52 protein-coding genes, 2 tRNA genes, 1 other RNA gene and 2 pseudogenes (2 of these 57 cut by a window edge) are annotated in these 56,725 nt (G+C 70.5%); 29 read left to right on the top strand and 28 right to left on the bottom strand.

All coding sequences use genetic code 11. From position 1 onward, the window contains the following. The 6 genes and pseudogenes from C229_RS0105910 to C229_RS0105890 form a co-directional block, all read right to left on the bottom strand. On the bottom strand, positions 1 to 208 hold the beginning of the coding sequence (locus C229_RS0105910; protein WP_018654157.1) for a hypothetical protein. 740 nt of this gene lie to the left of the window's left edge; 208 of the gene's 948 nt are visible here — the first part of the coding sequence; it begins with the start codon at positions 206 to 208; its stop codon lies off the left edge, out of view. Between the two features lie 416 nt (positions 209 to 624). Next, positions 625 to 1,254: pseudogene (locus tag C229_RS35950) on the bottom strand (DUF4011 domain-containing protein); the annotation flags it as partial. A 103-nt stretch (positions 1,255 to 1,357) separates the two neighbouring features. After that, a pseudogene (locus C229_RS36015) lies at positions 1,358 to 1,534 on the bottom strand (DUF4011 domain-containing protein); the annotation flags it as partial. A gap of 154 nt (positions 1,535 to 1,688) precedes the next feature. After that, the gene (locus C229_RS0105900) at positions 1,689 to 2,396 is read right to left on the bottom strand and encodes a M48 family metallopeptidase (protein WP_018654156.1); all 708 of its coding nucleotides are present in this window, start codon (positions 2,394 to 2,396) and stop codon (positions 1,689 to 1,691) included. Between the two features lie 17 nt (positions 2,397 to 2,413). Further along, the gene (locus tag C229_RS0105895; RefSeq protein ID WP_018654155.1) at positions 2,414 to 5,572 is read right to left on the bottom strand and encodes a type I restriction endonuclease subunit R; all 3,159 of its coding nucleotides are present in this window, start codon (positions 5,570 to 5,572) and stop codon (positions 2,414 to 2,416) included. 102 nt (positions 5,573 to 5,674) lie between these two features. Further along, positions 5,675 to 5,878, bottom strand: coding sequence for a hypothetical protein (locus tag C229_RS0105890; protein WP_018654154.1), 204 nt, complete (start codon positions 5,876 to 5,878; stop codon positions 5,675 to 5,677). A gap of 452 nt (positions 5,879 to 6,330) precedes the next feature. Between C229_RS0105890 and C229_RS32625 the strand changes: the two genes are divergently transcribed. The 3 genes from C229_RS32625 (at position 6,331) to C229_RS33415 (ending at position 7,351) form a co-directional block, all read left to right on the top strand. After that, positions 6,331 to 6,714, top strand: a complete 384-nt coding sequence (locus tag C229_RS32625; protein ID WP_169513811.1) for a helix-turn-helix domain-containing protein — start codon at positions 6,331 to 6,333, stop codon at positions 6,712 to 6,714. 24 nt (positions 6,715 to 6,738) lie between these two features. Next, positions 6,739 to 7,113, top strand: coding sequence for a DUF5753 domain-containing protein (locus C229_RS36010; protein ID WP_420804641.1), 375 nt, complete (start codon positions 6,739 to 6,741; stop codon positions 7,111 to 7,113). Between the two features lie 97 nt (positions 7,114 to 7,210). Beyond that, positions 7,211 to 7,351, top strand: coding sequence for a DUF397 domain-containing protein (locus C229_RS33415; protein WP_018654150.1), 141 nt, complete (start codon positions 7,211 to 7,213; stop codon positions 7,349 to 7,351). 20 nt (positions 7,352 to 7,371) lie between these two features. Here the strand turns inward: C229_RS33415 and C229_RS33410 are convergent, their stop codons facing one another. Together C229_RS33410 and C229_RS0105865 are read right to left on the bottom strand one after the other, a co-directional pair. Continuing rightward, positions 7,372 to 8,559, bottom strand: a complete 1,188-nt coding sequence (locus tag C229_RS33410) for a restriction endonuclease subunit S (RefSeq protein WP_081639744.1) — start codon at positions 8,557 to 8,559, stop codon at positions 7,372 to 7,374. Beyond that, positions 8,552 to 10,996 (bottom strand): type I restriction-modification system subunit M, encoded by a 2,445-nt coding sequence (locus tag C229_RS0105865; RefSeq protein WP_018654149.1) that lies wholly within the window; start codon positions 10,994 to 10,996, stop codon positions 8,552 to 8,554. The genes C229_RS33410 and C229_RS0105865 overlap by 8 nt, the downstream gene beginning before the upstream one ends. A gap of 340 nt (positions 10,997 to 11,336) precedes the next feature. Between C229_RS0105865 and C229_RS0105860 the strand changes: the two genes are divergently transcribed. From C229_RS0105860 to C229_RS0105845, 4 genes are read left to right on the top strand one after another with little or no spacing between them, the layout of a single operon-like run. Beyond that, entirely contained in the window at positions 11,337 to 12,449 is a 1,113-nt protein-coding gene (locus C229_RS0105860) for an AAA family ATPase (RefSeq protein ID WP_240487087.1), read from the top strand. Beyond that, the gene (locus C229_RS0105855; protein WP_018654147.1) at positions 12,446 to 13,201 is read left to right on the top strand and encodes an RloB family protein; all 756 of its coding nucleotides are present in this window, start codon (positions 12,446 to 12,448) and stop codon (positions 13,199 to 13,201) included. Before C229_RS0105860 ends, C229_RS0105855 begins: the two co-directional genes overlap by 4 nt. After that, positions 13,189 to 15,513: a class I SAM-dependent DNA methyltransferase gene (locus tag C229_RS0105850; RefSeq protein ID WP_018654146.1), complete on the top strand. Its 2,325-nt coding sequence runs from the start codon at positions 13,189 to 13,191 to the stop codon at positions 15,511 to 15,513. The genes C229_RS0105855 and C229_RS0105850 overlap by 13 nt, the downstream gene beginning before the upstream one ends. Positions 15,514 to 15,554: 41 nt before the next feature. Beyond that, entirely contained in the window at positions 15,555 to 18,776 is a 3,222-nt protein-coding gene (locus tag C229_RS0105845; protein WP_081639742.1) for a type I restriction endonuclease subunit R, read from the top strand. Between the two features lie 188 nt (positions 18,777 to 18,964). Here C229_RS0105845 and C229_RS0105840 read toward each other — a convergent pair. Both C229_RS0105840 and C229_RS0105835 read right to left on the bottom strand, forming a co-directional pair. After that, positions 18,965 to 19,049, bottom strand: a tRNA-Ser gene (locus C229_RS0105840). A gap of 10 nt (positions 19,050 to 19,059) precedes the next feature. Then, positions 19,060 to 19,404 (bottom strand): DUF952 domain-containing protein, encoded by a 345-nt coding sequence (locus tag C229_RS0105835; protein ID WP_018654144.1) that lies wholly within the window; start codon positions 19,402 to 19,404, stop codon positions 19,060 to 19,062. A 60-nt stretch (positions 19,405 to 19,464) separates the two neighbouring features. Between C229_RS0105835 and ffs the strand changes: the two genes are divergently transcribed. The 6 genes from ffs (at position 19,465) to C229_RS0105810 (ending at position 25,259) form a co-directional block, all read left to right on the top strand. Then, positions 19,465 to 19,560: signal recognition particle sRNA small type (ffs, locus tag C229_RS33405), an RNA gene on the top strand. Positions 19,561 to 19,609: 49 nt separating this feature from the next. Continuing rightward, on the top strand, positions 19,610 to 22,141 hold the full coding sequence (locus C229_RS0105830) for a DNA polymerase III subunit gamma and tau (protein ID WP_018654143.1): 2,532 nt from the start codon (positions 19,610 to 19,612) through the stop codon (positions 22,139 to 22,141). A 188-nt stretch (positions 22,142 to 22,329) separates the two neighbouring features. Continuing rightward, positions 22,330 to 22,704, top strand: a complete 375-nt coding sequence (locus C229_RS0105825) for a YbaB/EbfC family nucleoid-associated protein (RefSeq protein ID WP_018654142.1) — start codon at positions 22,330 to 22,332, stop codon at positions 22,702 to 22,704. A gap of 31 nt (positions 22,705 to 22,735) precedes the next feature. After that, complete coding sequence (gene recR, locus C229_RS0105820; protein ID WP_018654141.1) at positions 22,736 to 23,335, top strand: recombination mediator RecR; 600 nt, start codon at positions 22,736 to 22,738, stop codon at positions 23,333 to 23,335. Then, positions 23,328 to 23,879: a DUF5063 domain-containing protein gene (locus tag C229_RS0105815; RefSeq protein WP_026313479.1), complete on the top strand. Its 552-nt coding sequence runs from the start codon at positions 23,328 to 23,330 to the stop codon at positions 23,877 to 23,879. Before recR ends, C229_RS0105815 begins: the two co-directional genes overlap by 8 nt. A 105-nt stretch (positions 23,880 to 23,984) precedes the next feature. Beyond that, positions 23,985 to 25,259 (top strand): aspartate kinase, encoded by a 1,275-nt coding sequence (locus C229_RS0105810; protein ID WP_026313478.1) that lies wholly within the window; start codon positions 23,985 to 23,987, stop codon positions 25,257 to 25,259. A gap of 37 nt (positions 25,260 to 25,296) precedes the next feature. Here C229_RS0105810 and C229_RS0105805 read toward each other — a convergent pair whose 3' ends face one another. From C229_RS0105805 to C229_RS0105785, 5 genes are all read right to left on the bottom strand, one after another. Then, on the bottom strand, positions 25,297 to 25,965 hold the full coding sequence (locus C229_RS0105805) for a TetR/AcrR family transcriptional regulator (protein WP_026313477.1): 669 nt from the start codon (positions 25,963 to 25,965) through the stop codon (positions 25,297 to 25,299). Between the two features lie 37 nt (positions 25,966 to 26,002). After that, positions 26,003 to 27,772 (bottom strand): S9 family peptidase, encoded by a 1,770-nt coding sequence (locus tag C229_RS0105800; protein WP_018654137.1) that lies wholly within the window; start codon positions 27,770 to 27,772, stop codon positions 26,003 to 26,005. A 25-nt stretch (positions 27,773 to 27,797) separates the two neighbouring features. Continuing rightward, positions 27,798 to 28,709, bottom strand: a complete 912-nt coding sequence (locus tag C229_RS29575; protein ID WP_051108870.1) for a serine hydrolase — start codon at positions 28,707 to 28,709, stop codon at positions 27,798 to 27,800. Positions 28,710 to 28,751: 42 nt separating this feature from the next. Further along, a complete protein-coding gene (locus tag C229_RS0105790; protein WP_018654135.1) occupies positions 28,752 to 29,618 on the bottom strand; it encodes an SGNH/GDSL hydrolase family protein in 867 nt (288 codons plus the stop codon). Between the two features lie 115 nt (positions 29,619 to 29,733). Next, complete coding sequence (locus tag C229_RS0105785) at positions 29,734 to 30,450, bottom strand: MerR family transcriptional regulator (protein WP_033424112.1); 717 nt, start codon at positions 30,448 to 30,450, stop codon at positions 29,734 to 29,736. Between the two features lie 64 nt (positions 30,451 to 30,514). On the opposite strand from C229_RS0105785, the gene C229_RS29570 reads away from it, so the two are divergent. Then, the gene (locus C229_RS29570) at positions 30,515 to 31,651 is read left to right on the top strand and encodes an FAD-dependent oxidoreductase (protein ID WP_018654133.1); all 1,137 of its coding nucleotides are present in this window, start codon (positions 30,515 to 30,517) and stop codon (positions 31,649 to 31,651) included. Here C229_RS29570 and C229_RS0105775 read toward each other — a convergent pair. After that, positions 31,590 to 32,504, bottom strand: a complete 915-nt coding sequence (locus tag C229_RS0105775) for a LysR substrate-binding domain-containing protein (protein WP_018654132.1) — start codon at positions 32,502 to 32,504, stop codon at positions 31,590 to 31,592. The genes C229_RS29570 and C229_RS0105775 overlap by 62 nt on opposite strands. An 86-nt stretch (positions 32,505 to 32,590) precedes the next feature. On the opposite strand from C229_RS0105775, the gene C229_RS0105770 reads away from it, so the two are divergent. Next, complete coding sequence (locus C229_RS0105770) at positions 32,591 to 33,637, top strand: pyridoxal-phosphate dependent enzyme (RefSeq protein WP_018654131.1); 1,047 nt, start codon at positions 32,591 to 32,593, stop codon at positions 33,635 to 33,637. On the opposite strand, the gene C229_RS0105765 is transcribed toward C229_RS0105770, so the two are convergent. Together C229_RS0105765 and C229_RS32270 are read right to left on the bottom strand one after the other, a co-directional pair. Continuing rightward, positions 33,627 to 34,274 carry a ferritin-like domain-containing protein gene (locus tag C229_RS0105765; RefSeq protein ID WP_018654130.1) on the bottom strand — a complete coding sequence of 216 codons (648 nt, stop codon included), beginning with the start codon at positions 34,272 to 34,274 and terminating at the stop codon, positions 33,627 to 33,629. The two genes, C229_RS0105770 and C229_RS0105765, sit on opposite strands and share 11 nt — an antisense overlap. 75 nt (positions 34,275 to 34,349) lie before the next feature. Then, entirely contained in the window at positions 34,350 to 35,066 is a 717-nt protein-coding gene (locus C229_RS32270) for an SAM-dependent methyltransferase (RefSeq protein WP_018654129.1), read from the bottom strand. Between the two features lie 242 nt (positions 35,067 to 35,308). Between C229_RS32270 and C229_RS0105755 the strand changes: the two genes are divergently transcribed. Beyond that, on the top strand, positions 35,309 to 36,154 hold the full coding sequence (locus tag C229_RS0105755) for an LLM class flavin-dependent oxidoreductase (protein ID WP_018654128.1): 846 nt from the start codon (positions 35,309 to 35,311) through the stop codon (positions 36,152 to 36,154). 71 nt (positions 36,155 to 36,225) lie between these two features. Here the strand turns inward: C229_RS0105755 and C229_RS0105750 are convergent, their stop codons facing one another. After that, positions 36,226 to 36,441, bottom strand: a complete 216-nt coding sequence (locus C229_RS0105750; RefSeq protein ID WP_240487085.1) for a hypothetical protein — start codon at positions 36,439 to 36,441, stop codon at positions 36,226 to 36,228. A 967-nt stretch (positions 36,442 to 37,408) separates the two neighbouring features. Here C229_RS0105750 and C229_RS29560 point away from each other — a divergent pair. The 5 genes from C229_RS29560 (at position 37,409) to C229_RS0105725 (ending at position 42,060) form a co-directional block, all read left to right on the top strand. Beyond that, a complete protein-coding gene (locus C229_RS29560) occupies positions 37,409 to 37,816 on the top strand; it encodes a peptidase inhibitor family I36 protein (RefSeq protein ID WP_018654126.1) in 408 nt (135 codons plus the stop codon). Positions 37,817 to 37,852: 36 nt separating this feature from the next. Then, positions 37,853 to 38,890, top strand: coding sequence for a hypothetical protein (locus tag C229_RS0105740; protein ID WP_155884612.1), 1,038 nt, complete (start codon positions 37,853 to 37,855; stop codon positions 38,888 to 38,890). Positions 38,891 to 39,096: 206 nt separating this feature from the next. Further along, the gene (locus C229_RS0105735) at positions 39,097 to 40,131 is read left to right on the top strand and encodes a peptidoglycan-binding domain-containing protein (protein ID WP_018654124.1); all 1,035 of its coding nucleotides are present in this window, start codon (positions 39,097 to 39,099) and stop codon (positions 40,129 to 40,131) included. After that, positions 40,128 to 40,826 (top strand): ABC transporter ATP-binding protein, encoded by a 699-nt coding sequence (locus tag C229_RS0105730; RefSeq protein ID WP_018654123.1) that lies wholly within the window; start codon positions 40,128 to 40,130, stop codon positions 40,824 to 40,826. Before C229_RS0105735 ends, C229_RS0105730 begins: the two co-directional genes overlap by 4 nt. Further along, the gene (locus tag C229_RS0105725; protein WP_018654122.1) at positions 40,819 to 42,060 is read left to right on the top strand and encodes an ABC transporter permease; all 1,242 of its coding nucleotides are present in this window, start codon (positions 40,819 to 40,821) and stop codon (positions 42,058 to 42,060) included. The genes C229_RS0105730 and C229_RS0105725 overlap by 8 nt, the downstream gene beginning before the upstream one ends. Before the next feature lie 143 nt (positions 42,061 to 42,203). On the opposite strand, the gene C229_RS0105720 is transcribed toward C229_RS0105725, so the two are convergent. Continuing rightward, positions 42,204 to 42,277, bottom strand: a tRNA-Pro gene (locus C229_RS0105720). An 83-nt stretch (positions 42,278 to 42,360) separates the two neighbouring features. Continuing rightward, positions 42,361 to 43,296 carry a metallophosphoesterase gene (locus tag C229_RS0105715; protein ID WP_026313476.1) on the bottom strand — a complete coding sequence of 312 codons (936 nt, stop codon included), beginning with the start codon at positions 43,294 to 43,296 and terminating at the stop codon, positions 42,361 to 42,363. A 70-nt stretch (positions 43,297 to 43,366) separates the two neighbouring features. On the opposite strand from C229_RS0105715, the gene C229_RS0105710 reads away from it, so the two are divergent. After that, positions 43,367 to 43,822, top strand: coding sequence for a GatB/YqeY domain-containing protein (locus C229_RS0105710; protein WP_018654120.1), 456 nt, complete (start codon positions 43,367 to 43,369; stop codon positions 43,820 to 43,822). Positions 43,823 to 43,832: 10 nt separating this feature from the next. Here the strand turns inward: C229_RS0105710 and C229_RS0105705 are convergent, their stop codons facing one another. Beyond that, complete coding sequence (locus tag C229_RS0105705) at positions 43,833 to 44,108, bottom strand: hypothetical protein (RefSeq protein ID WP_155884610.1); 276 nt, start codon at positions 44,106 to 44,108, stop codon at positions 43,833 to 43,835. A 77-nt stretch (positions 44,109 to 44,185) separates the two neighbouring features. After that, positions 44,186 to 46,483: a penicillin-binding protein gene (locus tag C229_RS32265; RefSeq protein WP_051108869.1), complete on the bottom strand. Its 2,298-nt coding sequence runs from the start codon at positions 46,481 to 46,483 to the stop codon at positions 44,186 to 44,188. 324 nt (positions 46,484 to 46,807) lie between these two features. Here C229_RS32265 and C229_RS0105695 point away from each other — a divergent pair, with 324 nt between their 5' ends. Beyond that, a complete protein-coding gene (locus C229_RS0105695; RefSeq protein WP_018654118.1) occupies positions 46,808 to 47,119 on the top strand; it encodes a WhiB family transcriptional regulator in 312 nt (103 codons plus the stop codon). Between the two features lie 144 nt (positions 47,120 to 47,263). Here the strand turns inward: C229_RS0105695 and bagB are convergent, their stop codons facing one another. Next, complete coding sequence (bagB, locus tag C229_RS0105690) at positions 47,264 to 48,403, bottom strand: ATPase BagB (protein WP_026313475.1); 1,140 nt, start codon at positions 48,401 to 48,403, stop codon at positions 47,264 to 47,266. Positions 48,404 to 48,431: 28 nt separating this feature from the next. Beyond that, positions 48,432 to 49,427, bottom strand: coding sequence for an ATPase BagA (gene bagA, locus C229_RS0105685; protein ID WP_018654116.1), 996 nt, complete (start codon positions 49,425 to 49,427; stop codon positions 48,432 to 48,434). A gap of 219 nt (positions 49,428 to 49,646) precedes the next feature. Between bagA and C229_RS29550 the strand changes: the two genes are divergently transcribed. Continuing rightward, complete coding sequence (locus tag C229_RS29550) at positions 49,647 to 50,687, top strand: slipin family protein (protein WP_018654115.1); 1,041 nt, start codon at positions 49,647 to 49,649, stop codon at positions 50,685 to 50,687. 57 nt (positions 50,688 to 50,744) lie between these two features. Here the strand turns inward: C229_RS29550 and C229_RS0105675 are convergent, their stop codons facing one another. Beyond that, on the bottom strand, positions 50,745 to 52,019 hold the full coding sequence (locus C229_RS0105675) for a hypothetical protein (RefSeq protein WP_155884609.1): 1,275 nt from the start codon (positions 52,017 to 52,019) through the stop codon (positions 50,745 to 50,747). A 433-nt stretch (positions 52,020 to 52,452) separates the two neighbouring features. On the opposite strand from C229_RS0105675, the gene C229_RS34055 reads away from it, so the two are divergent. From C229_RS34055 to C229_RS0105655, 4 genes are all read left to right on the top strand, one after another. Continuing rightward, a complete protein-coding gene (locus tag C229_RS34055; RefSeq protein WP_018654113.1) occupies positions 52,453 to 52,611 on the top strand; it encodes a Sp36 family protein in 159 nt (52 codons plus the stop codon). Next, entirely contained in the window at positions 52,608 to 53,066 is a 459-nt protein-coding gene (locus C229_RS0105665; protein ID WP_018654112.1) for a RidA family protein, read from the top strand. Before C229_RS34055 ends, C229_RS0105665 begins: the two co-directional genes overlap by 4 nt. 71 nt (positions 53,067 to 53,137) lie before the next feature. Then, positions 53,138 to 53,983: an NUDIX hydrolase gene (locus C229_RS0105660; protein ID WP_338029152.1), complete on the top strand. Its 846-nt coding sequence runs from the start codon at positions 53,138 to 53,140 to the stop codon at positions 53,981 to 53,983. A 6-nt stretch (positions 53,984 to 53,989) separates the two neighbouring features. Continuing rightward, on the top strand, positions 53,990 to 54,889 hold the full coding sequence (locus C229_RS0105655; protein ID WP_018654110.1) for an MBL fold metallo-hydrolase: 900 nt from the start codon (positions 53,990 to 53,992) through the stop codon (positions 54,887 to 54,889). Positions 54,890 to 54,927: 38 nt separating this feature from the next. On the opposite strand, the gene C229_RS0105650 is transcribed toward C229_RS0105655, so the two are convergent. After that, positions 54,928 to 55,485, bottom strand: a complete 558-nt coding sequence (locus C229_RS0105650; protein WP_018654109.1) for a putative immunity protein — start codon at positions 55,483 to 55,485, stop codon at positions 54,928 to 54,930. Between the two features lie 87 nt (positions 55,486 to 55,572). After that, positions 55,573 to 56,259 carry a Crp/Fnr family transcriptional regulator gene (locus C229_RS0105645; protein ID WP_018654108.1) on the bottom strand — a complete coding sequence of 229 codons (687 nt, stop codon included), beginning with the start codon at positions 56,257 to 56,259 and terminating at the stop codon, positions 55,573 to 55,575. Positions 56,260 to 56,647: 388 nt separating this feature from the next. On the opposite strand from C229_RS0105645, the gene C229_RS0105640 reads away from it, so the two are divergent. Then, positions 56,648 to 56,725, top strand: partial view of a bifunctional nitrate reductase/sulfite reductase flavoprotein subunit alpha gene (locus tag C229_RS0105640; RefSeq protein WP_018654107.1) — the 5' portion only. It continues 3,636 nt past the right edge of the window; the window shows 78 of its 3,714 coding nt (coding positions 1-78); the start codon lies at positions 56,648 to 56,650; the stop codon falls past the right edge of the window.

Below are 56,725 nucleotides of genomic sequence, written 5' to 3'. Positions count from 1 at the left end.
CGAGCGCGGCCTTGGCGTCCGCGAGGCTGGAGGGAGCCAGCCAGGAGGGCTCCGGCCTCGGCTCGGCGGCGGACAGCATCGCGAGCTTGCACAGCCGTTGGACGGCCTTGAAGTCGCCACCGGCCGAGAGGTCGGAAGCGGCGGAGATGTCGGCGCTCGCACGCGCCGATCGTCGCAGTAGCCGAGATTCTTCATTGAAGTCCTGCACGAGCTGGGTCGCGGTGCGGGAGGTGAGGAAGCCAAGGTCGATGTTGTCGTTGGGCGCTGCGACGTCCGGAAGAGTCGAGGGAAGGCGTTCCCAATCAGGACCGATGTGAGCAACCTGTGCAGCGTGTCCGCGGTCAGCCGTTCCGGAGCTTTGACCGGCAGCGCCGGAGCATCGGTCAGATCCTTGATCCTGCCGACGAAGTCGTGGACCGAGTACTCGAGGTCGGGTCCACCTCGTTCATGCCGCGGCATAGGACGAGAGTTGCGTGCGGACCTTCCGAAGCCGCTCTCGGTCCTGCGCCGTGCCCTGCCTCCGTGGTTCGGGACGTGCGGAGAGCGCGGCGCCGAGCTCCCTGGCCACTTCCTTGCGGCTCGCGTGGTGGCTGTGCAGGGACAGCAGGAATGAGCTGATGAGCCCTACCTCGGCGAGCCGGTTGCGCACGACGTCGAGCGCACCGCCTTCTCGCTTACGAAGAGGACCGACTTTCCAGCGTGCATGAGCGCTGCGACGATGTTGGCAATGGTCTGGCTCTTGCCCGTCCCGGGCGGCCCGTCCATGACGAAGGACCCTCCAGCGAGGGCCGCGGCCACGCACTGCCGCTGCGAGGATTCCGCGTCGAGGACGAGCGGTGTGTCCTCCGGGGGGGGGGTGGACCTCGTCGATCCGCTGGAGATCGGCGGGTTCGAAATGCAGGGCATTGTCGAGGATCTCGGCGTCAGGTCTCCCATGGCCTCGGGCGCGGGCCGGGAGAGGCCCAGGATCTGCATTTTGACTGCCAGGGCCGGATTCGGCACGGTCTCCTCGTCCTCGCGCGGCAGAAGCCGGTATTCGCCGGGCCCTTTCCGCTCCAGCCGAACCGGGACGAGCAGCAGCGGCGCGGCACTGAGTCGGCCCTGGTCACTGTCCCGCCAGTGCAGGAAGCCGATACCGAGCTGGAGCACCCACAGACCGGTGTCGTTGAAGATCTGGCTGGAGTCGCGATGGAGCTTGCGCAGCGTCGCCTCGAGGCCGCGTCGGTGCTGTGTCTGGGTGAGGAGGGCATCGTCTGGACGCTGTGAGTCCTTCGATTTTCGGACAGTCTAGGACCTTGGTCGTCTTCTCCTCCGCGGTCTCCGCATCCTCCGCTTCGTCCAGAGGCTGGACGAAGCGCCAGCCCTGCGCCGGCCAGTCGAGGAGTTCAGCGGCGCCGGGCTCACGGAGTTCCAGAGTGGCCGAACGGGTCTGCCGGAAGTTCAGCAGACGGTTGCGCCCGCTGAGGTCGACTAGCCCATCCCGCCATCCCCGGAGAACGCGCTCCAGCTTTTCCCGCCCGTGAGTACGCCCCATGACACCTTCGTTCCACACGCTGATCGGTGCTTCCTGAACATTGCCCGTGCTCAGGAACACCTCCCTAGTGCAGGGAAGCCGGGCATGCATGGGCCCACAGCACCATTTGTGCCCCATTTGCCACTTTCGCCCCCCGGCTCTGGGGGCGGTGAGGTCACCAGGGCGGGTCGGCGGGGAGCCAGAGGGACGCGCCCGCGTCGCGGAGCAGCTTCCGGCGGTGCTCCGCGCCCGGCTGGGCCAGCTCGACGGTGCGCCAGAAAGCCGGGGTGTGGCCGCGGTGGACCAGGTGCACCAGCTCGTGGACGATCACGTGGTCGACCAGGTCGGCGGGCAACTGCATGACGGCCCAGTGGAAGTTGAGCGTGCCTCCGGTCCCGCAGGAGCCCCAGCGGTAGCCGAGCGGGCGCACGGCGATCCGCGGCGGTTCCAGGCCCATGGTCCGCGCCCAGGCGGCTGCGCGGGGAGGCAGCCATCGCTGTCCGGCCCGCCGGTACCACGCCACGAGGGCTTCGGTGGGCCGTGCCGTCCGCAGCAGCAGGAGCCGGCCGTGCACCAGACGCACGTCGTGTGCGCTGTCGTCGGTAAGTTCGAGCCGATGATTGCGGCCCAGGTAACGGAAGCCTTCGCCGTTGACGAACTCCTTGCGGGGCCGCGCGTCGGCGTCGGCTTCGCGGGCGGCGAGCTTCCCGTAGAGCCACTGGCTCCTGTCACGGATGACCTTGGTGAGCACGTCCGGGTCGATCGGGGCGGGCACCTGGGCGGTCACCGTCGCGTCCCGTTCGACCGTCAGCCTGACGGTGCGGCGCGACGGGACGATCTCGACACGGACGTCGAGATCGCCGACGGTCAGCCGTTCCCCCATGCCGTCAGCCTGCCATCTCACCGCGAGGATCCGCGGAGCCGGGCCTCGACGATGTCGTAGACCTTGCTGGCGAGGGCGTCCTCTTGACCGAACGCGGCGATCCCCAGGTCGAGGAGCAGGCCGGCGATCTCGGCCCGCAGCATCGCCTTCGCGTGGTCGCGGTCCCAGAAGCCGGCCTTGGCGGTGTGGGTCGCGATGACGGTGTCGAGCTCGCCGACCGCCTCTCGCAGCCGTTCGTAGGCATCGGGTCCGGAGCCCGTGGCCTGTTCCAGCCGCCGGAAGAGCGCCGCCTCCAATGGCGACAGCCCTGCGGTGGGCCCGGCGTCGTCCTCGTCCTCGGCGACCATCTCCTCCCTCAGCCGGTCGAAGAACGTGACCTGCTGCTCCCAGTTCTCGTGGTAGGCCTGCAGGATCTCCTCGAGCCGCTCCTGGAACCGCTGATAGCGGACGGGGTCCTGGCCGAGCTTGATCTCGATGTGGTGCCGGATGGCGTGCTCCATCTCCGAGGCCCTGGCGCGGGAGCCGTGCAGCGCCTCCACGACCTGCGCGTAGGCCGGGTCGGCGAGCGCCACCCGCTTGATCTTCATCCCGATGCCGAGCGAGATCACGTGCCGGTCGATGAGCTGCTTGACCTTGGCGCCGTACTGGCTGGGGTCGAAGTCGGTGCCATCGCGGTAGCGGGCCCGGGTCCGGCCGGCGATCTCCGCGTGGAGCTTGGCGTCGGTGAGATAAGGCTTCACGGCAGGGTCGGGGAGGACCCGGTCCACGGTGGAGAGGAAGTCCTTGAGGAGGGTGAAGAACCGGGCGCGCACCCGTCCGTCCTCCAGCAGCCGGACGCAGTCCTCGATCACAGCCTCGTCGCGCGAGAGGATGATGCCGCGTTCGGTGAACAGCAGCCGCAGCCGGTCGCGGCGCGGTTGGAGCGCGGCCTTCTCGTCGTCGAGGTCGTGCAGCGCCCCTTCGACGTCGTCGGCGTCGTAGGCCTCGAGCGCCTCCTTCAGGTGCTGGGCGACGCCGTAGTAGTCGACGACGAGGCCGTGGTCCTTGCCGCGGCGGGTGCGGTTGGTGCGGGCGATCGCCTGGAGGAGCTGGGCCTCCCTGATCGAACGGTCTAGGTAGAGGACCTGCTCGATCGGGGCGTCGAAGCCGGTCAGCAGCTTGGAGCTGACGAGGAGGAAGGCGATGGGTCGGTCGGTCCCGGACGGCCGCTCGGGAAAGTCCTGCTGGAAGCGGACCACGCGGTCCTCGTCGTCGCCGGACCAGGCGGCCAGTTCGGGGGAGTCGTTCTGCTCGCCAGAGATGACTGGCACGAAGTCGAGGACGCGCAGCAGGTCGAGCCGGGGTCTCGCGCCGGCCAGCGCGGCCTGTTCGTCGGACAGCAGCTCCGGGGCGGCGTCGGAGAGCGCCGCGATCTCGGCGACGAGCTCGTCGCGCGCCGCGAGCAGTTCCGCCCGGTAGCGGAGGGTGGCGCGGCGGCTTCCCGCGACGAGCTGGGCCTTGAGCCCTCCGGGGAAGACGCGGGTGACGTAGTGCCGGAGCATGTGCCGGGCCTTGCGGGCGATCATCTCCTCGGCGTACAGCACGTTGGCGCGGGTGCCGTAACGCCGCTGGATCGCGGTCCGCTCCTCCCTGGTGTGCTCGGCGAACTGGTCCTCGAACAGCTCGTCCAGGGTCGAGCCTTCTTTCACCGCGCCCTTGACGGTATACCCCTCGTAGAAGATCGGGACGATGGCGCCGTCGGCCTCGGCGTCCTTCAGCCGGTAGGTGTCGATCATCGGGCCGAAGATGGCGTCGGTCCTCTGCTTGGCCCCCATGATGATCGGGGTACCGGTGAAGCCGATCTTGGCGGCGTTCGGGACGGCGTCGGCGAGGTTCATGTGGAGCTTCGACCCGTGGGAGCGGTGCGCCTCGTCGACGACGACGAGGATGCGCGGATCGGTGTTGAGGACGCCAAGGTCCTCGTCGCTGTCGCGCTGCTTCTGGATCATCGCGAAGACGAGTCCCGGCCCGGGCCGCGCGAGGAGGGACCGGGCCTGCCGGACGCTCTTGGCGGTGTCGACCTGCTCGCCCGACAGCTGAGCCGTCTCGCTCAGCTGCCGTTGCAGATCCTTCCGGTCCGTCACCAAGACGATCTTCATTTCGGCGAGGCCGGGCGTCGCCCTGATCTTGCGGATCAGGAAGACCATGGTGAGGCTCTTCCCGGACCCCTGGGTGTGCCAGACGACGCCGCCCCGACGGTCCTTGCCGCCGTCCTCTAGGCGCGTCCTGCCGTCGCGGAGCCTTTCGATCGCCTTCTCGACGGCCCGGTATTGCTGATAGCGCGGCGCCACCTTGATCGTCTTGCCGTCGCGCGCCATGAACAGGGTGTAGAAGCGGACGATGTCGAGCAGTCGGCGCGGCTCCAGCACCGCGTGCGTGAGGATGTCCTGCTCGGTGAGGGCGTTGGGGGGCTTGCCGAGCCGGGCGGCGAGCTGCTCGTGGTTGGCCGGGAACGGATCGCGCCAGCGGGCGTAGTGCTCAGGCTGCGAGGTGATGGTGCCGAGCCGGGCCGTCCGTCCGCTGGTCGCCACCGCCAGTTGAACGGTGTGGAACAGCCGCGCGTAGCCTTCGGGCTCGTCGGTCCCGCGCCGGTCGGCGTACCGCAGCAGCTGGTCGATCGCGGCGCTGATCTCCTTGTCCGGGGCCTTGCACTCGATGACGACCAGGGGGATACCGTTCACGAACAGCACGACGTCGGGAACGATCGCGGGGGCCCCGCCGGGCGGTTCGAGCCGGTACCGGGAGACCGCGACGAACTCGTTCCGTTCGGGCCGTTCCCAGTCGACGTAGCGGACCACCTGGTCACGGCCGTCGTCCCAGCCGGGCAGCCCTTCGGCCCGGATGCCGCCGGTAAGCAGCTCGGTGGCGTTCTGGTTGGCCTCCTCCAGCTTCGCCCCGCCGACCCGGCTGACCGCGTTGACGGCCCGGGCGATCCGCCCGTCGTCCAGCCAGGGCCGCCCGTCCCGTAGGTTCAGCTCGCGGAGCTTCGCGGCCAGCCGGCCGGTCAGGAGGACGTCCCGGAAGCGTTCCCGCCCGTGCAGGGCCGTGCCCTGCCCTTCCAGGACCGTCCAGCCCAGCCCCGCCAGCAGCGTCAGCAGCGGAAGCTCCACCTGCAGGTACTCGGGCCCGTCTGCCATCGCCACCCCATCGTCGCGTCCCGTATGCTCGACGATAGGTCATCTCCGGTTCCGGCTCCGGCCGGGACGCCACGCGGACACGGCGTCCCGGCCGGGCCAGCTTCACCGCCGCGACGCCTCGAACCGGGCCCGGTCGACCCGCTCGGCCCGGATCAGCGCCTCGGCGAGCGCGTCGTAGGCGTCGCAGAGGATGTACAGCTCCTCGCCGCTGCGCGCGGTCGCGTGGTCCTGCACGCCCGCCATCCGCTGGTACAGGCTGTAGCTCCGCTGCGCCTCCGCGACGAGCACCTTCCCGTCACGGCGCACCACTCACCCCGGCAGGTCGAACTCCGCCGGGTCGGACGGCGCCGCCCCCACGCCTGCCGCAGCTGGAAGGCGAGCTCCTCCCGCAGCTCGTCCGGATCACGGTCGGATCGACTCCGACCCCCGAGTCCCGCAACGACGCCACCCAGTCGTTGCCGACGCTCCCGTCCGCCTTCCGCGACCGGAAGATCCGCCAGCCCGGATGAGCCGCCCGCATCACCGCAAGAACGTCCCCGTCCCGGAGTATCGTCATCTCGCTTCCTCTCCACAGGGGGTGGAAGCGGCGCGACCGGACCAGGCCGTTCAATCCGAAGCCCGGCCGCGCGGCCGTCTTCTACTTACTTTTCGCAACCCGTTGCTCGCCGATCGTGACGTGAGTCACACTTGCACGAGTGCTACACGCATAGCACTCGTGCAAGTGCATTCAGCAAATCGGCTGCACTCGGATGGGATCGGTGATCGCTGTGACGCGCCGCAACAGCCCCACGGTCCGCCGCCGTCGGCTCGGAGCCGAGCTTCGCCGGCTGCGGGAGGAACGAAAGCTTCCCGCTGAAGCCGTCGTGAAGTACATGGCCTGGTCCCTGTCCAAACTCAGCCTCATAGAGTCCGGCAAGATCTCGGTCACCTGGGAGGCCGTAGCCGCTCTCCTGACCCACTACGGCATCGTGGGCGAGCAGCACGCCGCCCTCGTCAAGCTGGCTCGCGAGGCCAAGCAGGAAGGCTGGTGGCAGCCGTACTCCGACTTCCTCAGCAAGGACTACAGCACGTACATCGGCCTCGAGACGGCAGCAGAGACGCTCCGCGTCTTCCACGCGCAAGGCGTCCCCGGCCTGCTATAAACCCCGGACTACGCCCGCGCCGTCATCACCGAAGCCGGGGCACTGACACTCACAGACGTCGAGATCGACCATCGTCTCGATCTTCGTCTCAAGCGCAAGGCGGTCCTTGACGGCGATGACCCGCTTGAGCTCTGGGCCATCCTCGACGAGGCGTCTTTGCACCGAGTGATCGGCGGCCACGAGACCATGCGGTTCCAGCTCCTCCACCTGACCGAGGCTGCTCGACGGCCCAACGTCACCATCCAGGTCATCCCCTACGCGGCCGGTCCTCACGGCTCCATGAATGGAACGTTCGGGATCTTCGGCTTCCATGAGGGCGAGCCGACGTGCCGTTCATCGAGACCTTTGCGGGAAGCCTCTACTCGGAGAGCGAGAGCGAGATCAGGGCGGCTAACCTGACTTACAGCCACCTGCAGGCCTCCGCCCTCAGCGCCACCGAATCCCTCCGTTTCCTGAGGCAGGCCGCCAAGCAGTGCGAATAGCCTAGGAGTCGTCCATGCCCAAGCCAGACTTCACCAACGCCACCTGGCGCAAGTCCAGCCACAGCATGGCCCAGAACGACCAGTGCGTAGAGATCGCTACAGCTTTCGGCTACGTAAGCATCCGCGACTCAAAAATCCAGCAGCCCAAGTTCTAACTTTCGCAGCAAGTATCTGGCTAAATCTTGCTCGCCAAATACTTGCTACTTCGAACACGCCCGGTCAGTAGATCATCGACTAGGCCAGCCTTTAATTTTTGGAGCTTCCGCAACTCTCGCTTGCGTTCCAAGATTTCCGCTTGACAGTTATCGATCACTGCCGTGACCCGCTTTTGTTCCGAGGGTGGCGGAAGTGGCACTTTTATTTTCTTCAGGCTCGCTATAGAAACTTCGGCGCGAGTTGTTCCCACAACTGTTTGTTCTAGTAGATCCTGACCCCAGGGGCTTGACAGTATCCATTGAAGGTATTGGGGAATTATATTTTCGTGCAATCTAATTCGAGCTACGTCCCTGCTGATGTTGCCGAAAAATCCTTCTGGGACTATGGCGGATTTTCCAATAGTCGCCTTAATGGAGAGAATTAGGTCGCCAGCGATAACTCGGCTTCGATGATATTGATCGTCCAGGGATCCATGGACGTGGTGAGTCGGCCAACTAAACCCTTCCGCAAGGTCCCTAATCATGATTACGGGTACGCCACCTTGAATAGATTCTCCAGTTTGGACGATTCCGTAACAGATTGGTGCGGAGCTAGCTTTTTCGAGTGTAACATAGGGAAATTTGAGCAAGTCATTAATTAGATCCATGGAAATGCCAGTATTTACCTTATCTAGTTTTTCCACCACCTCCCTTCCTTTAGTTATTAGCTCATCTAGCGTGTCAATGATTGCTGCGATGTGCTGCTGCTCTTCAAGTGATGCCGGGGTCGGGATTGCAAGCTCTCTGAGTTTTTTGGAGTTGAGCGTCTTGCCCTTTACGGCGGTTTCTGTTACGGCTCTTTCTGCTATGCGTGGAACCGCATGGTAGAGCCAGCTTGCCGTTGACAGACCCTTGATGGGTGTAATGGAGACGATGGCTTCATTTGTAAACAAATCAATAGTTGGAATGCAGGCGCGCCCTACACTGAGCTTAAAGCTCATGATTGGAGTTCCTGCCGGGACTGGGCGCATTCGTGCCGCCTTTACTCCTGCTTGGGTAATCTGCTCCGATGTGCCGTGTAGGTATTTCTCTTTGATATCACTGATTGCTGCCCATGGGAGCCCTTCCCCGCCGTTGCTCCAGAAGGATGGTTCGTTTCGAGACGGTGTTGCCCCAATCCTGAGTTCCGCCAACTCCCCCAGCGGCACTTCCGGAAAATTTTCAGGCATAGCCTAGTTCCTTTAGCTCGGCGGATAGTGAAATTTCGAAAGATTTTCGTTTATTTTCAATAGTACTTAGTGGTGTTGCGTATTTGGAGGACAGTACGACACTGGTTTCCTCAATTGTGTGGCGGCCAGTAATAATGAAGGCTTCGATGCGAATTATTAGGGTGTTGTAGAAGAGCTTGAGGGTCAAGTGGGCTTTTTGGTCTTTATTCAATTTCTCAGAAGAGGCGTGAAGGCGGGTTGTGAACTCGGCCTCCAGTTTTTTTATCTTGCGCTTAGCGGTATTTAGGCATGTGCGGAGCTGATTTAGTTCTGTAGTGGTGAGGGTTTCCTCCATCTCGGATCCATCCTCATCGTCGAAAGATCTTGTGGTGGCCGCTTTGTAGCGGGCTTCGAGGTCGGCGCGGTGGGCTTCGGCCCGGTCCAGTTCTTCCAGGTAGGAAGGGAGCAAGACCGGGACGATTTGGTGGTCGCGGGCCTTGCGTTTTTCAGCGGTGCGGCGTTGTTTGGCCTTGGCGTCGTCGAACTCGTTTTCTTCGAAGGCGGCTTCGATGGAGGAGACCCAGCCCTCGATGACCTCGGGGAAGTCGTTGGCGGCGAGGGTCTTCAGGTCGTACTGGACCTCGCCCCACCAGGAGGCGATCGCGCCGGCGAGCTGGTGGCGGTCCAGGAGGCCGGAGGGCTCCAGGGTAGTGACGAAGCTGTCCAGGAGTTCGGCGCGGGTGCTCATTAGGAGTTTCTCTTGCGTGCCGGGGAGAGCTCGCAGGTGCTTCTCATGGTCTTGCCACCAGGCATCGACGGCCTGGCGGAACTGGGCCTCGCGTGGGGCGGCCAGGATCGGGATGCGGGCGGTGACCGCGGCGGGGCCCTCGGGCGGGAAGTCGTAGTAGTCGGCGTTCTTCTCCGCGAAGAGTTGGCGGACGTCGATGCCGTAGGCCTCGAAGAGGTGGGCCCTGGCGGCGACCTCTGACTTGGGGATGCCGCCGTGGAGGTGGGCGCGGACGTCCTGGGGCTCTGGTGGGGGGGTGTTGTCGACGTAGCGGCGGATGTTGAGGTTGTAGTCGTTGTCGGCCAGCTCGGCGATGGGGACGGCGCGGGAGAAGGCCGGGATGTCCGCGTAGTCGCGGAAAGCGGAGACGATTTTCTCGATGTGTTCGTAGCCGAGGTGGTTCTGGGCGCGGCCGGCGGTGAACTCGCGGTCGGCGTTGATGAACAGGACCTTCCCGCGGCGGGCGGGGTCGGCCGGGCCGTTGTGGCCGCGGATGATGAGGATGCAGGCCGGGATGCCCGTGCCGTAGAAGATGTTCGCGGGAAGGCCGATGACCGCTTCGAGACGGCCGTTCTCGATCATGGCCTGGCGGATCTTTCCTTCTTCTCCGCCGCGGAACAGGACGCCGTGCGGCATGACCGTCGCGCCGATGCCGTTCGGCACCAGGACGGACAGCATGTGCTGGACGAACATCAGGTCGGCCTTCTTGCCGCCCTCCGGGGTCCAGCCGAAGGCCATCCGCTCCTTGTGCTGCATCGACTCCCGGTCGTAGTTGAGGCTGAACGGGGGGTTCGACAGGATCTGGTCGAAGCGCTCGAGCTCGCCGCCCGTCTTATGGAGCGGCTCGGCGAGGGTGTCGCCGTTTATGATCGAGGCGTCGACGATGCCGTGAAGGATCATGTTCATCTTCGACATCGCCCAGACGCCCGTCGCGGGCTCCTGCCCGGCCAGCAGCAGGGTGTCGGCCTGGCCGCCGTGCTCACGGACGTGCTCGTGCGCGGCGATCAGCATGCCAGCCGAACCGCTGCACGGGTCATAGACCTTATGCCCCTCCTGCGGGTCGACCAGGCGGACCATCATCCGGACGACCTCACGGGGGGTGTAGAACTCGCCGCCCTTCTTTCCCGCGCTGTCGGCGAACTCCTTGATCAGGTATTCGTAGGCGGCGCCGAGTAGGTCCGGGAACTCGAAGTCGGTGTTGGCGAGCTTGTAGCGGCCGAAGTGGTCGATCAGCTTCTGCAGCCTGACCCTGGTCAGGGCCTTCTTGGTGAAGTCGATGTGGCCAAGGACGCCCCCGAGGGAGGTCGGGTTCTCGTCCTCCAGGGCCCGGAGCGCCTTGGTCAGCATATCGCCGAGGACGACGTCCGCCTTACGGGACTGCTCGACGATCGTCTCCCAGCGGGCCGCCTCGGGAACCGTGAACCCTCCGCCGTGTCGCAGGTGCTGTGACTTGCTCCGGGACGTGAGCTCAGCCTGTTCCTCGCCGACGCCGTTCGCGAGGTGCTCCGCCTTGATCAGTTTGCGAGTGAAGTCGTACTGGTCGCTAGCCCTCTTTAGGAACAGCATGCCGAACAGGTAGTCCTTGTACTCGGCAGCGTCCATGGCACCCCGCAGGATGTCCGCCGCCCCGAACAGATGGCGTTCCAGTTGCGGCAGCGTCAGCTTCGCCACGTAGCGGCCCTTCCCTCTCGGCGTATCGCTCCCGAGGTTATCCGTGATCAGGGACAGAACCGCGGCGGTCCGCCCGAAGCCTGCGGACGCGGGCCGCGTTCGGAGGGTCGCCCCGGAAGCGCATAGAGTAGCGCCTGGGCAATCTCCACGGTCTATATGTAGAAAAACTGCACGAATCGTCTTAAGATGGATTCATAACCCGCCTAGAGGAGTATCCATGTTGCTTCGCTTCAGGGGAGTCAACCACAGATCATTCCGTGACGAGTTCGAGGTCTGGTTCGCGGCCTCGAAGTTCAACCAGGGCTCCGAGCGTCCCGCAGGCCTCGCCGGCGATAGCGAGATGGCCTATCTGCCCGCCACGGCGATCTACGGCTCCAACGCCTCCGGCAAGTCCAACGTCCTGCACGCCATGCGCTGGATGCGCCAGGCCGTCCTCAACTCCGTGCACGGCTGGGCGTCCCTCGACGACATCCCCCGCGAGCCCTTCGGCCTAGAGGGCTCCGCCCGCGAAACCGCCTCGCTGTACGAGGTCGACGTGGTGATTGACGGCGACCGTTACGTCTACGGCTTCGAGGTCTCCGACGATCAGGTCGAGTCGGAGTGGCTGCACGCCTACCCCGGCGGGCAGGCCCGCCGCCAGGTCTGGTTCGAGCGCGACGCCGACTCCGACGAGCTGATCACCTTTCCCGGCGAGGGGCTGCGGGGGCCGAAGGAGAGCCTGGTGCCGCAGACCCGGCCGAACGCCTTGTTCCTCACCGTGGCGGCTGCCTTCAACCAGCCGTTCCTCACCCCGATCCACGACTGGTTCAAGCACAACCTGTGGTGGGTGAGCCCCGGACGAGACTTCGACGAGCGCCACACCTTCACGCGGAAGATGTACGACGACCAACGCCACCGTGCACGGATCACCGACCTGTTGAAGGTGGCGGACCTGGGCGTCGCCGGAGCCGAAGTCGACGCGATGAGCGGCGATCTCCGGCTGCTGCACCAAGGACCGAGCGGTCTGGTGCCGCTGGACTACGAGCGCCAGGAGTCGATGGGCACCCGTTCCTGGTTCGCGTTCATCGGCCCGCTCCTGGAAGCCCTCGACAAGGGAGCGGTCCTGCTCGTCGACGAACTCGACATCAGCCTCCACCCTCTGCTGGCCGCCGAGGTCCTGCGGCTGTTCCACGATCCGGACGCCAACCCCCACGACGCCCAGCTCGTCTGCACCGTCCACGATTCCAGCCTGCTCGGCCGCACCCACCTGTTCCAGCCGTTGGAACGCGACCAGGTCCGGATCGCGGCCAAATCCCGCGACGGCGTGTCCGAGATCTACCCGCTGACGGACGCGAGGCCGCGCAAGACCGAGGCGCTCGACCGCAACTACCTGGCCGGCGCCTACGGAGGCATCCCCGCGTTGAACATCGGCGAGGTGGCCGGGACCCTGGCCCCGGCCGGAGCCGCCTCATGAGCCCGAAGAAAGGTGCTCCGCAGGGGCAGACGGCACCCCGCATCCGGCCCGGGAGGAGCCGGCGGGCGAAGGTCCTCTACATCGTCTGTGAGGGCCTCACCGAGTGCACCTACTTCGGGGCGCTGGCGGACGAGTTCCGCGACCGGCACGACTTCAAGCTCCACATCACCCCCACGCCCCCCAAGCCGGGCAAGACCAAGAAGTTCAACGGGTACAAGCCTCGCTCCGCCGTCCAGGAGGCCGCTCGCCAGCGACGCGCGCAACGTGGCGTCACCAGCGCCCAGTTCTGGGCTGTCTTCGACAAGGACGACAACCCGGACGCGGCCCTGCTCGCGGCCTACGACCTGGCGCGGAAGGAGGGCGTCTCCGTGGCCTTCTCGCACGCCTGCTTCGAGCTCTGGCTCCTGCTCCACTTCGCGAGTGGCCCTCCAGGAGGATTCGGTGGAGAGCAGAAGGCCATCACCCGGCGGCTCAAGCAGGTCAAGGGCTGGGAGGGATTCGAGAAGCACGTCACAGCCCAGCTCTTCGGCACCCTGCTGGGGAAAGAGGGGCACGCCACCAAGATCGCCTCTCGGCTGGTGGCCGGATGCCCGAGCGAACGCTGCGGCCCCGCCGAGCACGCCGCTGACTGCAGCAAGCGCCTCATGTGCGACCCCTCTACCGATGTTCACCGGATCCTTCTGGCCCTAGGCGTAATCTCGTTACCGTCCGCATCCACTTCCCCCCGGAGCGACAACCCTTGCAACGCGTAACCTTCGACCGACTAGACCAGGCCCTGCGCGAGTGCGACGGCCTGCTCGGCAAGAAAAGCGTCTCGGAGAAGCGGGCCTGCCTTTCGGCGCTGCTGTTCCTCAAGTACTGCGACGACGCCTACCTGCACAAGCAGCAGGAGATCCTCCGGGAAGAGCTCGAGCGCACCGGTGATGAGGACCGTGCACGAACCGAAGCGGACGATCCCGGCAGCTATGGGGATGTCATCGTCGTCCCGGACCGGGCGCGCTGGGCGGACCTGGCCGAGGCCGACGGGACCGCCGGCAGGCTGAACGCCGCCATGCAAGAGATCGAGACCGCGAACGACGACCTGCGGGGCATCTCCCAGTCGATCCGCTTCAAGCCCGCCGACAACGCTGCGCTTGACCGGATGATGGCGTTGCTGGACCCGCTGCCGCTGCACGACGGCGCCACCGAACACCGGGGCGTCGTCGGAGAGGCCTACGAGGCCATGCTGCTGCGGTTCGCCGAGGGGACCGGGACCAAGGCCGGAGACCACTACACGCCGCGCAGCGTCGTGCGGCTCATGATCCGGCTCATCGGGCCGCGTCCCGGAGACACCGTCTACGACCCGTGCGTGGGCTCCGGCGGCACCCTGATCCACGCCCGCGCGCACGTGGCCGACCACCACCCCGGCCGGCAGGAGCACCTGGCGGTCTACGGGCAGGAGATCGCCTCCGAACAGCTGGCGAGCGCCCGGATCAACTTACTTCTCCACGGGGTCAGGGACTTCGACGTCCAGCAGGGGGACACCCTGGCGACCCCGCGCCACACCACCGGCACGGGCCTGAGGACCTTCAAGAAGATCATCAGCAATCCCGAGTTCTCCGGGAAGGGCGTCCCCAAGGACGACGACCTGTACGGCCGGTTCGTCGCGGGAGAATCCGGTAACAAGCCCGACCTGCTGTTCGTCAAGCACATGCTCGCCTCGCTGGCGCCGGGCGGGACCGCGGTGACGGTCATGCCGCACGGGGTGCTGTTCCGTGGCCGCAAGGAACAGACCATCCGCGCCCGGCTCCTCGAGGAGGACCGGATCGAGGCGGTCATCGGGCTCGCCCCGTCGATCTTCTTCGGCAGCGGCATCCCCGTCTGCCTGCTGGTGCTCCGCAACGGCGGGACGCCGGAGCACCGGGGCCGGGTGCTGTTCGTGAACGCCGACCGCGAGTACACGCCGGGACGGGTCCGCAACCAACTCGGCGAGGAGCACGCCGAGAAGATCGTGAGCGTGTGCGGGACCTGGCGGGAGCTGCCGGGTTTCTCCCGGGTCGTCACGGTCGCCGACCTGCTGGCCGACGAGGCCAACCTCAACATCCGGCGGTGGGTGGACAACACCCCGCCGCCCGAGCCGGACGACGTCAGCGCCCACCTGTACGGGGGAGTCCCGCTGGCCGAGATCGCGGCCGCCCAGGAGGAGCTGGGGCCGTTCGGGATCCGGCTGCTCGACCACTTCGTGCCCTGCGACGAGCGGTACCTGGCGTTCCCGCCGACCGGTCCGGGGGCCGAGCTCGACCGGATCGAGCGGACGGCCGAGAAGTCGCTCGCGGAGGTCCGTGCATCGGCCGGCCGCTGGTGGGACCGGCATGTCGACGTCCTGGCCGGGCTGGAGGGCAGGACGCGGCCGAGCGAGGTGCGCGAGAAGCTGATCGCTTCGTTCACCGACGAGTTCGGAGCCGACCGCGTGCTCGACGAGTTCGCCTGGACCGGCGTGATCGCGGACTGGTGGGCGTCCCACCTGCACACCGTGAACGCCTGGTCCGAGCACGGCCCGCTGGAGCCGGTCCGAAACTGGCACGCGGCGATCGAGGCCGCCGAGGCCGAGAACCGCCGGGACGCCTACGCGCACCCGCTGGCCGTCCGCCTCCTGCCCGACTTCCTGCCGGATCTCGCCCTGCTCGACGCCGAACGATCACGGCTGAACGCGGAGGTCAAGGAGGCCGAGGAGGCTGGCGAACCGGCCACGGCGTTGAAGAAGCAGCGCACAGCCGCCCGCAAGGCGGTCCAAGAGCACGAGGCGACCTTTCGGCCGGGGCTCGCGGGGCGCGTCTCGGGGCTCGATGGCCCGCAGGCCCGGGACCTGGTCGCGGACATCCTCCACGAGGATCTCGCCGCCTGGCTGGACCGGCGGCTCGCCACCGCCCGCGACCACGCCGTCAGCCGGTACCGGACCCTCATCGACAAGTACGAGCGCTCGCTCGAACAGCTCGAGGCCGAACGGTCGCACGCGGCCGAGCGGCTGGCGCGATGTCTCGCCGATCTGGCCTATCCGAGACGGGAAGTGTCGGAAATCTCTTGATTGAGATTCTCCGATGACTAGGGTGCTTGAAGATCGCTCACATGAGGAGGCGTCAGGTGTGGCGGAACGAGATGGTCGCCGACCTCATGCGGCTGGGCTGGCGGGAGCACCGTGCGGGCGCCGACGTCGCCGGGGAGCTCAACGGCGGGCTGCTGGAAGGACGCTTCCGTGCGGCGATCGCGAAGCTCAACGCCGACGCGGACGGGCGATCCTGGCTGAACGACACCGACCTGGACACCGTCTGGGACACGATGTCGCGTCGGCTCCCGGTCCGGCTCGCCGAGGGGAACCAGGCCCTCGCTGAGCTGCTGCGCTCCGGCGTCGACTCCGACGAGATCGAAACGCCGACCGGCCGCCCGGTCCGGCTCGTCGACTGGACCGGCCCGGACACCAATGACCTGCTGGTCGTCACCGACCTGCCCGTGCCGCGCCGACAGGATGGAGGAGCGCCGACCGCGAACGTCGACCTAGCCCTGTTCGTCAACGGGATCCTCTTCGCCGCCGTCATGGCCCGTCCCGCGGAGGAAGGAGGGGTGCCCGCGGCCGTCATGGCGGTGCGGCGCGCCATCGGCACCCAGGGCGTGAGCCCGCCCCGGGAAGTCCCTGAATTCTTCAAGTACGCGACCGTGGTGGCCGTCACCGACGGGGACCGCGCCGAGCTCGGCACCGTCACCTCGCGGGAGGAGGACTTCTCGGCCTGGAAGACGACAGTGCCCTGGACCGATGCCCGGGTGGCGATCAAGCTGGACGCACGGGGACCGCTCAGCCCGCTGGGGACCCTGACCGTCGGCGCCCTCGCCCCCGACAGGCTGCTCGACATCGCCCGGAACTTCACGCTCTTCCGCCCCGACGGCACCCGCATCGTCGCCCGCTACCAGCAGTACCGGGCCGTGCTGGCGATCGTCCTGCGCCTGCTCGAGGGAAGCACCCCTCGCGACCGCGGCGGGCTTCTGTGGCACACCCAGGGGTCGGGCAAAAGTCTCACGATGGCGTTCCTCATCCGCAAGATGAGCACCACGCCGGAGCTGCGCGGCCACCTCGTCGTGATCGTATCCGACCGGATCGAGCTCAAGGACCAGCTGCATCCGGTGCTCAGGCTCAGCGGGCGCGAACCCCGGATCGCCGCGACCTCCGCCGACGCCCGGCGGCTGCTGGCCGAAGTCCGCGCGGGCGTCGTCCAGCTGATGATCCAGCAGGCCCGGCGGGACGACGCCGGGACCGATACGGCCGTCCCGGCGTTCGCGGGCGACGGCTCCGCCGCGGAACTCGGCGTGCTCAACGGCAGCGAACGCATCCTCGTCCTGATCGACGAGGCGCACCGGACGCAGTCGGGCGAGCTCCACGCCCGGCTCAGCAGGTCGCTCCCGAACGCCACCAAGATCGGTTTCACGGGCACCCCCATCATCCCGGTCCGGGAGGGCGACCACGGCACCCGAAAGACCTTCGGCGAGGACATCGACGAGCCGTACACCCTCAAACAGGCACAGGAGGACGGCGCGACGGTGCCGATCCGCTACGAGGGACGGCATATCGGTGGCGAGATCCATGATCCGGAGGCCCTGGACGAGGCGGCTGCCCGGTCGGATGAGGCGGTCGGTGTCGGGCGGCGGGAGGTCCTGGAGAGCGCCGGACTGATCGCCGACAAGGCTCGGGACATGCTTCTGCACTGGGCCACCGGCATCATGCAGCGGGGCTTCAAGGCACAGCTCGTTGCGGTGAGCAGGCGGGCCGCCGTCGAGTACCGGAGTGCGCTGCTGCGAGCACGTGACGAGCTCGTCGCGGCGGTCGAGGAGTACCAGCTCTACCTCCAGGCGCCCTACGGATACGATGCCGGCGACCTGGAACTGGTCCGCCGGCGGCTCGACCTGCTGCGGAACGTCGACTTCGTGTCTGTCATTTCGGGCTCGAACGACCCCGAGCGCCCGGACCCGCCCGAGTGGCGGCGGTGGACCGACCGGAGCGCGCAACGTACCGCGATCACCCGGTTCCTCGCGGACTTCCCGGCTCCGGCCCTCCGGACGAGCACCGGGCCGGAAGAGGACCCGTGGAGCGCGGTGGAGGCCGAACCCGTCGAGACGTCCGTCGCCTTCCTCATCGTCCAGGGCATGCTGCTCACCGGCTTCGACGCGCCGATCGAACAGGTCCTGTACATCGACCGGCCGATCCGCCGGGCAGAGCTACTCCAGGCGATCGCCAGGACGAACAGGCCGCGCAGGGGCAAGCCGTACGGCCTAGTCGTCGACTACGTGGCGCTCGCTGAGAACATGGAGGAGGCGCTCAGCGTCTACGACGACAAGGACCTCTCGCACCTCATCGTCAACTTCTTCGACGAGGAGGTCGGCGGCCTCGACCGGGCGGCCGAGCAGATGGAGCAGACCATCCTCGAGCTCGGCGGCCTGCCGTCGGACACCGAAGGCTGGGACGGCCTCGTGGCCGCCCTGTCCGACCCGGAGACGCGGCAGCGGTTCCGTGCCCGGGCCCGCGAGTTCTTCGGCCGCGTGGAACGGCTCCTGCCCCGTGCGGAGGCACTCCGGCACGAAGAACTCATGGTCACCGTCGAGCTGATCAGGCTGCGGCTGCGGAACGCGGCGATCGTCGCGGGAGCTCCCCTCGAGTCGGAGGAGCCGGTCGGCGCCCTGCTGAGGGAGCTGCTCGACCGGCACGTGCGGGGACGCGAACCCGCCGTGCTCGTCCCCCCGGTCGAGATCACCGACGACCGGTTCAGGGCCGCGGTCGACGCGCTCCGCGGGGACGAGGAACGCGCCGCTCTGCTCAGGGAGGCACTGGAACGGGAGATCGAGCGCACCATCGAGTCCGAGCCCGAGCTCAGCCGGCGGTTGAGCACCCGCCTGCGGTTGCTCCTCCTCGAGTTCGACGGTGCCTGGGACCGCTTGGCCGCCGGGCTCGCCGACCTCATCGACCAGGTCCTCACCGACCAGGCCGAGATCCATGAGCACCAGCTCGATCCTGCGACGGAGGGGCACGTCTACCGGGAGCTGCTACCGGCCTTGAACGAGGTGTTCCCTGAGATCGCTCCAGACCACGTCGCCCAGCTGGCGCGGCACCTCACCGAGGTAATCCGGCGATGCGTCGCCCCGCCGCACTTCGCGGAGAGCCCGCATCTCCAGGGGAAGCTGATCCACACACTGGCCAGGGAGATCGAACTGCACACCGAGATCCTCAACCGGAGCGAGGTCAGGCCCGTCGCAGTCACCCTGACCCTCTGGGCCGCGGGCCACCGCGCGCTCTTTGAGGCGCCCTAGAAGTTCCGCACAGTTCCTCGATGGCGATCCGCAATAAGGTACTCCGGAGATTCCGGACTCCGGTCAACGTCCACGGACACGCATGATCGCGAGCGTGCGCGTTCAACTGAGACGGGAAATGAGACGGAGGATGGCAAAAGCCGGTGTCCGTGTGGACACCGGCTGTTGTTCTGCCTGGTCAGGCGGGGCGGAGGATACGAGATTCGAACTCGTGAGGGGTTGCCCCCAACACGCTTTCCAAGCGTGCGCCCTAGGCCACTAGGCGAATCCTCCGTGGGACAGCTTAGCGGGTGTCGGGGAGTGGGCGGGCCTCGATGACGGCCGAGACGGGGACGGGGCCGTAGATGTGGGGGAAGAGGGCGCCGTCGGCGGGTTCGTGGCGGACTTCGGCGGTCAGGGCGGACTGGTCGATGACCAGCAGGACGAGGTCCTCGCGGGGGACGTCGGCGTAGAAGCGGTCCAGGACGCCGGTGGCCTGGGCCTCGTCGGCCGAGCAGTGGATGAAGCCCTCGTCGGCGAGGGTGCGGCCACGGGTGGACCAGGTGTACGGCGCGCCCGAGGTCTCCGCGGCTTCCCAGTGGCGGCGTTCGGCGATGTGCAGCAGGGGCGGGAGGGCAGAGGTGGTCATGGGGCGGAGACTACGCGGGGAACGGGTGAATCCTGGGCCGGGGATGACATAGACTCTCGGGCAGACCCCTCGCATGGCGTCACCCTGTGAACCTCCCCAGGGCCGGAAGGCAGCAAGGATAAGCAGGCTCTGGCGGGTGTGCGGGGGGTCCCTTGCTTTCCCGAGCTCCGCTGCGCTCTGCTCCCGAGGAGGGCGGTTCACCCCGATGAGTCTGGCCCTGTACCGCAAGTACCGGCCTGCGACGTTCGCTGAGCTCAAGGGGCAGGAACACGTCGCCGAGCCGCTGCAACAGGCGCTGCGCAACGGCCGCATCAACCACGCCTACCTGTTCAGCGGGCCGCGCGGCTGCGGTAAGACGTCCAGCGCGCGCATCCTCGCCCGGTCGCTGAACTGCGAGAAGGGCCCCACGCCCGACCCGTGCGGCACGTGCGACTCCTGCGTCGCGCTGGGCCCGGCGGGCAGCGGCCACATCGACGTCATCGAGATCGACGCCGCGTCGCACGGCGGCGTCGACGACGCCCGCGACCTGCGCGAGCGCGCGTTCTTCGCGCCGGTGTCGGCGCGCTTCAAGGTGTACATCATCGACGAGGCGCACATGGTGACCCGGGAGGGCTTCAACGCGCTGCTGAAGCTCGTCGAGGAACCGCCGCCGCACCTGAAGTTCGTCTTCGCGACGACCGAGCCCGAAAAGGTCATCGGGACGATCCGGTCGCGCACCCACCACTACCCGTTCCGGCTGATCCCGCCCGGCGTGTTGCAGCAGCTCGTCGAGGAGATCCTGGGGTCGGAGGACGTCCCCTACGAGGACGCGGCGCTGCCGCTCGCCGTCCGGGCGGGGGCGGGGTCGGCGCGCGACACGCTGTCGATCCTCGACCAGCTCCTCGCCGGCTCCGACGAGAACGGCATCACGTACGCGCGGGCCGTGTCGCTGCTCGGCTACACCGACTCGGCGCTGCTCGACGAGGTCGTGGGCGCGTTCGCCCGGCGGGACGGCGCCGCCGTGTTCGCCGCGATCGACCGCGTCATCGAGAGCGGCCAGGACCCGCGCCGCTTCGCGATGGACCTGCTGGAACGCCTCCGTGACCTGGTGATCCTGGCGAACGTTCCGGAGGCGGGCGGGTCGGGGCTGCTCAACGTGCCGCCGGACGAGCTGGAGCGGATGCGGCGGCAGGCCGCGTCGATGGGCCCCGGCGACCTCGGCCGCGCCGCCGACCTGCTGCACTCGGGCCTGACCGAGATGCGGGGGGCGACGTCGCCGCGGCTGCTGCTGGAGCTGGTCAGCGCGCGGATTCTGCTACCGGCGGCGTACGAGGACGAGGCGTCGCTGTACGCCCGGCTCGACCGGCTGGAGCGGCAGGTCGCGCAGGGGGGCGGCGGCGGATTCGGCGGCGGCGGAGCCGCGCCCTTCGGCGGTGGTGGGTTCGGCGGCGCTTTCACCGGCGCGGGACATCCCCCGCCCGCCCAGGGGGGCGACCCCAATCTCAGCGTCCCGCGAATGACGGCCTCCCGGGGAACCGAGCACGGTTCTGTGGATAACTCGTCGTCCGGCGCCACGCGAGCGTCGTCCACAGGAGGCCCCTCCGGGAACGCCTCCGCGAACTCCTCCCTGGGGACGAACCCCAGCACCGCCCCGTCCCCGGATGGCACCGCCTCGTCCCCGGGCGGCATCGTCTCGCCCTCAGTCGACTCCACTTCGACCCCGGCCGGTGCCACTCCCACCTCGGCCGGTGCCACTTCGGCTCCGGGCAGCGCCACCCCGGCCCCAAGCGGCACCACTCCGGCTCCGGGCGCCGCCCCGACCACGGCCGGTGCCACCCCGGCCCCAGGCGGCACCACTCCGGTCGGCGCCACCCCGGCCACGCCGAACATCGACCCGGCATCGCGTTCGAGCGAGACCGCGACCCCACCGAACGCCTCCTCGCACCCTGCCGAGCATCGCGAACCACGCTCGGACCCCGGAACGGTCACCGCCCCGCCCCCTTCCGACGGGACCGCGCGAAACCCGGCCACCTCCGCGACGCCCCCCGCCCGCGACACCCCGGCCCCGGGAACGACCGACGACGCCTGGCCCGAGACCGTCCGCCCGGGCTCCACCCCACCCCGCCAGCAGCAACCGGCCCCGCAGCACCAGCCCGCGGAAGCGCCGCAGCAGGGCGGCGGCATGGACGTCACCGCCGTCCAGCGCCTCTGGCCCGACATCGTCGAGGCCGTCAAGCACCGCAGCCGCGTCGCCTGGATGATGATCATGTCCGGCGTCCACCCGGTCTCCCTCGACCGCAACCTGCTCACCCTCGCCTTCGACGCCGAGGGCAAGCGGACGAACTTCACCGACGGCGGCCGCGACGCCGTCCTGCGCGAGGTCCTGCGCGAGAACATGGGCGTCGACTGGCGCATCGACACGGTCCTCGGCACCGGCGCCCCGCCGCCCCGCCCGGCGCAGCCGCAGCAGGCCCCGCCGCCCCCGCCCCGCCCGACGGCCCCGCCGCCGCCCCAACCCCAGCCGGTTCCGCCGCCGTCGCGCGAGCCGGAACCGCCGCAGACCCGCCGCGAGCCCGACCCGCCGCCGCCTCCGCCTCCGCCTCCGGACGATCCGCCGCCCCCGCCGGAGCCGCCGCCCGTCGACGACGAGGTCGACTTCGACGGCGACGCCGACGCCGACGGCTCCGAGAACGAGGCGGGCGGCATGGAGCTGATCCGCCGCGAACTCGGCGGCCAGGTCATCCGCGAACTGGACTGACGGCCCCGTCCCCAGTACCCCTCGCGGGCTGAGAGGCTGGGACGGCGACCCTTCCGCCGGGCCGCCGCCGCGTGCGTACCGGATCGCGGTGGAAACCCGTAGTCTCGGGAAGGCAGCGGTCCGACGGCCGGCGGTCGCCGAGGAGGAAGTCCCGCGAGCGCGGGGCCGTGACGAAACGGAGTGCAACCGTGGAACCCGGTGGTCAGTTCAACATGCAGGACCTGCTCCAGCAGGCGCAGCGCATGCAGGAGCAGCTCGTGGTCGCGCAGCAGGAACTGGCGGCGGCGGAGGTGACGGGCACCGCGGGGGGCGGTCTGGTCACGGCCACGGTCAACGGCCAGGGGGAGACGACGGGCCTCACCATCGACCCGAAGGCGATCGACGCCGACGACCCGGCCGACACGGCCGAGACCGTCGCCGATCTCGTCCTGGCGGCCATCCGGGACGCGCGGCGCGCGGCCGAGGAGCTGGCGGCGGAGAAGATGGGCCCGCTGGCGGCCGGCCTCGGCGGCGAGGGCGGAATGCCGGGCATCCCGGGACTGCCGGGCATGCCGGGCGTCTGAGCCCGATCACCGACACGAAAGGACGGCACCGTTGTACGAAGGGGTCGTACAGAACCTGATCGACGAACTGGGCAGGCTGCCCGGCGTCGGCCCCAAGAGCGCGCAGCGGATCGCCTTCCACCTCCTCGCGGCCGACCCCGGCGACGTCGAACGGCTCGGCAAGGCGCTGAAAGAGGTCAAGGACAAGGTCCGCTTCTGCGGGACGTGCGGCAACGTCGCCGAGGAGGACGAGTGCCGCATCTGCCGCGACCCGCGCCGCGACCCGCACGTCATCTGCGTCGTGGAGGAGTCCAAGGACGTCGTCGCGATCGAGAAGACGCGCGAGTTCCGGGGCCGCTACCACGTGCTCGGCGGCGCGATCAGCCCGATCGAGGGCGTCGGCCCCGACGACCTGCGCATCCGTGAGCTGATGCAGCGGCTCGCGGACGGGACGGTCACCGAGCTGATCCTCGCGACCGACCCCAACCTGGAGGGCGAGGCCACCGCGACCTACCTCGCCCGTCTGGTGAAACCCATGGGCCTGACCGTGACGCGCCTGGCCAGCGGCCTTCCGGTCGGGGGAGACCTGGAGTACGCCGACGAGGTGACGCTCGGCCGCGCTTTCGAAGGACGGAGACTGCTCGATGTCTGACCCCAATACCCCGCAGGACTGGAACGCCCTGGCGGAACGCGTCGCGCGTCATGTGGAGAACTACCTGAACGGCCTGGAGGCCGTGGCCCGGGGGGAGAGCGGCCGGCAGACGGTGCCGCTGCTCTTGCTCCAGGTGTCGCAGGTGATCGTGGCGGGCGCGCAGCTCGGCGCCAGCCCGGACGTGATCCTGCCCGACAACTGGGAGCCGGAGGTCGGCGACGACCCCGACCTGGACGCCGTCCGGCAGGGCCTGTCGGAGCGGCTGGTCGCGCTGGACGACTACGTCGAGGTCTTCGACCCCTACAAGGACACCGAGCCCACGGCGTACCGGCTGTCCGACGACCTGGTGGACGTCGCCAGCGACCTCGTGCACGGTCTGCGGCACTACCAGCAGGACCGTCCGCTGGAGGCGCTGTGGTGGTGGCAGTACTCCTACTTCAACCACTGGGGCAACCACGCGGGCGCGGCGCAGCGGGCGCTGTACTCGGTGATCGCCGGGTCGCGGCTGGACGTCGTCACCGAGCCGGTCGTCGCGACGGGCTGACGCGCGCGCTCCCGCCAGGGGAGTTACCTGCCCGTAACCGCGGGCGGGGCCTTGAGTAGACTCTTCGCCGGTACAGCCTGACCCCGATCCGAGGAGCGCCCACTCGTGGCCCTAATCGTGCAGAAGTACGGTGGCTCCTCCGTCGCCGACGCCGAGTGCGTCAAGCGGGTCGCCCAGCGCATCGTCACGACGAAGAAGGCGGGCAACGACGTCGTCGTCGTGGTGTCCGCGATGGGCGACACGACGGATGACCTCATCGACAAGGCCGAGCAGGTGAGCCCGCTGCCGCCCGCGCGCGAGCTCGACATGCTGCTCACGGCGGGCGAGCGCATCTCGATGGCGCTGCTGGCCATGGCCATCGCCAACCTGGGCCACGAGGCCCGTTCGTTCACCGGCTCGCAGGCCGGGGTGATCACCGACGGCTCGCACGGCAAAGCGAAGATCATCGATGTGACGCCGGGACGCATCCGCACCGCGCTCGACGAGGGCTCGATCTGCATCGTCGCGGGATTCCAGGGCGTTTCGCAGGGCACGAAGGACATCACGACGCTGGGCCGCGGCGGCTCGGACACGACGGCGGTCGCGCTGGCGGCGGCGCTGAACGCCGACTGCTGCGAGATCTACACCGACGTCGACGGCGTGTTCACCGCCGACCCGCGGATCGTCCCGGCGGCGCGCCGCATCCCGCGCATCTCGTACGAGGAGATGCTGGAGATGGCGGCGAGCGGCGCCAAGATCCTGCACCTGCGGTGCGTCGAGTACGCGCGGCGCTACAACATGCCGATCCACGTACGATCGTCGTTCTCCCAGAAGACGGGCACGTGGGTCGTCGGCAGCAGTGACATCGAAGGGCACGAGATGGAGCAGGCGATTATCTCCGGCGTCGCGCACGACCGGAGCGAAGCCAAGATCACCGTGGTCGGGGTGCCCGACAAGGTCGGCGAGGCCGCCACGATCTTCACCGTCCTGTCGGACGCGGAGATCAACATCGACATGATCGTGCAGAACGTGTCGGCGGCGTCCACGGGACGCACCGACATCTCGTTCACGCTCCCGGTGAGCGACGGCCAGGCGGCGCTGACGGCGCTGAACAAGCTGAAGGAGCGCATCGGCTTCGAGGCGCTGCGCTACGACGACCGGGTCGGCAAGGTGTCGCTGATCGGCGCGGGCATGCGCTCGCACCCGGGCGTCACGGCGACGTTCTTCGCGGCCATCGCCGACGCGGGCGTCAACATCGAGATGATCTCCACGTCGGAGATCCGCATCTCCGTCGTCGTCGGCCAGGACGACGTCGACACCGCGGTCGCCGCGGCGCACCGCGCCTTCGACCTGGACGCCGACCAGGTCGAGGCCGTCGTCTACGGCGGCACCGGCCGCTGACGCCCGTCACTGAGGCCGTCCGCGTACGCGGACGGCCTCAGTCGCGGACCTCGCGGATGATGGTGACGAGTTCGCGGGTGACGGACTTGAAGCCGGGCAGGCGCGACATCGACACCATCTTGGTGACGAGCGGGACGGTCCGCTCGACGAGCAGGTACGTCTTGCGGCAGCCGGGTGAGGAGTCGTGCACCCAGTACAGGACGATGCCCATCGAGTACAGCCACAGCAGCTCGGGCAGTTCGGCCCGGAACTCGGCGTCGATCTTGAGGGTGGAGCCGTCGACGACGTCGCGGTAGATGGCGACGGCGGCGTCGCGGGCGGGCCCGGCCTCGGCGCTGAACGGGTTGAGGGGGCTGGTCGGCTCGGCGGCGAACTTGAAGAACTTCCCGGCGAACGCGTGGTAGGGGACCATCGTGTCGACCCGGGCCTTCAGGACGCCGAGCAGCCGCGGCGCGAAGTCGCGTTCGGCGGCGAGCACCGCCCGGCACGCCTTGACGTGCTCGACCTGGAGCTCGTCGTAGTACGCCTGGATCAGCTCTTCCTTGGACGCGAAGTAGTAGTAGGCGTTCCCGACCGAGACCCCCGCCTCCTTGGCGATGGCCCGCATCGTCGTCGCCTCGTACCCGCGCTCGCGGAACAGCCGCAGCGCCGTCTGGACGATGAGCGCGCGCGTCTGCTCGGACTTCACCACCCTGGACTCGGTCACACCGTCCAGCCTACGGTCCGCCCCCGACGCCGCCGCGCTAGGCGAGCCCGAGGTGTTTGCGGGCGAACGTCATCTCGGCCTCCATCTGCTTGATGCGCTCCTCCACGACGAGGGAGCCGTGCCCGGCGTCGTAGCGGTAGACGTCGTGGGGGAGGCCGAGGTCGGTGAGGCGGGCGAGGTAGTTGTCGATCTGCCGGATGGGGCAGCGCGGGTCGTTCTCCCCGGCGAGGACGAGGACGGGCGCCGCGACCCGCTCGACGTAGGTGATCGGGGACGATTCCCGGTACCGGTCGGGGACGTCGGCGGGGGAGCCGCCGAACAGCGACCGGTCGAACGCCTGCAACGCCTCCATCTCGTCCTCGTAGGCGGCGACGTAGTCCGCGACGGGCACGGCCGCGACCGCGACGGACCAGTCGTCGGGGTAGACGCCGATGCCGAGCAGCGTGAGGAACCCGCCCCAGGACCCGCCGGTGAGGACGAGCCGCGCCGGGTCGGCCAGGCCGGATTCGACGGCCCAGTCGCGGACGGCCTTGACGTCCTCGATCTCGGTGAGCCCGACCCGTCCCTCGATGGCGTCGCGCCACTGCGACCCGTACCCGGTGGACCCCCGGTAGTTGACGCGGACGACGGCGAACCCGTGGTCGACCCAGGCGGCGACGCCGGCGACGAACGAGTCGTCGTCCTGCGCGGTGGGCCCGCCGTGCACGTCGAACACGGTCGGGTAGGGGGCGGTGCCGCCCTCGGGACGGCTGACGAGCGCGTGGATGCGCCCGCCGGGCCCCTCGACCCACACGTCCTCGACGGGCACCGACGACGGCGCGGGCTCGCCGGGCGGGACGAGCACGACGGCGCCGGACGTGGACCGGATCACCGGCGGCTCGGCGGCCGACGACCAGGAGAACTCGACGTCCCCGTCCGGCCGGGCGACGGCGCCGCCGATGACGCCGCGCGGCGTGTCGATGCGGGTCAGCGACCGGTCGGCGATCGTGTACCGGTACAGCTCGTCGCGGCCCTCGTGCGAGTGGGAGACGAGCAGCGCGGACGCGTCCGCGAACCAGCCCGCGCCGATCTCGCCGGGCAGGTCGAGGACGATCTCGTCCTCCTCACCGGTGACGGGATTCCAGATGAGGACCTCCTCCCGCCCGCGCCGTTCGTGCCCGACGAGCAGCCGCGGGTCGCCAGCGACGGGCGCGAAACCGGCGCCGTAGACGCCCTTGCCGGGCCCGTCCCACAGGTCCGCGACGGTGGTGCCGTCGGGCGCGACGACGCGCAGCGCCATGTGGCGGCTGTCGCCGTGCTCGCTGTGCCCGAGCGCGACGAGCGCCGCGTCGCGGGAGAGCCCGGCGACGTGGGCGTCCTCGGCGTGCGCGTACAGGACGCGGGACGGCGCGCCCGGCTCGTACCAGTGGACGCTGCTGCCGTCCTCGCCGGTGCGGCCGACGACGGCGAGCCCGCCCGCGCCCAGCTCCAGCCCGGACGGGTACGACGGCGCGAGGCCGGGCACGCCCGGCTCGGCGGGCGCGCCCCCGGCGAACGGTTCGCGGTTCCAGACGCCGAACTCGTCGCCGTCGGTGTCGGCGAACCACCACACGTGCTCGCCCTCGGGGTCGAGGGTGGCCATCCAGGTGCCGTTGGGGCGGTCGGTGACCTGGCGCCGGGCGTCGGTCTCCCGGTCCCAGGTGTAGATCTCCCAGGTGCCCGTGACGTTGGACCGGTACAGGCTGCGGTGCGGTGCGTCCTCGGCCCAGCCGGGCAGGCTCACCCGGGCGGCTCGGAACCGGGCCTTCCAGCGCGTGTCGTCGACCATGCCCCCAGTATGGCCGGGGCGGGCGTCACACGTGCGGCGGTACCGACCCGTCGGACTGCTCCCACGGGATGATCGGCGGGACGGTCTCGGTCGTGGCGTACCGGGCGTCCGGGTTGAGGGAGCGGTGCACGGCGCGGGAGACCCGTTCGATCGTCGCGACGCCGTAGGCCATGGTGGGCGTGTCGCGGGTGAGGACGACGATGCCGTAGTCCTGCCGGGGTCCGGTGAACGCGCCGACGCTGTGGACGCGCCAGTACCTGCCGTACCGGGGGAGCCAGCCGTCCTTGACGTGCCAGGTGGTGCCGGGCGGCTTCCCGGCGGGGGTGCCCCACCGCTGCTCCGGGACGACCTGGTTCATGAGCTTCAGCGCGTACGTGCGGTACTTGGGCTGAAGGACCGCGTTGTCGGCCGTGAGGAGCTTGAGCAGTTTGAGCTGGTCGGCGGCGGTGATCTGGGTGAGACCCCAGTAGCGGCCCTCGCCGAGGACGGTCCGCGTCATGCCCGCCCGCTTGAGGAAGCTCGCCATGCGGGTGCGGCCGACCGACCTCCAGAGCGCGGACGCGGCGTCGTTGTCCGACCTGGTGATCATCGCGCGGGCCAGCCTGGCCTCGTTGACGGTGACGTTCCGCTCCGCGTCCTGCGCGCGGCGCAGCACCGCCCCGAGGATGGTCACCTTGACGACGCTGGCCGCGTCGTACCGGCGGGTGCCGGACACCGCGCAGGTCAGCCCCCGTTCGCGGTCGTAGACGGCGACCGACTCGACCCCGGCGCGGCCCGCGAGCGCCGCCGTGATCCGCTTCCCCAGCGCCGCCGCGACCTTCGGGTGCTGCGCCGAGACGCACGGCCCGGCCGCCGCCTCGGCGGGAACGACGGCCCCCGCGAGCACGGCCCCCGCGACCGCACCGACGCTGACGGCCCGGAGGCTTCGACACTGCATCCGCGTCACAGTAGCCCGCCGCCTCCCGGCCCGGGGCGTTTTCTACGGCGTGGCGCGCAGCGCGGCGAGCGTCAGGTCGGCCATCGCCCGCGACCCGTTCTGGTTCGGGTGCGCCGGGGCCGCCCACTGCGTCGGCGTCCCCTCGATCCAGCGCTTCCTCGGGTCGGGCTGGCAGGTGTCGTGGCCGGGCTCGGCGGTGTCCACGAGCGTGACGCCGGTCGCGGCGGCCTGCTCGGCGAGCATGGTGTTGAGCCACGTCTGGACGTCGCGCAGGTACGGGACGTCGCCCTTGGCGATCGGCACCCACGGGAAGCAGCCGGTGCCCGTCGCGGGCAGGATCAGCGGATAGTTCAGCAGGTAGACGCGCGCGTTCGGGGCCTTCTCCCGGATGGTGCGCAGCGCGGCGCCGACGTCGGGCGCGGCCTTGTCGATGCTCGCGCGGAACTGGTCGGTGCCGCCGGCGGTGAGCTGGTCCTTGCAGGGGGAGCCGTCGGGGGCGCCGTAGCTCAGCGTGAAGCACTTGACGCCCTTGCTGAACCCGATGTCGTTGCCGCCGATCGTGAGCGTGACGAGCGTCGTCCGGTCCGAGAGGGCCGCCGCCTGCGGGGCGTTGGGCGCGCCGACCGAGAACGACTGCGGCTCGGTCATGTGGCGGGACTTGGCGCCGCTGCAACTGACGTCGGTGAACGACGCGGCCTTCAGCTTCTTGGCCAGCAGCGACGGATAGTTCAGGTCGCCCCGGATGCAGCCGAGCGGCGACCCCGGCTGGAGCGCGGACGTCAGCGGCGCCGCCGTGTAGGAGTCACCGAGCGCGACGTAGTGGACGGGCGGCTCGGCGGCGCGGGCGGGCCCGGCGACGGCGAGGGACGCGACGACGGCGGACAGCGCGAGGAACGCGGCTCGGCGCACGGGGACTCCCAGGGGGGCGGGGCGGGTCGCCGCATCCCATCACGGAGTGACGCAGACCACTATCAAGCCGACGACGAGCTGTCCGCCGGTGTTTTGTCGGCCCGCGCCTAGACGCCTACTCCTGCGGTGTGGCCAGCCGGGCCAGCACCTCGTCGATCGCCGCGCGGACCTGGCGGTCCATCGCGCGGGCGAAGCCCGCCTCGACCGACACCTGCGCGCCGGGGCGCAGCCGGGAGATCGTGTCGTCCAGGGAGTCGAGGTCGATGCGCTCACCGACGACGTGCCGGGTGATCAGCCCGACGAACCGGGCGGCCAGCTCGTCCATGCCGCGCTGGAGTTCGCGGCTGACGGCCAGGACGTCCTCCAGCGGCACCCCGGCGCGCACCAGCGCGACCGTGGCGTCGAGCTGGCGGCGGCTCCAGTGCGTGACGCGGTCGCCGTCGATCTCGATGTGGCCCATGGCGACGGCGTCCGCGACGGTCTCGGTGCGGATCTCGCCGGGGAACAGCGCGGCCAGCTCCGTCAGCGACATCGTCACCGGCGTCTCGGTCGACCACGGCGCCGTCACGGCCTTCTCGACGCCGAGGACGGTGCCGATGTCGCGGCCCTGCTCCCACGCGCCGAGCAGTTCGCGGATGCCCTCCAGGGTGTGCCCGCGGTCGAGCAGGCTGCCGATCATGCGCAGGCGGGCGAGGTGGTCCTCGGAGTAGAGGCCGATGCGGCCGACGCGGCGCGGCGGCGGGAGCAGCTTGCGCTCCTGGTAGTAGCGCAGGGTCCGGACGGGGACGCCCGCGGCCTCGGCCAGCTCTCCGATCCGGTACTCGTCGCTCACGAGGGCCAGCATAGTTCGGGGGGCGTCGGGGGACGTTGATCTCCGATGGGCGACACTGGCCGGTATGGCGGTCATCGTGGTCGGTGCCGGAGTCGGCGGGTTGACGGCGGCGCTGCTGCTGGCCCGCTGCGGGCGGCGCGTGACGGTGCTGGAGCGCGCGCCCGATCCGGGCCGCGCGGGCGCGGCGCTGGCGCTGTTCCCGAACGGGCTCTCGGTGCTGTACGGCCTGGGGTTGCGGGACGCACTGCGCGAGCAGGCGTATGCGACGCGTTCCGGGGCGATCCGCCTCGGCTCGCACGTGGTCCGCGCCGACCTCCCCGACTTCGGCGGCGGACTCGACCACGCGCTCGTCCTGACCCGCGCCCGGCTGGCCGACGTTCTGCTCGCCGCCGTCCGCGCCGAACCCCGCGTCACGCTGCGGCTGGGCGCCCGCGCCGAGCGGGCGTGGCCGGACGGCCGGGTCCGGGTGGACGGCGTCGACCTGCGCGCCGACCTGGTCATCGGCGCCGACGGCGTCGGCTCGGTCGTGCGCGGCGGCGGACGGTTCGGCGTCCGCCGCACCCCGACCTCGACGCTGACGCTGCGGGCGCTCGTCCCCGGCGAGCCGTTCCGCGCCGACGCCGCCGAGCACTGGGGCGCGGCCGGGCTCGCGATCGGCGTCCCCGTCGGCGGCGGCCGCTCGTACCTGGCGCTGTCGGCGGCGCGCGGCCCGCTGCGCGCGGCGATGGAGCACGGCGACCTGGACGGGGTGCGGCGGCACGCGTCCGCCCTGCTGCCCGGCGCGGACACGGCGTTCGCGGCGATCCCGTCGTTCGACGCGTTCTACCGCGCACCCGTCGAACGGGTGCGCTGCCGCCGGTGGGCGGACGGCCGTCTCGTCCTGCTCGGTGACGCCGCGCACGCGATGGCGCCGCACCTCGGCCAGGGCGCCAACGGCGCGATCCTGGACGCGTTCGCGCTCACCGTCGCGCCCTCCCTCACCGCCTACGAGCGCCGCCGCCGCGCCACGACGACCCGGCTCGCGCTGCTCGCGGACGCCTACCGCCGCACCGCCGAGACGCTCACCGCGCCCGGCGTCCGGCACGTCCGCGACCGTGCCGTCCGCGCGGGCCACGGCGCGACCGGCGCCTACCTCCGCCTCATCCAGCAGGACGATCCGGCCCGGGTCCAGGCGGCCGTCCGGTCCCTGCCGCGCGGCTGACCGCGGCGTGGAAGGCGCGCACGGCGGGATGCGCGCCGCCGCCGCGCCGGTGCGCCGTGGACAGGACGCGTTCGCGCCGGACGTCGGTCAGCGGCACCGGCGGCGGGCCCGTCCACAGCAGGTCGGGCAGCAGCGCCGTCGCGTGGCCCTCCTCGACGAGCCGCAGGTGCAGCAGCAGATCCGGCGACTCAAAACGGACGTCCGGCTCGAACCCGGCCTCCCGGCACAGCGCCGTCGCCCAGGCGCGGGCGGCCGACCCGCGCGGCTCCATCACCCACGGGCGGTCCGCCGTCGCCGCCAGCGTCGCGGACGGGTCGGCGCCCGGCGGGTGCGCGAGGCGGATCGCGTCCCGGCACAGCTCGGCGTACTCGACGCCGCCGGGCCGGGGCGGCGGCGTCCCCGGATACTCCTCGGTGACGGCGACGTCCACGTCCCGGGCGAGCAGCGCGGGCAGCGCCGCCTCCGGCTCGGCCTGCACGACCTCCACGCGCAGCCCCGGATGCGCGGCGCGCAGCAGCGACAGCGCGTTCGGGACGAGCGCGAGCGCCGCCGTCTGGAACGCGGCGACGCGCAGGGTGCCGCGCAGATCGTCCAGCGACGCCGCCAGGTCGGCCTCGGCCCGCTCCAGCCGCGCCAGGATCGCCTCGGTGTGCGCGACGAGGATCTCCGCCTGCGGTGTCAGCCGCACCCGCCGCCCGACCGGCTCCAGCAGCGGCACCCCCGCCTCCCGCTCCAGCACCGAGAGCTGCTGCGAGATCGTGGACGGGCTGAAGGACAGCGCCTCGGCGACGGCGGCGAGCGTGCCGCGATGCTTCAGTTCGCGCAGCAAGTGCAGTTTGCGCACATCCAGCATCCCCGCCTCCCATCGAATTCATCAATGATTATCATCGGAAAAGATTCGCTGGACCGATGATGCGCACCTGTAGCAGCCTGAAACCCATGACGACGCTGACCACCGTGACCTGGTACGCGAACCCGTCCGCGCGGACGTGGTCCTGCCCCCGGCCGGCCGACGCGTCGGCCTTCCACGCGGGCCTGCCCGGCTACGCGCCCACGCCCCTCACCGAACTGCCCGCGCTCGCCGCCGAACTCGGCGCCGCCCGCGTCTTCGTCAAGGACGAGTCCACCCGGCTCGGCCTGCCCGCCTTCAAGATGCTCGGCGCCTCCTGGGGCGTGCACCGCGCGCTGCGCGACGAGACCACCCTCGTCGCCGCCACCGACGGCAACCACGGCCGCGCCGTCGCCGTCATGGCCCGGCTGCGCGGCCTGCACGCCCGCATCTTCGTGCCGGACGACGTCCACCCCGCGTCGATCGCCGCGATCCGCGCCGAGGGCGCCGACGTCGTCACCGTCACCGGCACCTACGACGCCGCCGTCGAGCGGGCCGCCGCCGACGCCGCCGCGCCGGGCGCGCTGCTCGTCCAGGACACCGCCTGGCCCGGCTACGAGGACATCCCGCGCCGCATCGTCGAGGGCTACGGCACCCTGTTCACCGAACTCGACGCCCAGCTCGCCGCCCTCGGCGCCGAACCCGCCGGGCTCGTCGCCGTCCCCGTCGGCGTCGGGTCGCTCGCGCAGGCGGCCGTCGAGCACTACCGCAGCGGGCCGACCGCGCCCTCACTGCTGGCCGTCGAGCCCGAGTCGGCGGCGTGCGCGCTCGCGAGCCTGACCGCCGGGCGCCGCGTCGCGCTGGCCCCCGGACGCACGATCATGCACGGCCTCAACTGCGCGACGCTGTCCACGCTGGCCTGGCCCGTCCTGCGCGCCGGGCTGGACGCCGCCGTCTCCGTCACCGACGACGCCACCGTCCGCGCCGCCCGCGACCTCGCCGCGCTCGGCGTCCCCGCCGGGCCGTGCGGCGCCGCCTCGCTCGCGGGCGTCCGCGCCGCGCTGACCGACGAGCGCCGCCCCGCGCTGGCACCGCACCCGACCGTCGTCCTGCTCAGCACCGAGAGCGTCGAGGCCAACCCGTCGATCACCGCATGAGCGCGGCGGCGCGGCGGCCCTCGGCCAGGACCGCCCGGACGAACGCCGCCCGCCCCACGCCGCAGGCGCGCAGCGCGCCGCCGTGGTCGACCGCCACGACCACCGCCGCCCCCGCCAGCAGCCCCTGCCACAGCCCGCGCACCGGCGCGGGGACCGGCCGCAGCCGGGCGCAGTGGAACGGCACGTGCCGCTCCTCGTCGGCCAGGATCACGCCCGCGACCTCCGCCGTCAGCGCGTCCGCGCAGCCGTCCCGCAGCGCCCGGTAGTAGCGCAGCGCCACGACCTCCGCGACCATCAGCACCAGCAGTTCCAGGCGCAGCCCGAGCAGGCGGCGCAGCCGGACGAACACCGCGTCCGTCCAGTGCCCCGCGCGCAGCGGCGCCCCGGCCGCGCCGAGCACCCGCGCCAGCAGCCGCGCGTGCTCCCGCTCCTCGGCGACGAACGCCCGCACGGCCGTCGCGTACCCGGCATCGCCCGCCGCGTCGGCCTTGCCGATGAGGTGCCGCCCGTCCCCGTCCTCCCCGACCTGGAACTTCCGCACGCTCCGCACCACCGCGCCCGGCAGCCGGGCACCCCGCCCCCAGTCCGGCTCGACCGGCCGCTCCACCGCGAACCACTGCTCCCACGCGTTCCCCATGACCTAGGGCTTGCGGCCGACACCGCCGAACTCGTCGATCGCGGCGGGCTCGCCGATGTCGCTGCGGTCCGGACGCTACAGCGGGCACGACACGACGCCCGGCTCGACCAGCTCCAGCCCGTCGAAGAACCGGGCGAGCCGATCCGGGTGCCGCAGCACGTACGGCGGCTCGGCGGACGCGTTCCAGATGCTGATCGCCTCGTTGGCCTGCGGCCCCATGACGACGTTCGTCGCGTCGTACAGCGTGAGGAAGCTGCCCGGCGGCAGCGCGTCCATCAACTCCCGGACCAGCCCCTGCGCCTCACCGTCGTCGGTGATGTGCCCCAAGATGCCCATCAGCATGAGCCCGACCGGCTCCCGCAGGTCGAGCGTCTCGGCGGCGCCCGCGATGACGTCCGCCGGGCTGCGCAGGTCGGCGTGCAGGTAGGCCGTCGCCCCCTGCGGCGCGCTGGTCAGCAGCGCCCGCGCGTGCAGCAGCACCAGCGGATCGTTGTCCACGTAGACGATCTTCGACTCGGGCGCGACGCTCTGCGCCACCTCGTGCGTGTTGTTGACGGTCGGCAGCCCGGTCCCCACGTCGAGGAACTGCCGCACCCCCCGCTCGGCCGCCAGGTACCGCACGGCCCGCACCAGGAACTGCCGGGTGGCCCGCACCATGACCGCCATGTCGGGGATGACCTTCAGGATCTCCTCGCCGACCTGCCGGTCGACCTCGGAGTTGTCCTTCCCGCCCAGCCAGTAGTTCCAGATGCGCGCCGTCTGCGGAACGGAATAGTCGATCTCTGGCTGCATGACGAAGATCCCCTCGCTCCGGCGGTGGCCGCCGCCATCGTCGCACAGCTCCCCCCGGGCGGCCTCAAAGCGGACAAATCCGGCCGCGCGGTTGCCGAAGATCGCGGGCGCGGCTACATTCGGGCGTACTCCGACGAGACGTTCCCCAGAGGTATGCCGCAGAACGGGAACGTCCCACCCTGGCTCAGGGTGCAGGACCGGGCGGCGACAGTCCTTGTCGACCCCTCCTCCGGAGATCCTCCATGAACATCGGCCTCGGCCTGCCCATCGCCGACCCCGCGCTGCTGACCACCTGGGCGCGCCGCGCGGACGCCGGCCCGTTCTCCACGCTCGGCCTGCTCGACCGGCTCGTCTACGACAACCCCGAACCGCTCGTCGCCCTGGCCGTCCTCGCGGGCGCCACGCAGCGCGTCCGCGTCCAGACCGAGGTGCTGCTCGCGCCGCTGCGCGACACCGCGCTGCTGGCCAAGCAGGCCGCGACGCTCGACCGCATGACCGGCGGCCGCTTCACCCTCGGCCTCGGCATCGGCGGCCGCGCCGACGACCACGCCGCCACCGGCACCGACCTGCGCGCCCGCGGCCGCCGCATGGACGAGCAGCTCCCCCTGCTGCGCAGCCTCTGGGCGGGCGAGCCGTTCAGCGTCGACGCCGGCCCGATCGGCCCCGCCCCGGCCCGCCGCGGCGGCCCCGAGATCCTCATCGGCGGTTTCCAGCCGCCCGCCCTCGAACGCGTCGCCCGCTGGGGCGACGGCTTCCTCTGCGCCGCCCCGCCGTCGTGGGCGGGCGGCCTCCTGGACTCCGTCCGCGGCTTCTGGAAGGACCACGGCCGCACCGGCTCCCCGCGCCTCGTCGCCCAGGTGAACGTCGCCCTCGGCCCCGACGACGTCGCCGCCGAGGCCCACCGCGCCATGCACGCCTACTACGCCTTCACCGGCATGCCCGACCGCATGACCGCCGGTCTCCTCACGACCCCCGCCCAGATCCGCGCCGCCATCTCGGCCTTCGCCGACCTGGGCGCCGACGAGCTCATGCTGTACTGCTACGCCCTGGACCCCGACCAGCCCGCCCGCCTGGCCGACCTCCTCTGACCCGCCCGTCCGGACGGCGAGACGGCTCCGTCCTCTGCGGAGGCGGAGCCGTCGTCACCGACCGGCGAAGGTCACACGGGCATGGCCTCCCGCGCCTTCTCCTTGGCCTTCTGAGCGCGCCGATCCGCCTTCCGATCGTCCCACCGCTCCTCAAGCCGCAGCGCCGTCCCGAGAGCGAAGAACGTCGGCGCCCACTCCCCGACGAAGATCCCCCACCGATCCGCCCGAGCCTGATCCTCGGCCCCCTTGGAAACCACCCAGGACCCGAACGCCAACGCCACCGACACGAACCCCGCCGTATAACAAACCCCCGACGAGACCCCAACCTTCCGCAACACCCCAACCACAAGAATCCCCTCCCTCTCGACCGTTTCCCCCCGACACGTCCCCCCACCTCGCCCTCGTCACAATCCCCACCGCACCAAGAGCCCGCAAAGCTCGGGATCGGCCGACGGACGCTCGCGCACCCCGGCTTCGGTCACGTCGGTGAGTGGTCCGCTTCTCGGCCGCCGGTCCACGTTGAAGAAGCGGGCGGGCACGCTCCAAGGCAACGCCGCCCGCCCTTCCGCCGGGACGAGAGGAACTCACGCGCGCCCACTCCAGAGGCAACGACATCAGGCCCGCTCCTCATCACGAGGAGCGGGCCTGATGCTCGGCTGCTGTCGCTGACCAGCGTTCGCTGAGCCCGGCTGGATCCGGCGAAGCCGGGCGAGTACGCAGGCTCCCGATGCCCGTCTCCTCATTCGAGGGCGGCGTTGAACGCCTCAACGGCGCCGTTGCCGGTACCGGCAAGACCGTCCTCTGCGCCATGTTTCGCGACGGCACAGTGGCCAGCCCTGGACAACGGCGGGTGTGACATGGCGGCTGTCCGGGGCCATGTTCGGTGAATGACGTCGAGTCCGCCGCATGTGGCAGCTGGTGCCCTTTCCGGGCGGGCCGGGCTTCGTCGGCTGCGATTCCTCCACAGCACTGACCTGTCGGTACGTCGTTGATGCAGCTCACGGCGGACGCGCATGGTCAAGGGCCGAGGCAAGTGCCGGCAGCGGGCTGTGAAGTGCGGTTCGCGCAGGTCGCTGACGGAGGTTCGATCCTCGTTACCGAAACTGGCAGAAGCGGTCAAATTATGTGCATTTGGAGTAATTGACGGCTTCTTGACTCGTGTGTAAGACTTCGCGGCGTCCTTTAGCCCGACCCCGTAACGGCTTGGCGGCTCAGCTACGAGGTCGGGCCAGCGCGAAGCACCTGGGAGTCTACGTGTCCATCACCGTCAAGCGCGTCTTGGGGGCGGCCGTCCTGGCCGCCACCGCGAGCGTGTCGCTCGGAACACTCGCGGCCCCCGCGGCCCTCGCCGGTCCCGGAGGCTGCGAGAGCGGCCAGTTCTGTGCCTGGACCAAGCCGAACTTCACCGGCACCGTCAACCGGTCGGACATCGCCTGTACGAACTGGGGCAACCAGATCGTCTACCCCTGCAACAAGTGGGGCCCGCAGGAGGACGACGACTCCACCTGGGCGAGCATGTTCACCACGCTTCAACGGGTCTGCGTTTACGACAAGGCGGATTACAAGGTCAACACGGTCTGGATCACCTACAATAAGTGGCAGACCAAGGGACCGGGCGAGGACCGCGGTAACTCGCACCGCGGTCGCAATGGCGGCTGCTGACCATACCGTCAGATCAGAAGAGGCTCTTTTCCTCGTATGAGCAACGCGAATGAACCGGTGGACGGCCCGGAGCAGTCCGGGCCGTCCCCGGCTCCATCCAGTAATCGACGCCGGAATGCGCTCATCGGCGGGCTGGTGCTCGCCGTCGCGGTCGGCGCGGGCGCGTACTCGGTCCTCGGCGAGGACGAGACGGGGGCCGCCGATCCGGCCCTGGCGGGAGGCCGATGGACGATCCCGGACCGCCCCGACCCGGGGGTGCGGGATACCCTGCGCGGCCTGTTCGACGGCGACAGCGTGCGTGAGGCCGCGGTGCAGGAGATGATTCGGCGCTGCATGCGGAAGTCGGGATTCGACTACGTGAAGAATCCCGTCGCCCCACGTGACATTGCTCCGACCATCGGCAACGACCACTACGGGATCTCACTGGCCGAGGCCGAGCGGTACGGCTACGGCAAGTACCGGGCGAAGGACCTGGAGGGCAACGCCGATCCGTCCCGTGAAGGCAGGCAGGGCCAACAGAACTTGTCTCCGAGCGACCGCAAGCGCTGGGAGGCGACCCTGGTGGGAGACTGGTCCAGGACGATCAAAGTCCAGCTGCCGGACGGGTCCGAGACGGGCACACCGGACAACGGTTGCATCGCCGAGGCCCGCAAGGCCGTCTTCGGCTCCTTGGAAGCGGAGCTGAAGCTCACGCAGCTCGCCGGAAACCTGCCGATCTGGGCCAGGAAACAGGCCACGTCGGATCCCGCGTTCCAGACCCTGAATCGAAAATGGTCGGAATGCGTCAAGGCGCTGGGGAAGGGTGATTTCGCCTCTCCGGAAGCCCTTCGGGCGCGGGCCGACGAACTCGTCAAGGACTCACCGGATCAAGCCGAGCCCGTCGACCGGCCACTGGCCGTGGCGGAGGCCCGGTGCGATGCCAAGATCGGCTACACGCCCCAGCGCCGGCTTCTGGAAGACCGCTACTACACGGCGGGGCTTCGCAAGTACGAAGGCGAGGTCGCGGCCATTCAGGAGATGAACCGGGAGGCGCTCGCGCGGGCGCGGAGGCTTCTGTCAGGCCAAGGGGAATGAAGCGCCCGCATCGCCGAGGTGGTCGTGGCGAACCGGCGGGGGCGAAGCGGGGCGGCTCGCGGCGGCCCTGGACGCTGGGCACGGCAGGTGCGACCTGTCTCCTGCTCGTGACCGCGGGAACCTGGGGACTGGCGAGCCAGTCCAGGTCGCCGCGGCAACTCGCCGCGAGCGCCGCCGCCCCACCGAGGTCCACGATCAAGGTCCCCGTGCGGTTCGAGCGGCTGGTCCGCACCGCGGGCCTGGAATGCCGAGCCGAGCCGAAGACGCGGCTTCCCGTTCCCGTGGCGGTGGGTGACGACCAGGGTGATCCCGTCGTCACTGCGCTGCCCATCAAGCAGGGGCGGAGAGTCGGCGAAGGCCAGGTCGTCATGGAGGTGTCGGGGCGGCCGGTGATCCTGCTGGTCGGTCGCCTGCCGGCGTATCGGGACATCCTGCCCAATGCCTCCGGGCCGGACGTCGAACAGCTTCAGGCCGCCCTGTCACGCCTCGGGATCCTGGGCGGTGGCGCTGCCAGGGGCAGGTTCGACGCCGTCACGCGGATGGCCGTGTACAGGCTCTACCGGCAGAGGGGATATCCGCCACCGGGGTTGGAGCCCAAGGACGAGAAGGCCGAGAAGAACGCCGCCGTCAAGGTGACCCTGCCGCGCAGGGAACTGCTGATGGTGCCGACGCTGCCCGCGAGCCTGGGAACCGTCAAGGCGAGAGTGGGCGCTTCCGTCCGTACCGGTGATGTGGTCCTCACTTCCGGTCGGCCGGTGTTGCGCTGCATCGTCGAGGATGCGTCCGCCGCGTTCGGCCTTCGCAAGGGTGCCAAGGCCACGGTGAGCACCCCCGGAGGCGGCTCGTTGACGGCGCGGGTGCAACGCATCAGCACCTCTGCGGCAGAGTCGTCTCCTCGGGAGGGGGCTCCCCGCTCCCAGGACGGCGACGGAGAGGAAGAACGCACCGAGGTGACGCTCGAGGCGGCGCGAACGCTGCGGATCGGCAAGGGCTACCAGGCCCGGGTGGAGATCGAGAAGGCCGGCTTTGTCGCACCGGTGGTCCCGTCCTCGGCCCTGTGGTCGCAGTCCGGGGGACGGACGATCGTCAAGGTGCTGCGCGCCGGCCACCGGGTCGAGGTGGCGGTGCGCCCCGGGTTCGAGGTCGACGGGCAGGTCACGGTGACCGCGACGGGCGGGACTCTGCGGCAGGGCGATGAGGTCATCGTCGCGGCCGACGCGGGCCAGGGCGGACAGCCGTGACGGCGGTGCTCGCGCTGGACGGCGTCGGGCGCGTCTACGACTCCCCGGCCGGGCCGGTGACGGCACTCGACGGGGTGAGCTTCGAGGTCGCCGCCGGTGACCTGGTGGCGATCATCGGACCGTCCGGTTCGGGGAAGTCGACGCTGCTCAATACGCTCGGCCTCCTGGACCGTCCCACCGCAGGGCGCTACCTGCTGAACGGCGAAGACACCGCTGGCCTCCCCGAAGCGGCGCGGACCCGGCTGCGAGCCCAGCACATCGGCTTCGTGTTCCAGGCTTTCCACCTGGTCGGCCACAAGACGGCGGTCGCCAACGTGACGCTGCCGCTGATGTACAACCGCAGGCCCCGCCGGGAACGTCGTGAGCAGGCCGAGCAGGCTCTCATCCGGGTCGGACTGGAGCACCGGTTGCGGGCCTTGCCCCACACCATGTCCGGCGGAGAGAAGCAACGGGTGGCGATCGCCCGCGCGACCGTGCACGAACCGCTGTTGCTCCTGTGCGACGAGCCCACCGGCAACCTCGACACCGACACGTCAGCGACCGTGATGGAACTGCTGGGGGACCTCGCACGCGGCGGCCTTGCCGTGGTGGTGGTCACCCACGACCTTGCGGTCGCCGAAGCCGCCGACCGGGTGCTCCGGGTCAGAGACGGCCGGCTGACCGAGGTCGGGGCGGGCAGGGCCGGGAATGACTGACCGGTTGGGAACGCTGCGCGACGTGGTGGCCGAGTCCTTGGAGGCCATCGGCGGACGTCGTGTCCGCAGCGCCCTCACACTGCTGGGCGTCGCGTTCGGAATCCTCGCCCTGGTCGCCACCGTGGGACTGACCAGTTCTGCGGCCGCCCAGGTGTCGGCGCGATTCGACGCCCTCAAGGCGACCAGCGTGACGATCGACGGGGCCGCCGCGGAGGAGGAACAGCCGATCGACGCCGCAACCGGGCTGCGCGGACCCGCGATCGACCCTGACGGCGTACGCAGGACCGCACGGCTCAACGGGGTCGCCTCCGCCGGCGTGATGGCGATTACCAAGGACACGCTCCCGCAGGTGAGCAGGGTCGGCTCACAGGTCCCCTCCGCAGCGGTGGAGACTCCGGTGCTGGCGGCCGACGTCGGTGCCGTCGCAGCGCTCAGGCTCCGGCCGCTCGCCGGCCGGCTGTTCGACCAGGTGCACCAGGACCGGCGGTATCGGGTGGCGCTACTGGGCGACGTCGCCGCCAGGAATCTCGGTATCGACCCCGCCGACCCTTCCAGCGTGGACGGACGGACGACCGTCTACATAGCCGGCCGCCCCTACCTTCTGCTCGGCATTGTGACCACCCCCGACTTCGAGTCACAGGCGCCGCTGGCCGCGGTCGTCCCGGAGTGGGTGACCCGGGATCCCGCGGCGGCGCTCACTTTCGCGGACCCCAGGGTGATCGTCAAGACTCGCCCCGGGGCCGCCCAGCAGGTCGGGGTCGAAGCCAAGGTCGCCCTCGATCCTGCCCGGCCGGGACGCCTGATCGCGCAGGTCCCGCCGGACCCCCGCCAGTTGCGGGCGAAGGTGGAGACCGACACCCGCACGCTATTCCTGGTGATGGCGGCGGTTTCCTTGCTGATCGGAGCCATCGGAATCGGTAACACCACTCTGGTCGCCGTCCTGGAACGCAGGCAGGAGATCGGGTTGCGCCGCGCTATCGGGGCCTCCCGGCGTTCCATCCTCGTGCAGTTCCTGTTGGAGAGCGGCATGCTGGGATTGCTCGGCGGGGTCGTGGGTACCATCGCCGCACTCGACCTGACCATCGGAATCGCGCTGAGCAAGGACTGGACGGCCGCCATTCCACCCTGGCTCATCGGCGTCGGCCCGCTGCTCGGACTTGTGGTCGGCCTGGTCGCCGGAATCTACCCGTCCGCCAAAGCGGCGCGCATGGAACCGGTCACCGCGCTCGCGTGATGGGGCCAGGCCACTGAAGGCCCTTGTCCTCTTTCGGAGCAGAGCCGCGGCCGCCGCGCCGACGCCGGTCGACCTGGAGTCGCTCGAACAGGCACCGAAAACGAAAGAGCCCTTTCCGTACCCGGAAAGGGCTCTTTCTAGCGTCGGGGTGGCGGGATTTGAACCCACGACCTCTTCGTCCCGAACGAAGCGCGCTGCCAAGCTGCGCTACACCCCGGTTGGTGGCTGCCCGGGAGATCGTACGTTCCTCCCGGCGCCGTCACCCACTCTAGCGGATCCTTGGGGGTGGTGCGTCCTCGTTTAGTCCGGTGGGGTCGCGCGGGGGACGAGGGTCAGGAGGGTGGCCTCGGGGGGACAGCAGAAGCGGAAGGGGGCCTTGGGGGAGGTGCCGAGGCCGGCGGAGACGTTCAGGTAGGCGCCCTTGTGCTTGTGCAGGCCCTTGACGCGGGGACGGTCGATGCCGCAGTTCGTCGCGAGGGCGCCGTAGAAGGGGACGCAGACCTGGCCGCCGTGCGTGTGCCCGGCGAGGAGAAGGTCGTAGCCGTCGGCGACGAAACGGTCCATGTTGGAAGGCTCGGGGGAGTGCATGACGCCGAGGTGGATGTCGGCCTGCGGGTCGACGGGGCCGGCGATGCGGTCGTAGCGGTCGCGGCCGATGTGCGAGTCGTCGATGCCGCCGAACTCGACGTCGAGCGAGCCGACCTTCAGCCGGCCGATGCGGTTGTTGAGGTCGAGCCAGCCCGCCGCCTGGAGCGCGGACGACAGCTCCCGGTAGGGCAGGTCGGGTTCGCGGTCCTGCCGGGCGTAGTCGGACTTGCTGGTGCGCCACACGTAACGCAGCGGGTTCTTCAGCACCGGGGAGAACAGGTCGTTCGAGCCGAACACGAACGCGCCCGGACGGTCGAGCAGCGGCCCGAGCGCGTCGAGGAACGGGCCGATCGCGTCGCGGTGGGACAGCGAGTCGCCGGTGTTGACGACGAGGTCGGGTTCGAGCGCGTCCAGCGAGCGCACCCAGTGGATGAGCCGGGTGCGGCCGGGCGTGAGGTGCGCGTCGGAGATGTGCAGGACGCGGACGGAAGGACGCCCCGCGGGCAGCACGGGCACCCGCACGCGGCGCAGCCGGAACCAGTTGCGCTCGATCACCGAGGCGTACCCGAACGTCGCGGCAGCCGCGCCCGCCAGGCCGAGGGGCAGGCCGTAGGTCTTTCGCACGGTTCTCCTTCCTGAGAGTCCCATCGTTCCAGACCCGGGCGGCGCGCGGGAAACCCTGATGAGGTTGGGGACCGCGGCGCGGCAGAATGTCACCATGAGCGACCTCAAGGACAAGCTGGAGCAGGACCTGTCGGTCGCGATGAAGGCCCGCGACGACGTGCGCACCCGCACGCTGCGCATGGCCCTCACCGCGGTGAAGAACGAGGAGGTCGCGGGGAAGAAGGCGCGCGAACTGTCCGACGACGACGTCGTCGCGGTGCTGACGCGCGAGGCGAAGAAGCGCCGCGAGGCGGCGACCGCCTTCGCGGACGCGGGCCGTGCCGAGCAGGCCGACGCCGAGCGCGCCGAGGGCGTCATCCTCGACGAGTACCTGCCGACGCAGCTCGGCGACGTCGAGCTGACGGCCCTCGTCACCGACGCCATCGCCGAGACCGGCGCGTCCGGCCCCCGCGCGATGGGCCAGGTCATGAAGGCCGTCACCCCGAAGGTCGCGGGCCGCGCCGAGGGCGGCCGCGTCGCCTCGGAGGTGAAACGCCAGCTCGCCACCTGACCGGGCGGTGTCAGGCCCCGGCCCTTCCGTGCTCGGACGGGCCGGGGCCGGTGCGGCCGGTCGTCACCAGCCGCACGCAGTCCGGGCACGCCTCCGCTTCGGCGGGGTCGAAGACCGAGCTGTCGGTGAAGACGACGTCCTCGCCGCCCGCGCAGGCGGTCCGCCGTTCCCCGTCCCGCTCCCGCCACGCGTGCGCGACCGCTTCGCGCGGCTCCTCCCCGGCGAGGCACGGATCGACCGCCCACGTCTGCTCGGGCCCGCGGAACCAACCGGAAGACTCGCTCATCGGACGCATGACCGACCTATAGCCGTCGGTGAGGGTCGCGAACCCTCCGTGATGGCCACTGGTCGGAGGCGCGGACGTCAGTCCCAGGGCCAGCGGAAGAAACCCTCGCCCTCGTTGGGCTCGTCGCCCTCCTCGTTCTCGTCTTTGTCGCCGTTGCTCATGTAGATGGTGACGACGCTGCTGAGCGGCGCCTCCGTTCCGGCCGAGGGTGACGTCGAGGCGACGGTGCCCTTGGGTTCGGACGAGCGGACGGGCTTGGGGGAGACGTGGACCTCGAAGTCGGCGGCCTGGAGCTTGGTGGTGGCCTCGCCGATGGACAGGCCGACGACGTCGGGGACGGTGGCGGTGTCGCCGAAGTCGCCGGTCGGGCGGGTGAAGCCGGGGGCGGGACGGCCCGCGAGGGCGGTGCGCATCGCCTGCTGCCAGATGGCGGCGGGCTGGTCGGCCCCGTAGACGCCGTAGACGGGGTACTTGAACTGGCCGCGCGGGTCCCAGTAGGCGACGGACGACGCCATGATCGGCGTGTGCCCGGCGAACACCGCGCAGGTGTGGGCCTCGCAGGTGCCCGTCTTACCGGCGGCGGGACGGCCGATCGAGCGCCCGCGCGCGGTGCCCTTGTCGAAGACGCCCTGCATGATCGAGTTGGCCTGGTCGGCCACGCCGCGATCGACGACCTGGTCGCACTTGGCCTTGGGCAGCTTGAGCTTCTTGCCCTCGTTGTCGGTGATCTCGGTGATCGAGACGGGCGCGCAGTACTTGCCGCGCGCCGCGATGCCCGCGTACGCCGACGCGAGGCTCACCATGTCGATCTCGTTGGTGCCGAGGACCTGAGACGGGACCTGCTGGAGCGGCGCCCCGCTCGCCTGCCGGAGGCCGAACCGCTCGGCCATCTTCACCGAGTCGCAGAGGCCGACGCGCTTCTCCAGGTGGGCGTAGAAGGTGTTCACCGACATCCAGGTGCCGGTCTTGAGGTTGTACGCGCCCTTCTCGGCCGGGTCGGAGTTCTTGACCGGCCACGGCCCGAAACCGCCGCCCTTGCAGTCGCGCATGCCGTTGAGGACGGTGTTGGACCCGGCGGCGATCGAGGTGTTGACCGGGATGCCCTGGTCGAGTGCGGCGAGCAGCGTGAAGATCTTGAACGTCGAACCGGCCGAGACGCCGACGCCGCCGCCGTGCGCGGAGTTGGCCGGGAGGTTGATCGTGGTGCGGCCCTTGCCGGAGCCGAAGCGCTTGCTGAGGCCGATGGCCCGGACGTTGCCGGTGCCCGGCTCGACCATCGCCTGCGCGCCGACCTTGTGACTGGACGGGGAGACGATGTTGCGCAGCGCCTGGTCGACAGAGCGCTGGGCCTTGCGGTCGAGCGTGGTGCGGATCGAGTAGCCGCCGCGGTTCAGGTCGTTGACGACCTCGCGCTTCTTGGTGTCGTTGAGCGACCAGTACTTGCCCTTGGACAGCAGGTTGAGCGCGTCGTACATCGCGTACTGGCAGAAGAACGGCGCGTCGCTCATCTGGCAGCCGCCGACCGGTTCGGTGCGGTTCAGGTGGATCGGCTTGTCGATCTCGGTCTTGGCCTGCGCCGGGGTGATCGTGCCGAGTTCGGCCATCCGGTTCAGGACGACGTCGCGGCGCGTCCGCGCGTCGTTGGGGTTGCGGATGGGGTCCCAGGCGGCGGGGTTCTGGGTGATGCCGGCCAGCAGCGCGGCCTCGCCGAGCTTGAGCTTGGCGGCGGGCTTGGAGAAGTACCGCTTGGCGGCGGCCTGGACGCCGTAGGCGCCGGAGCCGAAGTAGGCGATGTTGAGGTAGCCCTGGAGGATCTCGTCCTTGGTCATCCGCTGTTCGACGTCGAGCGCGTAGCGCAGCTCGCGGACCTTGCGGCCGACGGTGGGGGCGGTGGCCTCCTGGTACTCCTCCTTGGTCTTGGCGCTGTCGGCGAGGAGGTTCTTGACGTACTGCTGGGTGAGCGTCGAGCCGCCCTGGGTCTGGTCGGACTCGACGTTGGAGGCGAGCGCGCGCAGGGTGCCCTTGAGGTCGAGGGCGCCGTGCTCGTAGAAGCGGGCGTCCTCGATGTCGATGATGGCCTTGCGCATGATCGGGGCGACCTGGTCGAGCCGGATGGACTCGCGGTACCGGTCGAAGAACGTCGCGACGGGCTTGCCCGCCGCGTCGTACATGACGGTCTTCTCCGACGGGGGCGTCGTCTTGAGGTCGCTTTCCATGTTCTGGAAGTTGTCGGCGGCGTCGCGGGCGGTCAGCCCGGCGCTGCCGACCCCCGGCAGCGCGATGAACGCGAGCAGGACGCCGGCGACCACACCCGCTCCCAGCAGCCGGAACAGGGTGGGGAAGGGGTTGACCCGGTCTTCGTTCGCCTCGTGCACGACACCAGGGTACGCGGGACGACCCGTGCATACGGGACACCCGCCCCCCGTCCGGCCGATTTGGCAGCCGGTGCCGCTTTGTTCGTGCCATCATCGGCCTGCCGGACGCTCCCACCGCAGCTTCGCACGTCAAGGATGGGTAACTAGTCCGTTCTGGTGGCATGGCCCGCGTGGGCTATATCGAGAATGGGCCCCCCGGGGACTGTTGAATCGTCTCTCGCTTCCGTAAGTTCTTCCCCACGGCTTTCGTTTGGCGGCCTGACGTCCGCGCCCGTCCGGCCATGGAGCGCAAATCGACACAGACCCTAGGGGAGTGGGGCCAAGATGTGGATCACGGATTGGACCGCCCGTGCCGCCTGCCGTACCGCGGACCCCGACGCCCTGTTCGTGCAGGGCGCGGCGCAGAACCGGGCGAAGACCATCTGCCGTGGCTGCCCGGTGCGGACCGAGTGCCTCGCCGACGCGCTGGACGACCGGATCGAGTTCGGCGTCTGGGGCGGGATGACGGAGCGCGAGCGGCGCGCACTGCTGCGCAGGCGTCCGGACGTACGGTCGTGGCGCGACCTGCTGGAGACCGCCAAGGACGAGTACGAACGGACGGCGGAGTCCGCCGAGGCGGCCCTGGTCGCGAGCTGACCGGAACCGTCGGCGGTATGAAGGGGGAGGCCGGGGGCGCGTTCGCGCGTCCTCCGGTCGGCTTTCTCGCCGTGATCACCGCGAAATGCCGCGCTGACCGGGAGAAATGACCGTTCAGCCGGGTTTGGACAATAAGGCCGGAATCTACGCCGCGTGATCGCCCGCGAGATCCGCGCCCACCGTGCGCAGTCCCGAAAGATCGTGCACGTCCTCGGCCTGCGCGGGAACCGCCGTCACCGGAACCGTCGGATGAGCGGACGAGAACTGCTCGCGCAGCCGCTCCTCCCGCGCCGCGAGCTGCATCCGCTCGGTGTGCAGCCGCAGCAGCGCCGCCGTCACCGCGTGCTCGCCGCGCTCCTCCAGCGTCTCGGCCGCCGCCTGGCCGCGCGCCGCGGACAGCGTGCTCTCGCACTCGTGCACCCGGTTCACGACCAGCCCCGCCAGCGGCATCCGCTCCTCGGCGAGCCGCTCCACGAAGTACGACGCCTCGCGCAGCGCGTCCGGCTCGGGCGCGGCGACGACGAGGAACGCGGTCCCCGGGGTCTGGAGCAGCCGGAACGTCTTCTCGGCCCGCTCCCGGAAGCCGCCGAACATCGTGTCGAACGCGGCCACGAACGTCTGCACGTCGCGCAGGAGCTGGACGCCCAGCACCTTGTTGATCACGCCGGTGAACATGCCGAACCCGGCGCTGATGACCTTCACGCCGAGCCGTCCGCCCGTCTTGGCGGGCGCCGCGAGGATCTTCATGAAGCGGCCGTCGAGGAACCGGCCCATCCGCTCGGGGGCGTCCAGGAAGTCCAGCGCGTTCCGCGACGGCGGGGTGTCGACGATGATGAGGTCCCAGGCGCCGGAGCGGTGCAGTTGCCCCAGTTTCTCCATCGCCATGTACTCCTGCGTGCCCGACAGGCTCGACGACAGCGACTGGTAGAAGGGGTTCGCGAGGATCTGCCGGGCGCGGTCGGGGTCGGCGTGCGCCTCGACGATCTCGTCGAACGTCCGCTTCATGTCGAGCATCATCGCGTGCAGCTCGCCGTCGCCGTCGACCTCGATGCGGCGCGGGTTGTTGTCCAGCTCGGACAGGCCGAGCGACTGCGCGAGCCGGCGGGCCGGGTCGACGGTGAGGACGACGACGTCGCGGCCGCGTTCGGCGGCGCGGACGCCGAGCGCCGCGGCCGTCGTCGTCTTGCCGACGCCGCCGGAACCGCAGCAGACGATGATCTTGGTGCGCGGGTCGTCGAGGAGGGCGTCCACGTCGAGCACGGGGGGCGTCTTGGCGGGGCTCATGATCGGCTCGTCTCCCGTCCCGCCGCGCTCACGCGGCACCCTGGTCGCGGAGCGCGGCCGCGAGTTCGTACAGCCCGGCGAGGTCCATGCCGTCGCTGAGCAGCGGCAGCGCGTAGCGGGGCCGGTCGATCGACTCCAGCCGCTCCTTCTCGCGCGCCTGGAGCGCGGTGCGGCGCCCGTGCGTGCGGGCCTCGCGGACGAGGACGTCGGCGATGCGCTCGACGTCGTCGGTGAGGCCCGCCGACTTCACGCCCGCGACGATGTCGTCACGGTCCAGTTCGCCGGCCGCCGCGGCGGCGAGCGTGTCGGGCGGGAGGACCGGCGCGTGCTCCATGTTCACGAACACGCCGCCGACGGGCAGGCCCACGGCCGTCAGGTCGGAGATGCCGTCCATCGTCTCCTGGACGGGCATCTCCTCCAGCAGCGTGACGAAGTGGACGGCCGTCTGCGGGCTCCGCACGACGCTCATCACCGTGTCGGCGTGCTTGCGGATCGGGCCTGCCTTCGCCAGGCCCGACACCTCGTCGTTGACGTTGAGGAACTTGGTGATGCGGCCGGTGGGCGGCGCGTCCATCACGACCGCGTCGTAGACGAACGAGCCGTCCTTGTTCTTGCGGCGGACCGCCTCGCTCGTCTTGCCGGTGAGGATGACGTCCCGCAGCCCCGGCGCGATCGTGGTGACGAAGTCGACGACGCCGAACCGCGACATCGCCTTCCCGGCCCGCTTGAGGTTGTAGAACATCTCCAGGTATTCGAGGAGCGCCTCCTCGGTGTCGATCGCGAGGGCGAAGACCTCGCCGCCGTCCGGCGCGACCGCGACCTTGCGCTCCTCGTACGGCAGCGGCGGGCAGTCGAAGAGCTGGGCGATGCCCTGCCTGCCCTCGACCTCGACCAGCAGCACCCGGTGGCCGCCGGACGCCAGCGCCAGCGCCAGCGCGGCGGCGACGGTGGTCTTGCCGGTCCCGCCCTTGCCGGTGACGACGTGGAGGCGCACGCCGTCCCAGTCCGTGTCCCTCGCGCTCACGCGATCGACCCTACAGGCCGTCGTCCCGAGATGAACCGGCGCGTCCGCGACTGTGCAAGTGAACCCTGACACGCCGCCGGGGCGGCCGTATTCCCGGTGCGCGGGGGTGTGGACGGGCGAGGGCGCTGGCTACGTTGGGTAGGTAAGAAGAGGGAACAGGTCCCGAGGGCGTCCGGCCCCGCCTCACAGGGACGGCAGAGCAACAGGGAGGTACGACTGATGGAGTTCGTCCTCGTCTTGCTGATCGCCGTGGTGGTGGCCGGGTTGTTCGCCGCCGCCTCGTCGATCCGCATCATCCAGCAGTTCGAGCACGGCATCGTGTTCCGGTTCGGGCAGGTGCAGCGGGGCACGGAGCTGCGGCGGGGCGCGGTGCGCAAGCCGGGCCTGACCGCGATCATCCCCGTCGTCGAGCGGATGCAGAAGGTCAACCAGCAGACCGTCACGATGAACGTGCCCGGGCAGGACGGCATCACCCAGGACAACGTGAGCGTGCGCGTCGACGCCGTCGTGTACTTCCGGGTCGTCGACCCGGTGAAGGCGATCGTCAACGTGCAGAACTACGGCTACGCCGTGTCGCAGATCGGGCAGACGTCCCTGCGGTCGGTGATCGGCCAGACGGACATGCAGGAACTGCTCGGCGAACGCGAGAAGATCAACGCCCACCTGCGCACGATCATGGACGAGATCACCCGCGACCCGTGGGGCGTCCTCATCGAGCGCGTCGAGATCAAGGACGTGTCGCTGCCGGAAGGCATGAAGCGCTCGATGGCGCGGCAGGCCGAGGCCGAGCGGGAACGCCGGGCGCGGATCATCTCCGCCGACGGCGAGTTCCAGGCGTCCAAGCGGCTCGCCGCCGCCGCCGAGATCATGTCGGAGGACCCGGCCGCCCTCCAGCTCCGCCTGCTCCAGACCGTCGTGGACGTGTCCGCCGAGAAGAACAGCACGCTGATCATGCCGCTGCCGGTGGAGATCCTGCGCTTCTTCGACAAGATGGCGCCCGCGCCCGACCGGCAGCCGGACGCGGAGAAGGGCCGTCCCGGCCTCGGAGAACGCCTCGCCAAGGCCGAGGAGGATCTGGCGAAGGTGGCCGAGCAGCCGCCCGGCCTGGAGTCGCCGGACGAGGTGCCGCCCGTGATCGGGCTGGACGAGCCCAAGCCGCACAGCCGCGTCCCCGGCGACGCCCCGGCCCAGGCGGAGGTGGAGGCCCCGGCGGACGAGACCCGCCGCGCGGCGGGCGAGGACGGCGAACCGCTCCGCTGACGCGGCCTGTGCCCCACCCGGCATCCCGGACCGGCGGCGTCGGGTGGGGCCGCCGCGTCAGGCGTAGTCGTCGAGCCGGTCGGCGTAGAACGTGTCGGCGACCCATGCGCCGATCTTCATCCCGCCCCAGAGCCCGGCGGCACCGCCGGCGAACGTGCCCGGAATCCCGCCCGCACCGCCGACGGGCGCCGTGGCGATCACGCCCACGGTGCCGCCGGCGACCCACCCGGCGAAGAAGCCCCCGGTCCCCCAGTCTCTGATGATCTTCTCCCGGACGGTGAGCCGGTGCGAGGGCAGGGGGAAGCGGCCGTAGCGCAACGGGTAACCGTAGCGCAACGGGTAATAGGCGGACATGAGCGGCCGTACGGACGGGAGGTGCGGAATGCTCGGGGCGGCCTGGCCTCCGGGGGGCGACAGCGGGCGCGGCCCGTCCTGCGTGCCGGCGTCGTCGGGCAGCGTCCGCGCGAGCCGCTGCCGGGTGGCGGCGCCGATGCCCTGGGAGATGGCGAACGCCGTGGTGAGGTGGCCGAGGTGGATCTCGGCGACGAGGGCGGTCACGTCGGTGACACCCTCGGTGGGCGAGTGCCCGCTCGGATGCGTACCGGCCCGGGACACCTCCGCCTGGAGGGCGTGGCGCAGGATCTCGTCCTGCCAGTACGAACGGCCCAGCAGCGCGACCGCCGCGGCCTGCGCCGCGTCGTCGCGCGCGGACAGCCGCATGACGGCCTCGGCCTCGGACGCGCGGCGGACCAGCGGCTCGGCGTCCCCGGCGGCGGGGGGACGCGCGAGCGTCACCGGAGCGGCCCGCAACGCGTCATGGATCGACCGGTGGACGACCTCGGCGGGAACGACGGTGTCCGTGGCGGCGAGCAGGTCGGTGATCTGGGCGACCTGACGGTTCACCGTCTCGACGGTGACCGCGATGTCGTCCTCGTCCGGGACGGGGAGGGTGTGGGCGTCCACGTCGAAGTCGTTCGCCGCGTCGGCCGCCACCGCCAGGTGGCCGCTGAGCCGCGTGTCGCCGATCTGCTCGGCGTGGGCGGCCAGGTCGGAGCGCAGGGCGGCGACGCCGGCGAGCAGGGTCTCGGCGTGGCCGGCGTCCCGCTCGGCGACCCTGGCCACGACGGCGAGTTCCGGGTCGGACAGGACCGGCAGGACGGGTGTGGAGGACATGACGTCCTCGACCGCCTCCTCGTAGCCCGGGCCGTCGCCCGCCGCCTCCGCGCCGGTGGTCAGCGGCGACGCCAGCAGCCGCGCGCGCGTGGCGATCTCGAACAGGAGTTCCTCCGGCGGCGCGGGCACGCCTTTGCCGAAATGACTCTTCGATCCCATCACGCCACCGGACTTCGAAACCATTGTCGATTCCTTTCGTCGGCCTACGTGACGGGACACTAACCAGATTCGGAGCGGTGCCGGGATGGCACGGTGGCGACCACAAGCGGACATTGGCGTTGGCGCCGGGCTCGCCTAGGCTTGCTGATCGGTGGCGCCTCGTGCCGACCGGGGCGTCGCGGGAGAATAGCAAGATCGCCATTTTCGGAAAGGTGTGTCGCCTTGTCCGGAAGCGTTGCCGATGGCGTCCCCGGAGGATGGGTCGCCGTGGTCGTCGTGGAAAAGGGAAGGGGTTCCGGATCGCGTCGGATGACGCTTTTGGGCACCGGGCCGTCCGCCGGTCTCCCCGTCCGCGGGGGAGGTGCTGCGAAGTTATCCACAGGCGGTCGAGGGCGGCGCCGGGGTGGGGCGGTGGATCGCTAGGGTGGCTCGCATGACCAAGTGGGAATACGCGACCGTGCCGCTGCTCGTGCACGCGACCAAGCAGATCCTCGACAACTGGGGCCAGGACGGGTGGGAGCTCGTGACCGTGCTGCCGGGGCCGAACCCGGAGAACCTGGTGGCCTACTTCAAGCGTCCGAGGGGCGAGTGAGCACCCCGGAGGAGCGCCTGGCCGAGCTGGGCCATGAGCTGCCCGGCGTCGCCAAGCCGCTCGCGGCCTACGTCCCGGCCGTCGCGCAGGGGTCGCTCGTCTACACCTCCGGCCAGCTTCCGCTGGTCGACGGCGAGCTGGCCGTGCGCGGCAAGGTCGGCGCGGAGGTGACGCCGGAGCAGGCGTACGACCTGGCGAAGATCTGCGCGCTGAACGCGATCGCGGCGGTGCGCGCGCAGGTCGGCTCGCTGGAGAACGTCCGCATCGTGAAGGTCGTCGGGTTCGTCGCGAGCGACCCGTCGTTCACCGGCCAGCCGAAGGTGATCAACGGCGCGAGCGAGCTGCTCGGCGACGTCTTCGGCCAGGACGGCCTGCACGCGCGCAGCGCGGTCGGTGTCACGGTGCTGCCGATGGACGCTCCGGTCGAGGTCGAGCTGATCGCCGAGGTCCGTTGAACCCTTGACGGAACGCCATTCGGTATGTCCGAATGGCGCGGCAAGCGATGGTCGGGCGAAGGCGGGCGGGCGTGAACGGGCTGAGACTTCCGGCGGAACTGCGCACACGCGTGGAAGACCTGCGCGCCGGACGGCTGCTGCCCACGCCGGCGCGCCCCGCCGCGACCGTCGCCGTCCTGCGCGATCACGACCGGCACGGCCTCCAGGCGTTCCTGCTGCGGCGCGTGTCGTCGATGGCGTTCGCGCCGGGCGCGTACGTGTTCCCCGGCGGCTCCGTCGACCCGCGCGACGGCGAGGCCGACCTGGGCTGGTCCGGGCCCGGCGCGGACGTGTGGGGCACCGCGTTCCGCGCCGGTGAGACGCTCGCCCGCGAGCTGGTGTGCGCGGCCGTCCGCGAGACCTTCGAGGAGACGCTGGTCCTGCTCGCCGGGCCCTCGCCGGACTCCGTCGTCGACGACACCCGCGGCGACGACTGGGAGACCGACCGGCGGGCCCTGCTCGACCGCACGCAGTCCTTCGGGGAGTTCCTGGCGCGGCGCGGGCTCGTCCTGCGGTCCGACCTGCTGCGCCCGTGGGCGCACTGGATCACGCCCGAGGTCGAGGCCAAGCGGTACGACACGCGGTTCTTCGTCGCGGCGATCCCGCCGGGGCAGCGTGCCCGCGACGTGTCCACCGAGTCCGACCGCGCGGTGTGGGTGCGTCCGGCCGAGGCCGTCGAGCGCGCGACGTCCGGCGAGTGGTTCCTGCTGCCGCCCACGGTCGCCACCCTCGCCGGCCTGGCCGCGTTCGACACGGTCGCCGACGTGCTCGCCGCGCCCCGCGAGATCGTCGTGCACGAGCCCCGTGCGGAGATCATCGACGGGGAGGCGTACCTTGTGCTTCCGGAGGACGCGAGCCACCACTATCCGGCGGGCTGAGCGGCCATGGCGCGCAGGAGGCCCCTGCCGTACGCGCTCGCGCGGCGGCTGGCGGGCGGCCCGGCGCTGCGGCACCTGGCCCGCTTCGGCTGGAATCCGGTGCGCGCTCCCGGCGGAAGGGGCGAGATGAGCGAGATCGACGGGATGGGCACCGAGCGGGCGACGTGCCTGCTGGCCCCGAATCCGTCCATGATGACGCTGGACGGCACGAACACCTGGATTCTCGGCGAGCCGGGCGCGCGCGACGTCGTCGTCGTCGACCCCGGCCCCAAAGACCGCGTTCACCTGCGCCGCGTCGTCGACACCGTCGCCGCGCGGGACGGCCGCGTCGCCTCGATCGTCCTGACGCACCGCCACCCCGACCATTCGGGCGGCGCGAAGGAGTTCGCGTCGATGACGGGCGCGCCGGTCCGCGCCGTCGATCCCGAACACCGCCTCGGTGACGAGGGCCTGACCGACGGCGACGTGCTGACGGCGGGCGGCCTGGAGGCCCGCGTCCTGGCGGTGCCCGGCCACACCGACGACTCGGTGGCCCTCTGGCTGCCCGCCGACCGAGCCGTCCTCACCGGCGACACCGTCCTCGGGTCCGGCACTCCCGTGCTGGACGGCAGTCTCGGCGACTACCTCCGCACCCTGGACCGCCTCCGCGCGCTGGCCGCCGACGAGGACGTCGCGACCCTCCTGCCGGGCCACGGCTACCGCCTGGACGACCCGCTGACCACGCTCGACGGCTACATCCGTCACCGCCGCGAGCGCCTGGCCCAGGTCGAGGCGGCGCTGGCCGCCGGTGCCCGCACCGCCCGCGAGGTCGTCGAACGCGTCTACGCCGACGTCGACCGCAAACTCTGGCCCGTCGCGGAATGGTCCGTCCAGGCGCAACTCGACTACCTCGCCGAACGCGGCTGAGGCGCATCTCGCGCGCGGGCGGGCTGAGGCTCGTCAGCTCATGGGTTCGTCGGCGCGTTGCGGAGGGAGGCGTCCAGGTCGCGCATCAGCGCGCCGACGCGACCGCCGCCGGGCGGGGCGGCCGGGTAGCGCTTCAGGATCTCCACCACGGTGGCATCCGCGAGGTGGCGTGCCTTCGTGAGGTGTCCGGTGGCGGCGTCCGGGTCGTCGTCGGCGGCGAGTTCGAGCGCCCGTGCCGTGTGGGCGGCCGAGCCGAGGATGTGCCGTACCTGGGTCGCCTTCGCCAGCGGATGCAGGAACGCGGCGCCGCACGTGTCGGCGGCCGCGCGGGCGGCGGCGCTCGCCGCCGTCAGGCCCGCGTCGCGCGCCTCTCGCGCCGCCCGGTGCGCGGCCCACGCGTGGTCTCGCAGGGCCTTGGTCCGTTCGCCGCCCTCGGCGAACACTCGCGCCACCTCGACGGCGTCCCGTGCGCGCCGATCCCCGGGAGATCCGGCCTCGAAGAGCGCGGGCGCGGGGTCCGCGCAGGCCACCGCGTACCCGACGACCGCGCGGAGGTCGTCCCGGCTGAGCGCGAGTACCGGTGCCTCGTCCGCCATGACACCATCCGTCCGAGAAGTCCGCGACGCGGTACGAGCGGGCCCGCGCCGGGGGAGCCGCGTCGTTGGGGCTCCCGGGCGGCCGGGTTACTTGGAGCGCTTGCGCAGGCGCTCGATGTCCTGGATGACGACGGCGCGGGCCTCGATGCGGAGCCAGGAACGCTGCGCGAAGTCGGCGAGGGCCTTGTTGACGGTCTCGCGGGACGCGCCGACGAGCTGCGCCAGCTCCTCCTGCGTCAGGTCGTGGTGGACGTGCAGACCGGCCTCGGACGGCTGGCCGAAGCGTTCGGCCAGGTCGAGCAGGGCCTTGGCGACGCGGCCGGGGACGTCGGTGAAGACGAGGTCGGCCATGACGTCGTTGGTCTTGCGGAGCCGCTGCGCGAGGGCGCGCAGGAGCTGCACGGCGACCTCGGGGTGCCCGGTGAGCCAGGGGCGCAGGTCGTCGTGGCCGAGTCCGGCCAGGCGGCACTCGGTGACGGCGATGGCGCTGGCGGTGCGCGGGCGCGGGTCGAACAGGGACAGTTCACCGAACATCTCGGACGGGCCGAGGACGCTCAGCAGGTTCTCGCGGCCGTCGGGGGCCGTCCGGGTGAGCTTGATCTTGCCTTCGAGGACGACATAGAGGCGGTCGCCCGTCTCACCCTCGTTGAAGAGCGTCTGACCGCGGGCGAGCCGCACCTCGGTCACGTTCGCGCGCAGGGCCTTGGCGCCCTGCTCGTCCAGGGCCTCGAACAACGGCGCCCTGCTCAGCACGTCCACGTCGCGGTCGGTCACGCTTCTCCTCCTCGAACACCTGCATGCCTAGTGTGACGTACGTCCCACCGCGTACGTGAAGACGGTCGCGATGCCGGGCGGGACCGGTCCACCGCGGGCGGCCGGCACCCGGTCGATGATCTCCCGAGGCCGTGACCCCTGGTGACCAGTGTACGGACCTGCGGGTGAATGCCATCACACCAGGGTTCTTCGCTCGTTCGGGCGTCTAACGGGAAGGCGTGCGGAACCCGGACGGGCGCCCGCCGTCCGTATTCAATCACCGCGCGTCCTCACCGTCCGGAAGATGTGGCGGTTGGGCGGATGTAACCGCACCGTCGGGTCATGTCACGGCCGCGTAACAGGCGCTGCCTACCGTGCAAGCGGTTACGCCGCTCCGGGGGAGGACGCCGTGTCGACGGTCAGGACCGTGTGCTCGTACTGCGGCGTCGGCTGCGGCGTGGTGCTCGACGTGGCCGTCGATCCGGCG

Source organism: Actinomadura flavalba DSM 45200 (assembly GCF_000374305.1).
GTDB lineage: Bacteria > Actinomycetota > Actinomycetes > Streptosporangiales > Streptosporangiaceae > Spirillospora > Spirillospora flavalba.
The sequence above is the reverse complement of the archived record's forward strand: the minus strand, read 5'-3'. Positions and strand labels throughout refer to the sequence as shown.

Bases quoted from the DNA above. Each gene is read 5' to 3' on its own strand.
- C229_RS0105900 (WP_018654156.1), bottom strand. From the start codon at position 2,396: ATGGGGGAACGGCTGACCGTCGGCGATCTCGACGTCCGTGTCGAGATC.
- C229_RS0105895 (WP_018654155.1), bottom strand. From the start codon at position 5,572: ATGGCAGACGGGCCCGAGTACCTGCAGGTGGAGCTTCCGCTGCTGACG.
- C229_RS33415 (WP_018654150.1), top strand. From the start codon at position 7,211: ATGCCCAAGCCAGACTTCACCAACGCCACCTGGCGCAAGTCCAGCCAC.
- C229_RS33410 (WP_081639744.1), bottom strand. From the start codon at position 8,559: ATGCCTGAAAATTTTCCGGAAGTGCCGCTGGGGGAGTTGGCGGAACTC.
- C229_RS0105860 (WP_240487087.1), top strand. From the start codon at position 11,337: ATGGCCTATCTGCCCGCCACGGCGATCTACGGCTCCAACGCCTCCGGC.
- C229_RS0105855 (WP_018654147.1), top strand. From the start codon at position 12,446: ATGAGCCCGAAGAAAGGTGCTCCGCAGGGGCAGACGGCACCCCGCATC.
- C229_RS0105845 (WP_081639742.1), top strand. From the start codon at position 15,555: ATGAGGAGGCGTCAGGTGTGGCGGAACGAGATGGTCGCCGACCTCATG.
- C229_RS0105835 (WP_018654144.1), bottom strand. From the start codon at position 19,404: ATGACCACCTCTGCCCTCCCGCCCCTGCTGCACATCGCCGAACGCCGC.
- C229_RS0105830 (WP_018654143.1), top strand. From the start codon at position 19,610: ATGAGTCTGGCCCTGTACCGCAAGTACCGGCCTGCGACGTTCGCTGAG.
- C229_RS0105815 (WP_026313479.1), top strand. From the start codon at position 23,328: ATGTCTGACCCCAATACCCCGCAGGACTGGAACGCCCTGGCGGAACGC.
- C229_RS0105800 (WP_018654137.1), bottom strand. From the start codon at position 27,772: ATGGTCGACGACACGCGCTGGAAGGCCCGGTTCCGAGCCGCCCGGGTG.
- C229_RS29575 (WP_051108870.1), bottom strand. From the start codon at position 28,709: ATGCAGTGTCGAAGCCTCCGGGCCGTCAGCGTCGGTGCGGTCGCGGGG.
- C229_RS29570 (WP_018654133.1), top strand. From the start codon at position 30,515: ATGGCGGTCATCGTGGTCGGTGCCGGAGTCGGCGGGTTGACGGCGGCG.
- C229_RS0105775 (WP_018654132.1), bottom strand. From the start codon at position 32,504: ATGCTGGATGTGCGCAAACTGCACTTGCTGCGCGAACTGAAGCATCGC.
- C229_RS0105770 (WP_018654131.1), top strand. From the start codon at position 32,591: ATGACGACGCTGACCACCGTGACCTGGTACGCGAACCCGTCCGCGCGG.
- C229_RS0105765 (WP_018654130.1), bottom strand. From the start codon at position 34,274: ATGGGGAACGCGTGGGAGCAGTGGTTCGCGGTGGAGCGGCCGGTCGAG.
- C229_RS32270 (WP_018654129.1), bottom strand. From the start codon at position 35,066: ATGCAGCCAGAGATCGACTATTCCGTTCCGCAGACGGCGCGCATCTGG.
- C229_RS0105755 (WP_018654128.1), top strand. From the start codon at position 35,309: ATGAACATCGGCCTCGGCCTGCCCATCGCCGACCCCGCGCTGCTGACC.
- C229_RS0105740 (WP_155884612.1), top strand. From the start codon at position 37,853: ATGAGCAACGCGAATGAACCGGTGGACGGCCCGGAGCAGTCCGGGCCG.
- C229_RS0105725 (WP_018654122.1), top strand. From the start codon at position 40,819: ATGACTGACCGGTTGGGAACGCTGCGCGACGTGGTGGCCGAGTCCTTG.
- C229_RS0105715 (WP_026313476.1), bottom strand. From the start codon at position 43,296: ATGGGACTCTCAGGAAGGAGAACCGTGCGAAAGACCTACGGCCTGCCC.
- C229_RS0105710 (WP_018654120.1), top strand. From the start codon at position 43,367: ATGAGCGACCTCAAGGACAAGCTGGAGCAGGACCTGTCGGTCGCGATG.
- C229_RS0105705 (WP_155884610.1), bottom strand. From the start codon at position 44,108: ATGAGCGAGTCTTCCGGTTGGTTCCGCGGGCCCGAGCAGACGTGGGCG.
- C229_RS0105695 (WP_018654118.1), top strand. From the start codon at position 46,808: ATGTGGATCACGGATTGGACCGCCCGTGCCGCCTGCCGTACCGCGGAC.
- bagB (WP_026313475.1), bottom strand. From the start codon at position 48,403: ATGAGCCCCGCCAAGACGCCCCCCGTGCTCGACGTGGACGCCCTCCTC.
- C229_RS29550 (WP_018654115.1), top strand. From the start codon at position 49,647: ATGGAGTTCGTCCTCGTCTTGCTGATCGCCGTGGTGGTGGCCGGGTTG.
- C229_RS0105675 (WP_155884609.1), bottom strand. From the start codon at position 52,019: ATGGGATCGAAGAGTCATTTCGGCAAAGGCGTGCCCGCGCCGCCGGAG.
- C229_RS34055 (WP_018654113.1), top strand. From the start codon at position 52,453: ATGACCAAGTGGGAATACGCGACCGTGCCGCTGCTCGTGCACGCGACC.
- C229_RS0105655 (WP_018654110.1), top strand. From the start codon at position 53,990: ATGGCGCGCAGGAGGCCCCTGCCGTACGCGCTCGCGCGGCGGCTGGCG.
- C229_RS0105650 (WP_018654109.1), bottom strand. From the start codon at position 55,485: ATGGCGGACGAGGCACCGGTACTCGCGCTCAGCCGGGACGACCTCCGC.